The sequence below is a fragment of the Halomonas aquatica genome (assembly GCF_040196335.1).
GTDB classification, from domain to species: Bacteria; Pseudomonadota; Gammaproteobacteria; order Pseudomonadales; family Halomonadaceae; genus Halomonas; species Halomonas aquatica.
The window spans coordinates 508,066-564,577 of sequence record NZ_JBEGCJ010000002.1 but is presented as its reverse complement, the minus strand read 5'-3'; the positions used below and the strand labels follow the sequence as shown (position 1 = coordinate 564,577).

Annotated in this window: 48 protein-coding genes and 3 tRNA genes (2 of these 51 running past the window's edge); 33 read left to right on the top strand and 18 right to left on the bottom strand. The window is 65.0% G+C overall.

Translation table 11 applies throughout. The annotated features are described in order from the left end of the window. Positions 1–126, top strand: the 3' portion of a protein-coding gene (locus tag ABE960_RS05795; RefSeq protein WP_349761275.1) for a hypothetical protein. The gene continues 27 nt to the left of window position 1, outside the view; only the last 126 of its 153 coding nucleotides appear in the window; the start codon falls outside the window, past its left edge; its stop codon occupies positions 124–126. A gap of 662 nt (positions 127–788) precedes the next feature. Here ABE960_RS05795 and ABE960_RS05790 read toward each other — a convergent pair. Next, entirely contained in the window at positions 789–2,060 is a 1,272-nt protein-coding gene (locus ABE960_RS05790) for a Wzz/FepE/Etk N-terminal domain-containing protein (RefSeq protein ID WP_349761274.1), read from the bottom strand. Between the two features lie 559 nt (positions 2,061–2,619). Between ABE960_RS05790 and ABE960_RS05785 the strand changes: the two genes are divergently transcribed. After that, positions 2,620–3,000: a hypothetical protein gene (locus tag ABE960_RS05785; RefSeq protein WP_349761273.1), complete on the top strand. Its 381-nt coding sequence runs from the start codon at positions 2,620–2,622 to the stop codon at positions 2,998–3,000. Between the two features lie 451 nt (positions 3,001–3,451). Here ABE960_RS05785 and ABE960_RS05780 read toward each other — a convergent pair. Both ABE960_RS05780 and ABE960_RS05775 read right to left on the bottom strand, forming a co-directional pair. Next, positions 3,452–3,527, bottom strand: a tRNA-Thr gene (locus ABE960_RS05780). A 42-nt stretch (positions 3,528–3,569) separates the two neighbouring features. Continuing rightward, positions 3,570–4,385 (bottom strand): acyl-CoA thioesterase, encoded by an 816-nt coding sequence (locus tag ABE960_RS05775; RefSeq protein WP_349761272.1) that lies wholly within the window; start codon positions 4,383–4,385, stop codon positions 3,570–3,572. An 88-nt stretch (positions 4,386–4,473) separates the two neighbouring features. Between ABE960_RS05775 and tadA the strand changes: the two genes are divergently transcribed. Beyond that, the gene (gene tadA, locus ABE960_RS05770; protein ID WP_349761400.1) at positions 4,474–4,941 is read left to right on the top strand and encodes a tRNA adenosine(34) deaminase TadA; all 468 of its coding nucleotides are present in this window, start codon (positions 4,474–4,476) and stop codon (positions 4,939–4,941) included. Between the two features lie 14 nt (positions 4,942–4,955). Here tadA and mltF read toward each other — a convergent pair whose 3' ends face one another. After that, positions 4,956–6,419 (bottom strand): membrane-bound lytic murein transglycosylase MltF, encoded by a 1,464-nt coding sequence (gene mltF, locus ABE960_RS05765; protein ID WP_349761271.1) that lies wholly within the window; start codon positions 6,417–6,419, stop codon positions 4,956–4,958. 158 nt (positions 6,420–6,577) lie between these two features. Between mltF and purL the strand changes: the two genes are divergently transcribed. Continuing rightward, a complete protein-coding gene (gene purL, locus ABE960_RS05760; protein WP_349761270.1) occupies positions 6,578–10,528 on the top strand; it encodes a phosphoribosylformylglycinamidine synthase in 3,951 nt (1,316 codons plus the stop codon). 98 nt (positions 10,529–10,626) lie between these two features. Here the strand turns inward: purL and ABE960_RS05755 are convergent, their stop codons facing one another. Next, positions 10,627–10,842: a hypothetical protein gene (locus ABE960_RS05755; protein WP_349761269.1), complete on the bottom strand. Its 216-nt coding sequence runs from the start codon at positions 10,840–10,842 to the stop codon at positions 10,627–10,629. 97 nt (positions 10,843–10,939) lie between these two features. Between ABE960_RS05755 and ABE960_RS05750 the strand changes: the two genes are divergently transcribed. The 6 genes from ABE960_RS05750 (at position 10,940) to ABE960_RS05725 (ending at position 15,893) form a co-directional block, all read left to right on the top strand. Continuing rightward, positions 10,940–12,853, top strand: coding sequence for a DEAD/DEAH box helicase family protein (locus tag ABE960_RS05750; RefSeq protein ID WP_349761268.1), 1,914 nt, complete (start codon positions 10,940–10,942; stop codon positions 12,851–12,853). A gap of 85 nt (positions 12,854–12,938) precedes the next feature. Next, entirely contained in the window at positions 12,939–13,904 is a 966-nt protein-coding gene (locus ABE960_RS05745; protein WP_349761267.1) for a segregation and condensation protein A, read from the top strand. Next, positions 13,901–14,776, top strand: coding sequence for an SMC-Scp complex subunit ScpB (scpB, locus tag ABE960_RS05740; RefSeq protein ID WP_349761266.1), 876 nt, complete (start codon positions 13,901–13,903; stop codon positions 14,774–14,776). The genes ABE960_RS05745 and scpB overlap by 4 nt, the downstream gene beginning before the upstream one ends. Continuing rightward, the gene (rluB, locus tag ABE960_RS05735) at positions 14,773–15,633 is read left to right on the top strand and encodes a 23S rRNA pseudouridine(2605) synthase RluB (protein ID WP_071944518.1); all 861 of its coding nucleotides are present in this window, start codon (positions 14,773–14,775) and stop codon (positions 15,631–15,633) included. The genes scpB and rluB overlap by 4 nt, the downstream gene beginning before the upstream one ends. A 78-nt stretch (positions 15,634–15,711) precedes the next feature. Continuing rightward, a tRNA-Lys gene (locus tag ABE960_RS05730) sits at positions 15,712–15,787 on the top strand. Positions 15,788–15,817: 30 nt separating this feature from the next. Then, a tRNA-Lys gene (locus tag ABE960_RS05725) sits at positions 15,818–15,893 on the top strand. Between the two features lie 351 nt (positions 15,894–16,244). Here the strand turns inward: ABE960_RS05725 and ABE960_RS05720 are convergent. Next, positions 16,245–17,426, bottom strand: coding sequence for a diguanylate cyclase domain-containing protein (locus ABE960_RS05720; RefSeq protein WP_349761265.1), 1,182 nt, complete (start codon positions 17,424–17,426; stop codon positions 16,245–16,247). A gap of 506 nt (positions 17,427–17,932) precedes the next feature. Here ABE960_RS05720 and ABE960_RS05715 point away from each other — a divergent pair. Then, entirely contained in the window at positions 17,933–18,652 is a 720-nt protein-coding gene (locus ABE960_RS05715) for a Crp/Fnr family transcriptional regulator (protein ID WP_349761264.1), read from the top strand. Between the two features lie 211 nt (positions 18,653–18,863). Next, a complete protein-coding gene (locus ABE960_RS05710; RefSeq protein WP_349761263.1) occupies positions 18,864–19,580 on the top strand; it encodes a Crp/Fnr family transcriptional regulator in 717 nt (238 codons plus the stop codon). Positions 19,581–19,672: 92 nt separating this feature from the next. Here ABE960_RS05710 and ABE960_RS05705 read toward each other — a convergent pair whose 3' ends face one another. Next, complete coding sequence (locus tag ABE960_RS05705) at positions 19,673–19,894, bottom strand: YMGG-like glycine zipper-containing protein (RefSeq protein WP_349761262.1); 222 nt, start codon at positions 19,892–19,894, stop codon at positions 19,673–19,675. A gap of 465 nt (positions 19,895–20,359) precedes the next feature. Here ABE960_RS05705 and nadA point away from each other — a divergent pair, with 465 nt between their 5' ends. Continuing rightward, positions 20,360–21,388 carry a quinolinate synthase NadA gene (gene nadA, locus ABE960_RS05700; RefSeq protein WP_349761261.1) on the top strand — a complete coding sequence of 343 codons (1,029 nt, stop codon included), beginning with the start codon at positions 20,360–20,362 and terminating at the stop codon, positions 21,386–21,388. Between the two features lie 100 nt (positions 21,389–21,488). Here nadA and ABE960_RS05695 read toward each other — a convergent pair whose 3' ends face one another. Beyond that, positions 21,489–22,997, bottom strand: coding sequence for a M48 family metalloprotease (locus tag ABE960_RS05695; RefSeq protein ID WP_432765342.1), 1,509 nt, complete (start codon positions 22,995–22,997; stop codon positions 21,489–21,491). A gap of 142 nt (positions 22,998–23,139) precedes the next feature. Here ABE960_RS05695 and ABE960_RS05690 point away from each other — a divergent pair, with 142 nt between their 5' ends. Beyond that, a complete protein-coding gene (locus tag ABE960_RS05690) occupies positions 23,140–23,388 on the top strand; it encodes a sulfurtransferase TusA family protein (RefSeq protein ID WP_349761259.1) in 249 nt (82 codons plus the stop codon). Beyond that, positions 23,385–24,488 (top strand): AI-2E family transporter, encoded by a 1,104-nt coding sequence (locus ABE960_RS05685; protein WP_349761258.1) that lies wholly within the window; start codon positions 23,385–23,387, stop codon positions 24,486–24,488. Before ABE960_RS05690 ends, ABE960_RS05685 begins: the two co-directional genes overlap by 4 nt. Before the next feature lie 31 nt (positions 24,489–24,519). Here ABE960_RS05685 and ABE960_RS05680 read toward each other — a convergent pair whose 3' ends face one another. Further along, complete coding sequence (locus ABE960_RS05680; RefSeq protein ID WP_349761257.1) at positions 24,520–24,996, bottom strand: peroxiredoxin; 477 nt, start codon at positions 24,994–24,996, stop codon at positions 24,520–24,522. Between the two features lie 202 nt (positions 24,997–25,198). On the opposite strand from ABE960_RS05680, the gene dapA reads away from it, so the two are divergent. From dapA to purC, 4 genes are read left to right on the top strand one after another with little or no spacing between them, the layout of a single operon-like run. After that, the gene (dapA, locus tag ABE960_RS05675; protein WP_349761256.1) at positions 25,199–26,083 is read left to right on the top strand and encodes a 4-hydroxy-tetrahydrodipicolinate synthase; all 885 of its coding nucleotides are present in this window, start codon (positions 25,199–25,201) and stop codon (positions 26,081–26,083) included. Between the two features lie 48 nt (positions 26,084–26,131). Further along, positions 26,132–27,103 (top strand): lipoprotein, NlpB, encoded by a 972-nt coding sequence (locus ABE960_RS05670; protein ID WP_349761255.1) that lies wholly within the window; start codon positions 26,132–26,134, stop codon positions 27,101–27,103. Then, on the top strand, positions 27,103–27,897 hold the full coding sequence (locus tag ABE960_RS05665) for an MBL fold metallo-hydrolase (protein WP_349761254.1): 795 nt from the start codon (positions 27,103–27,105) through the stop codon (positions 27,895–27,897). The genes ABE960_RS05670 and ABE960_RS05665 overlap by 1 nt, the downstream gene beginning before the upstream one ends. Before the next feature lie 40 nt (positions 27,898–27,937). Continuing rightward, on the top strand, positions 27,938–28,651 hold the full coding sequence (gene purC / locus ABE960_RS05660) for a phosphoribosylaminoimidazolesuccinocarboxamide synthase (RefSeq protein WP_349761253.1): 714 nt from the start codon (positions 27,938–27,940) through the stop codon (positions 28,649–28,651). A gap of 79 nt (positions 28,652–28,730) precedes the next feature. On the opposite strand, the gene tsaA is transcribed toward purC, so the two are convergent. After that, on the bottom strand, positions 28,731–29,459 hold the full coding sequence (tsaA, locus tag ABE960_RS05655; RefSeq protein ID WP_349761252.1) for a tRNA (N6-threonylcarbamoyladenosine(37)-N6)-methyltransferase TrmO: 729 nt from the start codon (positions 29,457–29,459) through the stop codon (positions 28,731–28,733). A gap of 94 nt (positions 29,460–29,553) precedes the next feature. Between tsaA and ABE960_RS05650 the strand changes: the two genes are divergently transcribed. Further along, the gene (locus ABE960_RS05650) at positions 29,554–30,102 is read left to right on the top strand and encodes a GNAT family N-acetyltransferase (protein ID WP_432765341.1); all 549 of its coding nucleotides are present in this window, start codon (positions 29,554–29,556) and stop codon (positions 30,100–30,102) included. An 8-nt stretch (positions 30,103–30,110) separates the two neighbouring features. Here ABE960_RS05650 and nadC read toward each other — a convergent pair whose 3' ends face one another. After that, complete coding sequence (gene nadC / locus ABE960_RS05645) at positions 30,111–30,962, bottom strand: carboxylating nicotinate-nucleotide diphosphorylase (RefSeq protein ID WP_349761251.1); 852 nt, start codon at positions 30,960–30,962, stop codon at positions 30,111–30,113. A gap of 77 nt (positions 30,963–31,039) precedes the next feature. On the opposite strand from nadC, the gene ampD reads away from it, so the two are divergent. The 6 genes from ampD to ABE960_RS05615 all read left to right on the top strand — a co-directional run bounded on the left by ampD (position 31,040) and on the right by ABE960_RS05615 (position 39,194). Further along, on the top strand, positions 31,040–31,615 hold the full coding sequence (gene ampD, locus ABE960_RS05640) for a 1,6-anhydro-N-acetylmuramyl-L-alanine amidase AmpD (RefSeq protein WP_349761250.1): 576 nt from the start codon (positions 31,040–31,042) through the stop codon (positions 31,613–31,615). Positions 31,616–31,945: 330 nt separating this feature from the next. Then, complete coding sequence (gene aceE / locus ABE960_RS05635; RefSeq protein ID WP_349761249.1) at positions 31,946–34,618, top strand: pyruvate dehydrogenase (acetyl-transferring), homodimeric type; 2,673 nt, start codon at positions 31,946–31,948, stop codon at positions 34,616–34,618. Positions 34,619–34,688: 70 nt separating this feature from the next. Next, the gene (aceF, locus tag ABE960_RS05630) at positions 34,689–36,692 is read left to right on the top strand and encodes a dihydrolipoyllysine-residue acetyltransferase (protein WP_349761248.1); all 2,004 of its coding nucleotides are present in this window, start codon (positions 34,689–34,691) and stop codon (positions 36,690–36,692) included. 241 nt (positions 36,693–36,933) lie between these two features. Further along, positions 36,934–37,590 carry an adenylate kinase gene (adk, locus tag ABE960_RS05625; RefSeq protein WP_349761247.1) on the top strand — a complete coding sequence of 219 codons (657 nt, stop codon included), beginning with the start codon at positions 36,934–36,936 and terminating at the stop codon, positions 37,588–37,590. Between the two features lie 117 nt (positions 37,591–37,707). Further along, entirely contained in the window at positions 37,708–38,424 is a 717-nt protein-coding gene (gene tsaB, locus ABE960_RS05620; protein WP_349761246.1) for a tRNA (adenosine(37)-N6)-threonylcarbamoyltransferase complex dimerization subunit type 1 TsaB, read from the top strand. Next, complete coding sequence (locus ABE960_RS05615; RefSeq protein WP_432765340.1) at positions 38,421–39,194, top strand: class I SAM-dependent methyltransferase; 774 nt, start codon at positions 38,421–38,423, stop codon at positions 39,192–39,194. Before tsaB ends, ABE960_RS05615 begins: the two co-directional genes overlap by 4 nt. A gap of 2 nt (positions 39,195–39,196) precedes the next feature. On the opposite strand, the gene ABE960_RS05610 is transcribed toward ABE960_RS05615, so the two are convergent. Further along, positions 39,197–39,898 (bottom strand): hypothetical protein, encoded by a 702-nt coding sequence (locus tag ABE960_RS05610; RefSeq protein ID WP_349761245.1) that lies wholly within the window; start codon positions 39,896–39,898, stop codon positions 39,197–39,199. A 126-nt stretch (positions 39,899–40,024) separates the two neighbouring features. Here ABE960_RS05610 and ABE960_RS05605 point away from each other — a divergent pair, with 126 nt between their 5' ends. Next, positions 40,025–41,149, top strand: a complete 1,125-nt coding sequence (locus ABE960_RS05605) for a phospholipase D-like domain-containing protein (protein WP_349761244.1) — start codon at positions 40,025–40,027, stop codon at positions 41,147–41,149. Here the strand turns inward: ABE960_RS05605 and ABE960_RS05600 are convergent. Beyond that, positions 41,146–41,796: a YecA/YgfB family protein gene (locus ABE960_RS05600; protein WP_349761243.1), complete on the bottom strand. Its 651-nt coding sequence runs from the start codon at positions 41,794–41,796 to the stop codon at positions 41,146–41,148. The genes ABE960_RS05605 and ABE960_RS05600 overlap by 4 nt on opposite strands. A 102-nt stretch (positions 41,797–41,898) precedes the next feature. Here ABE960_RS05600 and ABE960_RS05595 point away from each other — a divergent pair, with 102 nt between their 5' ends. The 3 genes from ABE960_RS05595 to ABE960_RS05585 all read left to right on the top strand — a co-directional run bounded on the left by ABE960_RS05595 (position 41,899) and on the right by ABE960_RS05585 (position 45,453). Next, positions 41,899–42,459, top strand: a complete 561-nt coding sequence (locus tag ABE960_RS05595) for a SprT family zinc-dependent metalloprotease (protein ID WP_349761242.1) — start codon at positions 41,899–41,901, stop codon at positions 42,457–42,459. A 162-nt stretch (positions 42,460–42,621) separates the two neighbouring features. Beyond that, complete coding sequence (gene acs / locus ABE960_RS05590) at positions 42,622–44,571, top strand: acetate--CoA ligase (RefSeq protein WP_349761241.1); 1,950 nt, start codon at positions 42,622–42,624, stop codon at positions 44,569–44,571. Between the two features lie 219 nt (positions 44,572–44,790). Beyond that, entirely contained in the window at positions 44,791–45,453 is a 663-nt protein-coding gene (locus ABE960_RS05585) for a LuxR C-terminal-related transcriptional regulator (protein ID WP_349761240.1), read from the top strand. A 108-nt stretch (positions 45,454–45,561) separates the two neighbouring features. Here ABE960_RS05585 and ABE960_RS05580 read toward each other — a convergent pair whose 3' ends face one another. The 4 genes from ABE960_RS05580 to ABE960_RS05565 all read right to left on the bottom strand — a co-directional run bounded on the left by ABE960_RS05580 (position 45,562) and on the right by ABE960_RS05565 (position 52,255). Further along, positions 45,562–49,500 (bottom strand): hybrid sensor histidine kinase/response regulator, encoded by a 3,939-nt coding sequence (locus ABE960_RS05580; protein ID WP_349761239.1) that lies wholly within the window; start codon positions 49,498–49,500, stop codon positions 45,562–45,564. 78 nt (positions 49,501–49,578) lie between these two features. Beyond that, positions 49,579–50,094 (bottom strand): hypothetical protein, encoded by a 516-nt coding sequence (locus tag ABE960_RS05575; protein ID WP_349761238.1) that lies wholly within the window; start codon positions 50,092–50,094, stop codon positions 49,579–49,581. 97 nt (positions 50,095–50,191) lie between these two features. Then, the gene (locus ABE960_RS05570; protein WP_349761237.1) at positions 50,192–51,988 is read right to left on the bottom strand and encodes a sodium:solute symporter family protein; all 1,797 of its coding nucleotides are present in this window, start codon (positions 51,986–51,988) and stop codon (positions 50,192–50,194) included. 6 nt (positions 51,989–51,994) lie between these two features. Further along, positions 51,995–52,255: a DUF4212 domain-containing protein gene (locus tag ABE960_RS05565; protein WP_349761236.1), complete on the bottom strand. Its 261-nt coding sequence runs from the start codon at positions 52,253–52,255 to the stop codon at positions 51,995–51,997. A gap of 528 nt (positions 52,256–52,783) precedes the next feature. Between ABE960_RS05565 and ABE960_RS05560 the strand changes: the two genes are divergently transcribed. The 3 genes from ABE960_RS05560 to ttcA all read left to right on the top strand — a co-directional run bounded on the left by ABE960_RS05560 (position 52,784) and on the right by ttcA (position 56,303). Continuing rightward, a complete protein-coding gene (locus ABE960_RS05560) occupies positions 52,784–54,607 on the top strand; it encodes a putative nucleotidyltransferase substrate binding domain-containing protein (protein WP_349761235.1) in 1,824 nt (607 codons plus the stop codon). 66 nt (positions 54,608–54,673) lie between these two features. Then, positions 54,674–55,300, top strand: coding sequence for a 3'-5' exonuclease (locus ABE960_RS05555; protein WP_349761234.1), 627 nt, complete (start codon positions 54,674–54,676; stop codon positions 55,298–55,300). Between the two features lie 94 nt (positions 55,301–55,394). Next, positions 55,395–56,303: a tRNA 2-thiocytidine(32) synthetase TtcA gene (ttcA, locus tag ABE960_RS05550; protein ID WP_432765339.1), complete on the top strand. Its 909-nt coding sequence runs from the start codon at positions 55,395–55,397 to the stop codon at positions 56,301–56,303. A gap of 122 nt (positions 56,304–56,425) precedes the next feature. Here ttcA and fnr read toward each other — a convergent pair whose 3' ends face one another. Then, positions 56,426–56,512 carry the final stretch of a fumarate/nitrate reduction transcriptional regulator Fnr gene (gene fnr, locus ABE960_RS05545; RefSeq protein WP_349761397.1) on the bottom strand. 657 nt of this gene lie beyond the right edge of the window, so 87 of the gene's 744 nt are visible here — the last part of the coding sequence; its start codon lies off the right edge, out of view; it ends in the stop codon at positions 56,426–56,428.

The window sequence follows — 56,512 nt, the reverse complement described above, 5'->3', positions numbered from 1 at the left end:
CTAGAAAAGGGCGGCATGGACCTGGAGACGCTTCCGGCTATCGACCTGGACACCCTGCCGGAGCTTGACCTGGAGCCGCCCACCATCGACCTGACCCATGACACCGGAAAGGAGGGCGAACGATGAGCAAGAATCCCAGGCGGCTGAGCCGGCCCGTGCGGCTCATCGTGAGCGTCGAGGAGGAGGTTGTAGAGGCCATCGACCGCCTGATGAACCAAGGACGACACCATCGACATCGAAACCGGGCCGAGTTTGTCCGGCAGGCCATCGAGCGAGAGCTGGGGCGGTGCCGGTCTGATGCTTTCCGCACCCCCTAAAAAGGGCGGCTGTTTGAAAAACAATCAACGGAAATCAAAGGGCGCCCCAGGCTGGGCGCCTTTGCCGTGTGGGCGTTTGATGATTTTCGGACCAGTACGCGCGTGTGACGAAATCCAGCATATTGAGGTTCGCGCGTGGTTCGCAGCATTGGTACGCATCTGTGATGTAGACAAATGTTCACATGCTGAGCGCGCCAGTAAGCTAACAAAAGCTGACATGCGTGCACCTGATGCGTGAAGGTGCGTGAGGCGTGGGGTTGGCCATCCTTGGCCGTGCCGCTCCGCGCGGCGCCTCAATTTTGAGTTGTCCTCTGGGCGCCAGTATTGCGGGTCTCACAGGGCAGCAAGCACTTCAGCACTATTAATTCGCTATATTGGGTGCGTCATGCTTGGTTGTTGAAGGCAAGCGTTATATATCTCGCATGGATTGTCTCGAAAGGGCCGTGGAAACTGCTCCACGGCCGTTCAGCATTATGCGACCTTTTCTCTATGGTTCTTCACGCTGGCAAAAAACCGAGCTGCTAACAACAAGAAGATGCCAATCATGGCCCCCAGAATCAGCGATAGTGATACAATCAACCTGATTCTCGGAGAATCAGGAGAGCCTGGTTGGTATGCCCAGTGGCTCACCGAGGCTACATCGATTTCTTCCTCAGAGATGTTTTTGGCCGCCAGTATGGCATTTTGTTGGCGCAGTTCATTGTGCTGCACGGAAAACGGAGAAAGGCTTTCGCGACGGAGCAGGGCATTGATGGTCTGGTTCTCTTTTAGCTGCTGGAGCTGCTGTTCTATGTTCCGTACTTCAGCTGTCTTGACCTCTTCTTCAAGATTAGATTCGATGACGACTCTCTCGGCACTCAGCGCCTCAGTACCCATGAAGTAAAGCGGAATGCCATCTTGGGAGTTTATTTCGGCATAGACCACATCGTTTTCGGATGACTGTCGCCCAAGATCCCTGGGGGTCGTGGGTTTTTCAATCCCGAGTCGCAAGGCGATTTGTTCGGCATTCTCCAAGATCCGAATCCTTTCTTCGCGAGAAGATACGATCGATTGCTTCACTGCCTGTAATTCATCTTCGAGCTCAGCGATTCGGATCTGGTCTTCTTCTCTGAGCCTGGTGATCCTGGCTTCTGTATCTTCTCCTTGTGACTTCAGGTGGGCATCCATGGTTGCCCTATTTTGATCGACGATGCGATCAACCGCTCGATCTGCCCTGTCTGCAAGGTCATTGATGTGGTTTTTTTCAGTCCATTGAAAATAATCATTCAGGAGCGTGGGCCCCTCCAAAGAGTTGCTATAATTGATAGCTATGGTGCGAGATGAATCGGAATCATCAGAGGGTGATGTTAGTTTAATGTTTTTAGTGAAAAACGATCTAGGCTCGATTTCCGGAAGCTCATTTTCTTTTTTGATGGAGGTGAAATATCCGGGGTCTTGATCGTAGAAGGACTTGAAATTATTGTAGCTTGAGAGTCTTTTGTTGAATTCTTCAAAAACTGAAAGGCTCTCGTAGCTTCCGGGCATGCTTTCGAGTGCGCGCAAACCTTCTGGTGCTGGAATGTAGGCTATGTCGGTGGAGTATTGTGGATCTGCGATAAAGGCGTAGGCACTCCCGGCTGCAACGCATGCAAGAATGCTGATCGCGATCCATTTCCAGCCCGCATAAATTGCCAGCGCAATATCCCTGAGATCTATCTCGTCACTTTCTGCCCGATGTGTCTGATGGCGCTCAGGTGCGCTCATGTAATATTCCTGGTTTTTACGATGGCTGCGTAGCAAAGAGAGAGCAGGTGGTATGCAACAAAGACGGCTGTGACCATTACCCACTCAGAGTCTATGGTTGCAGATGATATATATCCGAAAATTAATATGGTCAGAATTAAGAATGATAGTGACTTCCACATTTTCGAATATAAGAGTGCAAAGCCGGGGATCATCAGTATAAGCGGAGCTAGTAGGGAAGCTTTTAGTATGTTGCCATCGTTGGGGGTGCTCATATGCGGAGTTCCTGAACTAGGCGGCCGAGGCCGCGAGATAAAGCGCCGTCCATGGTGACCCATGAGATGGAGAAGCCATGTAAGACATTGCTTACACGGCATGTAAGCGAAAGCCGATACGGCGTATCGCGCCCTTCGCAGGCTGCTACCCTGAGAAGTTTGCGTAGGAGGACGGAATGTGACGCATTGCTATTGCCCTGGTACTTCTGCCGCTGGCTGGTCAGGCTCAGGTCATGAAGTGCCAGGATGGCTCCTATCGCGATAACTGCCCCAGCGGCAGGGGGCAAGAGATAGAAACCGGTGGCATGTCCAGCTACGCCGCGTCGCAGGCGCATAAACGCTCCCTCGCATCGATCAAACGCCAACAGCAGCCATCGTCATCCCGGCAGGCGCGAACCGGGCCGAAGCTGCTACCCCAAAGACTGATGTCCATTTCCCAGTGGGCCAGAGACATGGGCATCAGCCGGAACGATCTTGTCGGGGCGAGGAGCCGCGGCAATATCCTGATGGGTATGCACCGCGAGGATGTTGAGCACATCATGGGCAGCCCGGATCGAGTGAATCAGGAGACCCTCGGTGGCCAGCAGTGCCATCATTTGCATTGGCGCGACGACTACGAATGGACCGACTACATTCGCTTATGCAACGGCAGGGTGGATCACCTCCGCCGCAACAACACCGAATAGCTTCTTGCCCCGCCCAGGTTGCGGGGCAAAACAGGAAAGGCCGCTACGTCAGAAAACGTCAGTCTGCCCGCTGGTAGTCAATAGCCAATGCGCCGGCAGGGAAGGGGGTGGGCTGATTATTGAGCCCCTGGCGCCTGCGACCGGAGCGGCCCTTTGCTTATATCGCTAACCCAGAAAAATCCTCGCGTGCGTGCGCGCGCGATCAAGCCGGTGCTCGTCGATATGAATGTTGAGGTTTGTTGAGGTGCTGGATCTGCCCGGCCCGCGATGGCCACCTGCTGCCGTGCAGGTAGCAGGACGATGTGGGCAAGGTGCTGGTGCAAGCCGGTTGCCGTTGGCTATCTGGCTTGGCCTGATTCTGCTGACTGCTACCTATTTGCTACCTAGAAATATTGAAACGAAAAACGGCCACTGCGATGATTCGCTAAGTGACCGTTACTAAAGACCTTTCTGGTGCCGCAAAGAGGATTCGAACCTCCGACCTACGCATTACGAATGCGTTGCTCTGCCAACTGAGCTATTGCGGCGACTGTGGCATGGTAGCGCCGGTATCGGCGCGATGCCAGATGTCAAGGGCGAAGCCGCGTCAGCCCTTCCTGGGCACTTGAGGCAACCAGTCGGCCCTGGCGGTCATAGAGGCTGCCGCGGGCAAAACCACGCGCGGCTCCGGCCCAGGGGCTGTCCATGTCATACAGCAGCCAGTCGTCGACCCTGACGTCGTGATGGAACCAGAGGGCGTGGTCGAGGCTGGCGATCTGCAGCCTCGGGTCGCGGAACTCGATGTCGTGGGGCAACAGCGCCGTGGTCAGCAGGTTGAAGTCGGAGCTGTAGGCGAGCAGGGCGCGCTGCAGCGCCTGGTCATCGGGCAGTTCGCCGACCAGGCGGAACCACAGGCGCTTGCGGGCCGCCTGGCCGGGCTCGGCCGTTTCGCTGACCCGCAGGAACTCGATGGGGTGGCCCGGGAAGCGCTCGAGACGGGCGTCCCCCCCCTGTAGTGCTTCGGGAGGGGGAACCTCGGGCATGGTCGTCTGGTGGGCGATACTCTCCTCGATGCCATGGAAGGAGGCGCTGCAGAAGAAGATCGGCCGTCCCTTCTGGATGGCGCTGATCCGACGGGTGGTGAAGCTGCCGCCGTCGCGTACCGCGTCGACCTGGTAGACCACCGGGCGGTGCGGATCTCCAGGCCGCAGGAAGTAGCCGTGCAGGGAGTGGGCCTGCCGGCTCGGGTCGACGGTCTGGCTGGCAGCGGAGAGGGCCTGGCCCAGCACCTGACCGCCAAATAGCTGGGGCAGTCCGAGGTCCTGGCTGCGGCCACGGAACAGGTTCTCCTCCAGGGTCTCGAGGCGGAGCAGGTCGGCCAGCGCGTTCAGGGCGTCGGGTGTCATGGGTTCCTCCGGGGTCGATGGCGTGCAGGGGAGCCATCGGTATCATACGATCGTCTTAATGGCATCCATTTTACGGGAGTTCAGGACATTGCGCAGCGACGAGTTCTACATGCATCGGGCGCTGGATCAGGCTCGGCTGGGCCTGGATGCCGGCGAGGTGCCGGTGGGCGCGGTGGTGGTGGACGGCGCAGGCGAGATCGTCGGCGCCGGCTTCAATGCCCCGGTGGGCGGCCACGACCCCAGCGCCCATGCCGAGATCCGCGCGCTGCGAGATGCCGGCGAGCGGCTGGGCAACTACCGGCTGGAGGGCTGTACCCTCTTCGTGACCCTCGAACCCTGCCTGATGTGCACCGGGGCGATCATCCATGCCCGCCTGGCACGGCTGGTCTATGGCGCGGCCGAGCCGCGCAGCGGCATGGTGGAGTCGAAGGCCAATCTCTTCGCGCAGCCCTGGCACCACCACCGGGTGGCGGTGGAGGGCGGCGTGCTGGCGGCCCGCTCTTCCCGGCTGCTCAGGGCGTTCTTCGTCGCCCGCCGCGATGGTGACGAGCCCTGAGGGGCCGAGGCCGGCTAGAGGACCGGGGGAATCTGTTCGAAGAGTTCTCTTTCTGCCTGGTCGGGCAGGCGGGCATTGAGCTCGTGGAACTGCTCCTGGCTGCGGTCGAGGTAGGCCAGGATCTCGTAGTAGCGCCGGATGTTGCGCACGTAGATCACCGGTTCGCCGCCCCGGGCGTAGCCATAGCGGGTCTTGCTGTGCCACTCGCGCTCCTGGAGCAGGGGCAGCGACTCGCGCACGTCGCGCCACAGGTCCGGGTCGCCGCCGCGCATCTCGGTGATCTTCCGGGCGTCATACAGGTGGCCGAGGCCGACATTATAGGAGGCCATGGTCATGAACAGGCGGTCTTCGCCGGTGATCGATTCCGGTAGTCGCTCCTCGATGCTGCGCAGGTAGCGGGCGCCACCATGGATGCTCTGGGCCGGATCGAGCCGGTTGTCGACGCCCAGGTCGCCGGCGGTGGCGTTGGTCAACATCATCAACCCGCGTACCCCGGTGGGGGAGGTGGCCCTGGGCTCCCAGTGAGACTCCTGATAGCCCAGCGCTGCCAGCAGCTTCCAGTCGAAGCGGGTGTTGCGGGCGGCCTCGCGGAACAGCTCGGTGTAGCGAGGCAGGCGCTCACGGGCCTGGGCGATGAAGATTCGGGCCCCCACGTATTCCAGGTAGTCGTCATGGCCGAAGTAGCTGGCCACCAGGGCGTCTAGCTCGTCGTCCCGGCGCAGGTCATCGAGGAAACGGTTGGCGGCACTGACCAGCCCCAGGCCCCGGCCGGCGGGGAAGGCCCAGGCCAGGGAGAGCGGTTTGCCGAGGGAGAAACCGTCCTCGACCTCGGGGAAGAACAGCCGGTTGAGACGGAACTGGTGCTCGAAGACGACCGCGGCATCCAGGGTGCCGCGTGTCACCTGGCCGAGCAGGTCGGCCACTTCCAGCTCGTCGGATTCCTTCCAGCTCAGCCAGGGGTGTTCCGCCTGCAGTTCGCGGAGGACCCGGTCGGTGCCGGATCCAAGCAGCGTGCCAATCTCCAACCCCTCCAGTTCCTCGATCCCTTCCGGCGGATGCAGGCCGCGGCGGTAGACCAGGAGTGGCTGCAGCAGCATGATCGGCCGGCTGAACATCAGGCCGTCCAGGGTCGGGTCCAGGGGCAGGGCGGCAGCGCCCAGGTCGCCTTCCTCGCGCACGGCCTCCAGCACGCCCTGGATATTGTGATCGGCATCCAGGGTCAGGCTGACCTCAAGATAGTTGGCGAAGCGTCGCACCAGTTCGTACTCGAACCCGGTGGGGCCCTGGCGCCCTTCGTAGTAGGTGGTGGGTGTGTTGCGGGTGTGCACGCTGAGGAAGTCGCGGTCGAGCACGTCCTGCAGGTGTGGTTCCTTCGGCGCGCCGCCATGATGGGGCAGCAGCGCCAGCAGGAGGGCACTGCACAGGAGGACGGCCCCGCGCCATAGGCGCCGGGGAGAGGCGGTCGCGAATGCGGGCATACGAACGATGTGCGGCGATAAGGCCTTCAACCATAACCAGCCGGCCGACGGCTGTCACCTCCCGCGATTTCTCGAGCCCGATGCTTTCCAGTATCATGTGCCCTCCTTGCCGCCGGCCGCGGCCCCGAATTTCTCTCCTGCTTCAGAGGCTCCAGGATATGCTCGAACTGCGAGGCGCGCCCGCCCTATCTGCCTTCCGTCATGCCAAGCTGCTGGACGCCCTGCGCGCATCCGTTCCTGAGGTCGAGTCCCTGCAGGCCCACCACGTGCACTTCGTCGACCATGACGGCGACCTGGGCGAGGACGAGCAGCGTCTGCTGGAACAACTGCTGGATTACGGCCCCGCGCGTGAGCATGGGCCCCATGCCGAAGGCCAACTGTTCCTGGTGGTGCCGCGTATCGGCACCCAGTCTCCCTGGTCCTCCAAGGCCACCGACATCGCCCACAACTGTGGCCTGTCCCGGGTGCGTCGCATCGAGCGCGGCATCGTCTATCGGGTCAGGGTGGCCGGGGCGCTCTCCGAGTCCGCCTTCGAGGGCATCCAGGCGGCCCTGCATGACCGCATGACCGAGTCCGTGCTGGCCGATGCCTCCGACGCCGCCCGGCTCTTCGCCCACCACGAGCCGGCACCGCTGGGCAGCGTGGATATCCTCGAGGGTGGCCGTGAGGCCCTCGAGGTTGCCAACGTCGAGCTGGGGCTGGCGCTGGCCGAGGATGAGATCGACTATCTCTGCGAGGCGTTTCGCGAGCTGGGCCGCAATCCCTCGGACGTCGAGTTGATGATGTTCGCCCAGGCCAACTCCGAGCATTGTCGTCACAAGATCTTCAATGCCGACTGGCTGATCGACGGCGAGGCCCAGGAGCACTCGCTGTTCAAGATGATCAAGAACACCCACCAGCAGTCGCCCGACGACATCCTCTCGGCCTACAGCGACAATTCGGCGGTGATCCGGGGCAGCGAGGCCGGGCGCTTCTTCGCCGCGCCGCTCATCGGCCAGGGCGACGAGCGTGCCGTCTACGGCGCCTCCCACGAGCCGATACAGATCCTGATGAAGGTGGAGACCCACAACCACCCCACGGCCATCGCGCCGCATCCGGGCGCGGCCACCGGCGCGGGTGGCGAGATCCGCGACGAGGGGGCCACCGGCATCGGCGGCAAGCCCAAGGCGGGCCTGACCGGTTTCACCGTTTCCAACCTGCGCATTCCCGAATACGTGCAGCCCTGGGAGGCCTTCGACTACGGCAAGCCCGAGCGCATCCAGTCGGCGCTTCAGATCATGCTCGAGGCGCCCATCGGCGGGGCCGCCTTCAACAACGAGTTCGGCCGTCCCAACCTGACCGGCGTCTTCCGCACCTATGAGCAGGATGTCCTGGGAAATGACGGCATCGAGCGGCGCGGCTACCACAAGCCGATCATGCTCGCCGGCGGCTATGGCAACATCCGCGACGGCCATGTCCAGAAGGGCGAGATTCCCGTTGGCGGCAAGCTGATCGTGATGGGGGGGCCTGCGATGCTGATCGGCCTGGGTGGCGGTGCGGCCTCCAGCATGGCCTCAGGCGCCTCCAGCGCCGACCTGGACTTCGCCTCCGTGCAGCGTGGCAATCCCGAGATGGAGCGCCGCGCCCAGGAGGTCATCGACCGCTGCTGGGCACTGGGCGAGGACAATCCGATCCGCTTCATCCACGACGTGGGGGCAGGCGGGCTCTCCAACGCCCTGCCCGAGCTGGTCAAGGACGCCGAGCGCGGCGGCATGTTCGACCTGCGCGCCGTGCCCAACGCCGAGCCCGGCATGAGCCCGCTGGAGATCTGGTGCAACGAGGCCCAGGAGCGCTACGTGCTCGCCGTGGCGCCTGAGGCCCTGGCCACCTTCGAGGCACTCTGCGAGCGCGAGCGTTGCCCCTATGCCGTGGTCGGCGAGGCCACCGAGGCCCACCACCTGGCGGTGACCGACGGCCACTTCGAGAGCCAGCCGGTGGACCTGCCGATGAGCGTGCTGTTCGGCAAGCCGCCGAAGATGCAGCGTGAGTTCACGCGACAGGCCAACACGCTTTCCGGCGTGATGCTCGATAACCTCGACCTGCGCGAGGCCATGGACCGAGTGCTGCGCCTGCCCGCCGTGGCGTCCAAGAGCTTCCTGATCACCATCGGCGACCGTTCCATCACCGGCCAGGTGGCCCGCGACCAGATGGTCGGGCCCTGGCAGGTGCCGGTGGCGGACGTGGCGGTGACCACGGCCAGCTTCGACACCCATGCCGGCGAGGCCATGGCCATGGGCGAGCGTCCACCGGTGGCACTGATCGACCCCGCCGCCAGTGCGCGCCTGGCGGTGGCCGAGGCGATCACCAACCTGGCCGCCGCGCCGATCGGCAAGATCGGAGACATCAAGCTCTCGGCCAACTGGATGAGTGCCGCCGATCATCCCGGCGAGAACCAGGCGCTCTATGATGCCGTGCATGCCGTGGGCATGGAGCTGTGTCCGGCGCTGGGCATCGCCATCCCGGTGGGCAAGGATTCCATGTCCATGCGCACGGCCTGGCAGGGGGAGAATGCCCGAGGGCAGGTCGAGGAGAAGAGCATCACCTCGCCGCTGTCGCTGTCGATCACCGGCTTCGCCCCGGTCACGGATGCCCTGCGGACCCTCACGCCGCAGCTCAACCTGGAACAGGACGAGTCCGACCTGCTGCTGATCGACCTCGGTGGCGGCCGGAATCGCCTGGGCGGCTCGGCCCTGGCTCAGGTCTATGGCCAGGTGGGTGACGAGTGTCCAGACCTGGACGACCCCGAGGACCTCAAGGCCTTCTTTGCAGTGATCCAGGGGCTCAACGCCGAGGGCAAGCTGCTTGCCTATCATGACCGCAGCGACGGCGGCCTGCTGGTCACCCTGCTGGAGATGGCCTTCGCCGCCCACGCGGGCCTCGAGATCAAGCTCGACTGGCTGATCGACGAGCCCGTCGACGCCTTCAATGCGCTGTTCGCCGAGGAGCTCGGCGCGGTCATCCAGGTGAATCGCCAATTTACCGAGGAGGTGCTGGCCCAGTTCGCCGCGGCGGGCATCGAGACCTGCGGCGTCATCGCGCGGCCGCGCTACGACGACCAGGTGCGCGTCACCCTCTTCGAGGAGCCGCTGCTGGAGACCACCCGGCTGCTGGCCGAGCGCACCTGGGCCGAGACCAGCTATCGGCTGCAGGCGCTGCGCGACAACGCCGACTGCGCCAAGAGCGAGTTCGATGGCCTGCTCGATGGCCGCGACCCGGGCCTCTCGGCCCAGCCGGCCTTCGATGTCGACGAGGACATCGCTGCTCCCTATCTTCAGGCACCCCATGTCCACAAGGCCCGCCCAGCCGTGGCGGTACTGCGTGAACAGGGGGTCAACGGCCAGCTCGAAATGGCCTGGGCCTTCGATCGGGCCGGCTTCGAGGCCGTCGACGTGCACATGAGCGACATCCTCGAGGGGCGGGTGAGTCTCGAGGCCTTCAAGGGCCTGGTGGCCTGCGGCGGCTTCTCCTACGGGGACGTGCTGGGGGCCGGCGGCGGCTGGGCCAAGTCGATCCTCTTCAACCCACGCGCCCGGGAGCAGTTCGCGGCCTTCTTCGACCGCGACGACAGTTTCTCGCTGGGCGTCTGCAACGGCTGCCAGATGCTCGCCCAGCTCAAGGAGCTGATTCCCGGTGCCGAGGCCTGGCCGCGCTTCGTGCGCAACGAGTCCGAGCAGTTCGAGGCCCGGGTCTCGATGGTGCAGGTGGAGGAGAGCCCGTCGATCCTGCTCGCCGGCATGGAGGGCTCGCGCCTGCCCATCGCCGTGGCTCACGGCGAGGGCCGTGCCGAGTTCCGCGACAGCGCCCACCTGCGGGGCATCCAGGGTAGCGGCCAGGTCGCCCTGCGCTTCCTGGACAACCACGGCCAGGTGACCACGCGCTATCCGGCCAATCCCAACGGCTCAGCCTCAGGCGTCACCGGCCTGACCACGCCGGATGGTCGGGTCACCATCATGATGCCCCATCCGGAGCGGGTCGTGCGGGCGGTGACCAACTCCTGGCGTCCCGCCGAGTGGACGCAGGACGGCGCCTGGATGCGCCTGTTCCGCAACGCCCGGGCCTGGCTGGACTGACACCGCCCCCCCCCTCCCACCCAGTGGCCCCCCCCCCGACGCCGCCGCCCGGGCCACGACCCCGGGCGTCGGCGTCTGTGGGGGTAATGCCGGGGACGTCAGGAACGGTTTTCGTCCGGGGCATCATCGTGGTGCTTGAGGTGCGCCTCGAGATCATCGAGGACATGGCGGAACTGGGCCTGGAAGTGGTCGAACCGGCCGAAGTCGTGGCTGCACTCGTCACAGTACACGTGGTACTGGTCCTGACGGCCCGGCGGGAAGCGCTTCACACGGCTGCCGCACTTTGGGCACTCGGGGCTGGTCTTCACTTGCATGGGCGTTTCTCCTTCTGCGGGGAAATGGACGACGGCTATCGTCCCGGATTCTTCTCTAGGTATCATGGCACTACCTTTCGAGGTCAAGAGTTGACGCATGACAAGTTCCGCCGACAAGACCTGTGCCGGGGAAGGCGGCGCCCCGTCGCTGCGCCCCTACCAGTCCCTGGCGGTGGACCGGGTGATCGAGCACTTCCGGGCGTCCGACGACCCCGCGGTGGTGGTACTGCCCACCGGTAGCGGCAAGTCGCTGGTGATCGCCGAGCTGGCGCGCCTGGCTCGGGGGCGAGTGCTGGTGCTGGCCCATGTGCGGGAACTGGTCGAGCAGAACCACGCCAAGTACCAGGCCTATGGCCTGACGGCGGACGTCTTCAGCGCGGGGCTGGGGCGCCGGGAGGCCTCCTGCCAGGTGGTGTTCGGCTCGGTGCAGTCGGTGGTGCGCCATCTCGACGACTTCGACGCCGGCCATTTCACCCTGCTGGTGATCGACGAGTGCCATCGGGTGTCGCCACAGGAGGATTCCAGCTACCGCCAGGTGATCGACCGCCTGCGTGGTGCCAATCCTCGCCTCAAGGTGCTGGGGCTTACCGCCACACCCTATCGGCTGGGCCAGGGCTTCATCTACCATCGTCATCACCATGGAATGGTGCGCGGCGACGAGGCGTGTTTCTTTCGCGACTGCGTCTTCGAGCAGCCGCTGCGCCTGATGGTGAGCCAGGGCTATCTGGCGACCCCCAGGCGAGTCGATGCCGCGCTATTCAAGAATGGACAAGAGCTGCGCTACGATTTCTCCCGGCTCTCGCTCACCTCGAGCGGGGTATTCAGCGAGGCGGCACTCGACCGGGTCGTCGCCGGCCATCGGGCCACCCCGGGGATCATCGCCGAGGTGATAGAGCGCGCCCGGGAGCGCCGGGGGGTGATGCTGTTTGCCGCCACCGTGGCCCATGCCGAGGAGATCCTGGGGTACCTGCCGGCCGGTGAGGCGGCCCTGATCACCGGGGCGACCCCCTCCGCCGAGCGCGAGCGCATCATCGCCGCCTTCAAGGCCCGAGAGGGCAAGTACCTGGTCAACGTGGCGGTGCTGACCACCGGCTTCGATGCCCCCCATGTGGACCTGATCGCCATCCTGCGGCCCACCGAGTCGGTGAGCCTCTACCAGCAGATCGTCGGTCGTGGCCTGCGCCTCTCGCCGGGCAAGGATGACTGCCTGGTCCTCGACTATGCCGGCAACCCCTGGGACCTCTACGCCCCGGAGGTGGGGAGCCCGAAGCCGGACGGTGACAGCGAGCCGGTGCAGGTGCCGTGCCCCCAGTGCGACCACCCCAACCTCTTCTGGGGCAAGCGTGACGGCGAACTCGTCATCGAGCACTTCGGGCGGCGCTGCCAGGGGCTTGTGGCTTCCAATAAACGCGCCCGACCCCGCGCGAAAAGCGTAAATTCAAACTCCGAGTATCGCGCCCGACCCCGCGCGAAAGATACACCGTCAAAACCGGCGACGTCGGCGACGTCGGCAATGGAGCAGTGTTCGTTCCGCTTCCGCTTCAAGGTCTGCGGCGACTGCGGCGCCGAGAACGATATCGCCGCCCGGCGCTGTCACGGCTGCCAGGGGCTGCTGGTGGATGCCGACGACAAGCTCAAGGCGGCGCTGCGGCTGCGCGATGCCCGGGTGTTGAGGGTCGGCGGGATGCAGCTCGAGGCGACACTCAACGGCCGTGGCCTGCCGCGACTCAAGGTCACCTATCATGACGAGGAAGGCGTGACCCTGAGCGAGTGGTTCGCCCTGGAGACGCCGGCGCAACGCGGCGCCTTCGCCGCGGCCTTCCTGCGTGACCACCTGAGGGCCCCGGGTGTCCGCTGGTCGCCGCGCACCCCGGAGGAGGTGATCGCCGAGCAGCGCCGGCTGCGGTCGCCGGACTTCGTGGTGGGTCGCCAGGTGGGGCGCCACTGGCAGGTGCGCGAGAAGCTGTTCGACTATACCGGGCGCTACCGGAGGGCCGAGTCGCTGGCATGAGCCCCGGCGATTTACCTTCACGGCCCAGGAATTGCTAGACTGCACGATCGATGATCCGCCCTGCAGTCGGGAGGCCAGGCCCCGCGTGAGCGATACGCCCCAGAGTGATGCGCCCGAGCGGGCCGACAGCGATGCCCTCCAGGCGGCCGAGGTTCAGGCCGACGTGCTGGGCCGCCTGTTCGACGAACCGATCACCGAGCTGCCGGAGGATCTCTATATCCCCCCGGAGGCCCTGCGAGTCTTCCTGGAGGCCTTCGAGGGCCCGCTGGACCTGCTGCTCTACCTGATCCGCCGGCAGAACCTGGATATCCTGGCCATCAATGTGGCGGCCATCACCCGGCAGTACATCGAATACGTTGAACTGATGAAGGCCATGGAGATCGAGCTGGCCGGGGAGTACCTGCTGATGGCGGCGATGCTCGCCGAGATCAAGTCACGTACCCTGCTGCCGCGCCCGCCGAAGGAAGGGGTCGAGGACGACGAGGAAGATCCGCGCGCCGAGCTGATCCGTCGCCTGCAGGAGTACGAGCGGCTCAAGAATGCCGCCGAGGCGCTGGCCGAGCTGCCTCGCCTGGGACGGGACTGGTTCCCGGCCCGGGCCTCGTTGCCGGCGCTGGAGGCCCGGGTGATCCACCCGGAAGTGGAACTCGATGAACTGCTCGGGGCCCTGGCCGGCATCCTGCGGCGTGCCGAGCTCAACCAGACCCACCAGATCACCCGCGAGGGGCTCTCGACCCGGGAGCGCATGCTGGCGATCATGGAGCGGCTGTCACGTGAGCACTACACCCCCTTCGAGGCGCTGTTCACCCTCGAGGAGGGGCGAGTCGGCGTGATCGTGACCTTCATGGCGATCCTCGAGCTCGCCAAGGAGGCGATGATCGAGATCGTGCAGAATGCCCCGCTCTCGCCGATCCACGTGCGGGCCCGGCTGGACGAGCAGGACGCCTTCGAGGAGGAGGCCGTGGAGGAAGAGGAGGGCGGCGAGAGCCCCTTCGATGACCGTCCCCCCGATGACCATCGTGATGACCAGGAAGGGAGTGACCCGGCATGACCGCCATGGAATTTCCCGATGCCCTGGACGAGATCCTCGAGGCGGCGCTGCTGGCGGCCGGGGAGCCGCTCTCGCTGGAGCGCCTGGAGGGGCTCTTCGACGACCACGAGCGCCCGCCGCGTCGCGCGTTGCGCGAGGCCATGGAGCGTCTGGGGCTTCGCCACGAGCGGGGCGCCATGGAGCTGCTCGAGACCGCATCGGGCTTCCAGCTGCGCATCCGTCCGCGGCTCTCGCCCTGGGTGTCGCGGCTGTGGGACGAGCGGCCCCAGCGCTACTCCCGAGCGCTGCTGGAGACCTTGGCGCTGATCGCCTATCGTCAGCCGGTGACCCGCAGCGACATCGAGGAGGTGCGCGGCGTCACGGTGAGCGGCTCGATCATGCGCACCCTGCTCGACCGCGGCTGGGTGCGCGTGGTGGGCCATCGTGACGTGCCGGGCCGCCCGGCGGTCTATGCCACCACCCGCAGCTTCCTCGACGACTTCGGGCTTCGCACCCTCGACGAGTTGCCGCCGATGCACGAGCTCAAGCAGTTCGAGGAGCCGATCCTCGAGGACGAGGCCCCGCCCCCCCAGTCCGAGTTGCTGGCCCAGGCGGACGCGCCGGAGGACGCGGAAGACGAGGGAGACGACGAGACAGCGCCGCCCGAGGAGGGCGGCGAGGTCGTGCCGGAGACCGCCGAGGCGGGAGAGGCGACGACCGACGCGACGGCCGGGAGGGCCGACGACGATGACCACGCCGGGACGGCGTCCGAGCGGGCAGGACTGAGCTTCGCCGATCTTGAGGCTCGCCTGTCCGAACGTGCCCGGGGCCGCGTCGACGATGACGCTGCCACGGGCACGGAATCCACATCCAGTGAGAAAGATGACCGATGAGCACTACCACCGAGAAACTGCAGAAGGTCCTGGCCCGTGCCGGGCTGGGATCGCGCCGCGAGATGGAAACGGCCATCGCCGATGGGCGGGTCAAGGTCAACGGCCAGGTGGCGACCCTGGGCGACCGCATCGACATGCGCGACCGGGTGGCCCTCGATGACCGCCCGGTGACCCTGCGCGGCGCCGAGGACGTGCCGCGCCGGGTGATCATGTACAACAAGCCCGAGGGTGAGCTCTGCACCCGCAAGGACCCCGAAGGGCGCCGCACCGTCTTCGATCGCCTGCCGCGCCTCAAGGGCGAGCGCTGGATCGCCATCGGCCGGCTGGACATCAACACCAGCGGCCTGCTGCTGTTCACCACCGATGGCGAGCTGGCCAACAAGCTGATGCATCCCTCCACGCAGGTGGAGCGGGAATACGCCGTTCGCGTGATGGGCGAGGTGAAGAAGGAGCAGGTGAAGGCCATGGTCGAGGGCGTGATGCTCGACGATGGTCCGGCGAACTTCTCCGACGTGCAGGAGTTCGGTGGCGAAGGGATCAACACCTGGTTCCACGTGGTGATCATGGAGGGGCGCAACCGCGAGGTTCGCCGGCTGTGGGAGTCCCAGGGCCTGACCGTCAGCCGCCTCAAGCGGGTGCGCTATGGCAACATCTTCCTCGACAAGCGGACCAAGGCCGGGGAGTGGGTGGAGCTCTCCCAGGACGAGATCGACGATCTGGCCGAGACAGCCGGGCTGGCGGCGCGCAAGGTGCCGGAGCTGACCCCGGACGAGAAGAACCGCTGGAGCCGCGACAAGCACAAGCGTCGGCCGGTGCAGGCCATGCGTAAGCCCAAGGGCCAGCGCGGTCGCGGATGAGCCTCTCGTGCTTCGACCAAAGGCAAAAATCGCTTGCCATCACGGGGGCAGATCAGTAATATCTGCACCCGTTCGGAGGGGTCGTTAGCTCAGTTGGTAGAGCAGTTGGCTTTTAACCAATTGGTCGTAGGTTCGAATCCTACACGACCCACCATCCGGACCTGTATGCTTCCTCGCAAGTACCGGGTCGTTAGCTCAGTTGGTAGAGCAGTTGGCTTTTAACCAATTGGTCGTAGGTTCGAATCCTACACGACCCACCAGTTTGACGACAAAGCGCCCTCGCTTCCAGGAAGCGAGGGCGCTTTGTCATTATGGGGTCATGTCTCTGTCGAGCGTGCGGCGATCGGCTCGCCCGTCTCAACGCAGGCCGAGGAGGGACAGAACCGCCAGCACGATGACGACGGCGCCGACGATCCAGACGATGTTGTTCATGAGATACTCCTCTGCGGCACATGATCCCGTGTGAGGACGCTGTGCCATGGTTGTGGTGATGGCGTCGCGGTCCCTGCGACGCGTTGGTGTAACTCCATGTACTGGCGGTTCCCTTGCCTCACCAATGCCTAGACTATGCGAACGGTGCCATACCGTCTGTGCGTTGGCGTACATGGGGCTCATGAAAAGTCGAACTCGCCCTGCGACGGCGGCTTCAGACGCTGAAGGCCTGAGTCGCCCCGCCTTCGTTGACATTGCCGGACATCCATCTCGGCCGTGAAGCTCCGATGCCCATTTCGGCCATTTCGCTTGGTGTGGTACATGGCCGTGTCGGCGTTCTGCATCAGGGCATCGGCATCATCGGCATCATCCGGGAAGAGGCTGATGCCGATGCTCAGCGTGACGAGGAGTTCATGGCCCTGGACATGTAACGGCCTGCCCAGGGCCGCCAGCAGTTTTTCCGCGACCGTGGTGGCATCCTCGGGTTGCCTGAGCTCGGCGAGCAGGATCACGAATTCGTCGCCGCCCTGACGGCAAAGGGTGTCGGTGTCGCGCATGCACCCCTGGAGACGACCCGCCACCGCCTGGAGCAGGCGGTCGCCCACCTCATGACCCAGGGCGTCATTGATGGACTTGAAGGCATCCAGGTTGAGATAGAGCAGGGCGACCAGGTGTCGGTGTCGCCGGGCCAGGCTGATGGCCCGGGAGAGCCGTTCCGTCAGCAGGGCGCGATTGGGCAGGCCGGTGAGGGCATCATGCTGCGCCAGATAGGCCATCCGCTCCGACATGGCCCGGGACCGGGTGGCGTCGTGGAACACGATCACGGCGCCGGTGACGCGACCTTCCCGGTCATGGATGGGCGCCGCCGAATCCTCGATCTCGAGCTTCCTGCCATCCTGGCGGACCAGCACGCAATCCAGGGCGAAGCCTGCCCTCCTGTTCTCCTCGATGGCGCGCCGCCCGGGGGGGATGGTCGTCTGCTGTGTCTTGCCGTCGACGAGATGGAACACGTGGGAGAGTGGCTTGCCGATCGCTTCCGGTTGCGTCCAGCCTGTCAGGGTCTCCGCCACGCGATTCATGTGGGTGACCCTCCCCAGAAGGTCGATGGTCAGGACACCCTCATCAATGGCGTCGAGCACCACCCGCGCCCATGCCCTCTCGGCCTCCAGGATGGCGGCGACGTCCCGTCTCGGGGCGGTGGTCGCTTTTCGCTCGGAGGTGACGACCACCGTCGGGTGGGCCCCTTGCGGCACCGGTTGCCCGCCGGGTAAGGAGGCGGCAGTGAGCGGCGTCCAGAGGATGCCCTGAGGCACCGGGTCGTCGTCTCTCATGCACTCGCCCCGGGTGGGTGCATCAGCCATGGGCTGCACGCCCGACGGTGAGTCGAGAGCGGCGGGGCCCGGTGGGGCGCCCGAGACCGTGAGGCCAGCGACGTGATCATCCGAAAGGTCGGCACTTGCATGAGCTTGTTTCCTGTTCCGCCTGCCTGCGAGCCCCGGGTGGCAAGGCGTCGCCTGCCCCCGGTCCCTGTCCTGGCGCGCATGGGCCGATAGTCATCAAGCCTAGTTGCGTGACGGGGTCGCTTCCGTGCGTTAACGTACACAGCATGGGCATCGCGCCCTGGGCCTGTGTCGGCGGGGGAATGCAGCGAGTCGGGGTTTCTCGGTGTATTTCCAGGGGTGATTGCCTGCCTGGCGCTGTCGGGCAGCCTGTTGCCTGATTCTTGATGGCGATCCGGGGTGAGTCCGGCAAGGTGTGTGCGCGGCTCGTATCGTCAACCATCATCGGCCAAATCTTCCCTGCTGACCCTGCTGACCCTGCTGACCCTGCTGTCGAAGCTGGCCTGACCGATTAGGGAGTGTCAGTAATGGCCCTGCAACATGATCCTCGCCAGAATCACCTGCTGGCCTCCCTGCCGCGGGACGAATACGAGCGCCTGGCGCCCCACCTCGAGCGGGTCGAGCTGACGCTGGGGGAGTCGCTGGTCGAGTCAGGCATGGAGATGCGCCATGTCTATTTTCCGACGGATTGCATCGTATCGCTGCTATGCGTCATGGAAGCGGGTGATTCGACGGAAATTGCCGTCGTCGGTGCCGAGGGGATCGTCGGCATCTCGCTGTTCATGGGCGGCGAAACCACGCCGAGCCGCGCCGTCGTGCAGAGTGCCGGCAGTGCCTATCGCCTCAAGGGGCAGCTGCTGAAGGACGAGTTTGATCGCGCCTCAGCGCTCCAGTTCCTGTTGTTGCGCTACACTCAGGCCCTGATCACCCAGATGGCGCAGACGGCGGTATGCAATCGTCATCACAGCCTGGATCAGCAGCTGTGTCGCTGGCTGTTGCTGAGCCTGGATCGCTTGCCGACCAACGAACTGGTCATGACCCAGGAACTCATCGCCAACATGCTCGGCGTGCGCCGAGAGGGCGTCACCGAGTCGGCCGGCAAGCTGCAGAAAGTCGGACTGATTTCCTACCATCGCGGGCGTATCAGAGTCCTGGACAGGCCTGGTCTGGAAGCGCGGGTCTGTGAGTGCTATGGGGTCGTCAAGAAGGAGTACGATCGCCTGCTAAGCTATCAGCGTCCCGGGTGAAGGGGCCCTGTCCCTCGCCCAGCGGCATGGTGCCGAGCAGGGCCTTTCCCTCGTATGTCTCCTGGCGCACCGACGGCATGATGGTGGATATGCCACTGTTCGCTCGGCGGCTTGTGGAGGATGTCTGATCCCTTCCTGGCGGCCCTCGACGTCGGAGCTGAGTGATTCATTGCCATGTGCCGATTGCCGGGTCTTCACCAGGAGCGTGCACATGCAGTCCCCTATCCCCAGTACGATAACCAACTACCTTATCGACAGCTTGCCGCGCCAGGACCGGGTGTCTTTCCTTGCAGACTGCGAGACCATCGATCTGGTGTTTGGTGAAGTGATCACCGAACCCTGTGGGCGGATCCTGCATGTCTTTTTTCCGCTCGACTGCTTCATTTCCCTGATTGCGAATTTGAGTGAAAGTGAGCAGCTGGAAGTGGCGATGGTCGGTAGTGAGGGCATGTACGGAATGCCCTTGATCCTGGGTCTCGATAAATCGCCCTTGCGCGCCATGGTGCAGGGGGCAGGGCAGGCGCTGCGCATGCCGGCGGCTGTCTTTTGCCATCACCTGGAGCAGAGCCCCGCAATTGAGGCGCTGTTGAAGCGCTATCTCTTCGTGCTGATGCATCAGCTCACTCGGGTGGCGGCATGTACGCACTTTCATCAGGTCGAGGCGCGCCTGGCGCGCTGGTTGTTGATGACCCAGGATCGGGCGCATTCGGATCAGTTGCATCTCACCCACGAGTTTCTCGCCATGATGCTGGGGGTGAGGCGCGCCGGCATCACCCTGGCCGCCATGGCGCTTCAGGCACGCGGGTTGATTCACTATCACCGTGGGGATATCACGGTGGTGAATCGGGCGGGTCTGATAGAGGCTTCTTGTGGGTGCTATGTCGCGGACCGCGAGCTCTATACACGGTTGCTTGAAGAGCCGGCATGATCGGAGCGGCCGGCCATGAATCTCAGGCTGGATGGTCGGCTCGGAACGCACTGATGTCTTCGCCCATCGCGCCACCCAGCTATTCGGTCACATCATTCGGTCTTGCTGGTTTCGTGGCCAATGACGCCGCCGACGGCTGCACCGCCGATGGTGCCCATCGTGCTGCCACCGGTCAGCACGGAGCCACCGATGGCGCCCGCGCCCGCGCCAAGGGCGGTGTTCCTGTCCTGTTCCGACATGCCGGAACAGCCCGAGAGAGTGAGCAGCAATGCCATCATCACGATAGCAAGCTTGGATGGGTGCAGTGTGTTCATGGGAATAACCCCCTGTCGCAAGCGCGACACGTTGAGGGACGAAGCACAAGTGACGTCTTCACCCCTTCAGTCTGGTTGATGTCCCCCTTGGGCCGGGTGAGACGCACGCCGCCGTATCGGGGCCGGGGTGAATCGTTGGGGGCTGGATGGGGGCGTGATGTGCTCGAGTTGCGGTGCGGGCTTGACGACATCGTGAAGCATCGGTGAGCCCACCTTAGCGGCACTTGGGGCCAGCGGTCGGTGCGCTGGCACACCAACACCGCCGATAATTTTCGCCCCCCCATGCCACACTTTCTGCCCGGAATCGAACAATGCCCGGGTATTCTGGTCTAGAATGGCATTGGGTCAGCCATCGCGACAGACGCAGCGGTTGACCCTCTGGCGTGTTGCCCCGTGCGGAGTGCACGAGCGGCGGCACCTGGTGCAATGCAGGGGGAGCCCCTGCCGGTCACAGTGGTAGACACGATGACGATCATGACTTCCCGTGTCGAGCTGCGCGAGCAGCTGGCACGCACCTACTGCCCCACCCGCATCCTCGCCGAGGACGAGGCGCGCATCGAGGAGATCAAGGCGCTTCTCGAGGCCAACAATGCCGTGCTGGTGGCGCACTACTACACCGACGATGCCATCCAGCGGCTCGCCGAGGAGACCGGCGGCTGCGTGGCCGATTCCCTGGAGATGGCGCGCTTCGGCGCCCGGCACGAGGCGGATACCCTGGTGGTGGCCGGCGTGCGCTTCATGGGCGAGACGGCCAAGATCCTCTCCCCGGAAAAGCGGGTGCTGATGCCCACCCTGGAGGCCACCTGTTCGCTGGACCTGGGCTGCCCGGCCGACGAGTTCAGCGCCTTCTGTGATGCCCATCCCGACCGCACCGTGGTGGTCTATGCCAACACCTCCGCGGCGGTGAAGGCGCGCGCCGACTGGGTGGTGACCTCGTCCATCGCGGTGGACGTGATCGAGCACCTCCAGGCGCGCGGCGAGAAGATCCTCTGGGCCCCGGACAAGCACCTCGGGGGCTACATCCAGAAGCAGACCGGCGCCGACATGCTGCTCTGGGACGGTGCCTGTATCGTCCATGAGGAGTTCAAGGCCAAGGGCGTCGAGGACCTCAGGGAACTCTACCCTGATGCCGCGGTGCTGGTGCATCCGGAATCGCCGGCCTCGGTGGTTGAGCTGGCCGACGTGGTGGGCTCCACCTCCCAACTGATCACGGCGGCCAGGGAGTTGCCCAATGAACGGCTGATCGTGGCCACCGATCGCGGCATCTTCTTCAAGATGCAGCAGGCGGTACCGCGGAAGACCCTCTTCGAGGCACCCACCGCCGGCAACGGTGCCACCTGCAAGAGCTGTGCCCATTGCCCCTGGATGGCGATGAACGCCCTGGACAACCTGGCAGGGGCGCTGCGCGAGGGCACGGGCGAGGTCTTCGTCGATGCCGATCTGCGTCTCGCCGCACTCAAGCCCCTGGAGCGGATGCTCAACTTCAAGAAGTAAGCGCCGAGCTACACGCGCAGGTCTACAAGAAACCCCGAAAGCTGAGACTCTCGGGGTTTTCATTTTTCTGTGAGTGATTTCAGGCTGCAGCTTGTAGCTGCTACTGAAAGTCCTCCAGCGTCTCCCGGTAGCCGATGAAGTCCTTCCTGCGCCGCTCGATCGCGCTGGCCGCAGCTGGCTCACCCTGGCGCTCGGCGACGTCCTCGGCCACCTCCAGCTGGCGGATGGCTCGGTCGATGTGGCCGGTGAGCTGCAACTGCTCGGCTCGAGCCAGGTGGCCCCAGGCCTCCCGTCCGCTGCGTCCCGCGGCCTCGGCGAGCAGGGTGAACACCTGAGGGTCCTCGGGGCGACGTTCGGCCAGCTCGCGCAGCACGCGATATGCCTCATCGGGATCACGCTGCAACAGTGCCTCCCCGAACAGTCGGCTGGCCGGGGCGTAGTCAGGCATCAGCCGTAACTGGCGGCGGCTGCGCTCGATGGCGTCGTCCAGGCGTCCGGCCTCGAAGGCCACCTGGGCGGCCGTTGCCGGCAACATCGCCAGATCCGGTAGCGACCGGGACAGGGCGTCGAGCTCTTTCAGAGCTCGGTCGGTGCGGTTCGTCTGGGCGTCGACCAATGCCGAGAGGTAGCGCCGCGCCACCTGCGGTGCCTGGTCCTGAGCCAGCCGGGTGTCGGCCTGCCGGGGATCGCGGGAGTTGATCGCCAGCAGGGCACGGGCCCTCACCAGCTGGTACTCGACGTCTTCGCCGCGCGGTGTCATCACGGAAGTCTGGTTGGCGCGGGCCTGGGTGTCGCTGATGCGTGTTTCGGTCATCGGGTGCGTCAGCAGGAACTCCGGGGGAGCGCCGCCCTGCAGGCTCACCATGCGCTGCAGGGCGCGGAACATCTCCACCATGGCGTCCGGCTCATAGCCGGCGTCGGCCATCGCCTGCAGGCCGACACGATCGGCCTCCTGCTCGAAGCGTCGGGAATAGCGCAGCTGGTCCTGGATGAAGGCCGCCTGGCCGCCCATGGCGGCGGCGATGCCGGCATCGCCACCACCACCGGCGGCGATCAGCATGCCGGCCAGCATGGCAGCCATGGCGGGAATCTGAGTCTGTTCGGTGCGGGCCTGGCCGCGAGCATAGTGGCGTTGGGAGAGATGACCGAGTTCGTGGGCGATTACCGAGGCCAGTTCGGCCTCCCGCTCGGCGAAGGCCAGCAGCCCGGCATTGACCCCGATCACCCCGCCAGGCACCGCGAAGGCGTTGAGCAGACGGCTCTCCACCAGGGTCACGATGGTGCGGGCATCCCCTAGGCCGCTATGGGGCAGCAGGCGGGCCACCAGCGACTCCATGTAGTCCTGAGCGATGGCATCCTGCCACTCGGGGGCGCGGGCGCGAAACTGGCGCAGCCATGCACGTCCCAGGCGGACCTCCTCACCGCTGATGGCCTGGCTGCCGCTCTGGCTCAGGCTGGGCAAGCCATAGTCGCCTTCGGTTGCCGGCTGGCCGCCTTCGCGGGTCAGGCCGGGGGCCTCATAGCGCCCGGTGGACTGGGCCTGGACAGGCAGGGCGAGCGCCATGAAGAGGGCAAAGGCGGTGAGGGGGTATCCGGTTCGGCGCAGCATGGCCATCCTCGTCAAGGGGTGAAAGCGGGAGCGGACGTCCTGCTCTGACATTGATTCGGCCCGCAAAGTGCCTTTAAATCGCAAGGGCTTGCGTGTGGACCCGCTGGCCTGCACGACTCACTGCATTCTCCCGGGAGACAACATGGCGCTGCAACCCGACGACCTGCTCGATGCCCGCGATCTTCCCTGCCCGCTGCCGCTGCTCAAGGCCAAGCAGGCCCTGTCGCGGATGGCACCGGGGCAACTGCTGGAAGTGGTGGCGACCGACGCAGGGTCCTGGCGCGACTTCGAGACCTTCATCGATCAGAGTGATCATGAGATGCCGACACGCGAGGAGCGTGGCGATGTCTACCACTACTGGATTCGCAAGGGTGGGGAGCAGGCTTCATGACCCTGAGGTCGGTGTTTCGCAGCTGGATGGACCACTATTTCTCCGACGAGGAGGCGGTCATCCTGCTGATCGTGCTGGTGCTCGGCTTCGCCGTGGTGATCTGGCTGGGCAAGATGCTCGCGCCCTTCCTGACCGCCCTGGTGATCGCCTTCCTGCTGCAGGGGGCGGTGAACGGACTGACACGGCGTCGGGTGCCGCATTTCCTGGCGGTGATGTTGGTCTTCCTGGGCTTCATCGGAGTACTGCTGGCGATGGCGCTGATCCTGATGCCGCTGATCTGGAACCAGTTGATCAACCTGGTCCAGGAGACCCCGCGAATGTTCGCCAGCGTCCAGCAACTGCTCGATGACCTCCAGTTGCGCTACCCCCAGTTGGTGACCCCGGACCAGATCCAGGCCTGGATCGGCATGGCAGGACGCGAGGTGACCCAGCTCGGCCAGCGTGCCCTGACCCTTTCGCTGGCTTCCCTGGGCAACGTGGTGGCGCTGATCGTCTATCTGGTGCTGGTGCCGATCCTGGTGTTCTTCATGCTCAAGGATCGTGACCGCTTGGTGGGGTTCATCGTCTCGCTGCTGCCGAAGCATCGCGGGCTGATGACACGGATCTGGCAGGAGATGGACGACCAGATCGCCAACTACGTGCGGGGCAAGTTCACCGAGATCATCATCGTCGGCAGCGTGGCCTTCTTCACCTTCGCCTTCTTCGGACTGCCCTATTCGGCACTGCTGGCGGTGCTGGTGGGGCTCTCGGTGCTGGTGCCCTATATCGGCGCCGCCGTGGCCACCCTGCCGGTGGCGGCCGTGGCGGGCTTCCACTTCGGCCTCGGCGACCAGTTTCTCTATGTACTTATCGCCTACGGCGTGATCCAGGCGCTGGACGGCAACGTGCTGGTGCCGGTGCTGTTCTCCGAGGCGGTCAACCTGCACCCGGTGTCGATCATCCTGGCGGTGCTGTTCTTCGGCGGGATATGGGGCTTCTGGGGCATCTTCTTCGCCATTCCCCTGGCGACGCTGCTCAAGGCCCTGGTCTATGCCTGGCCCAGGGGCATCAAGCAGCGACGCCAGGAAGTCTCCCAGGGGGAGCGCGCCGCCGGGTCCTGAGCGCATCCGCCGCGCGGCGGATGCGCGGGCATCACTTCCCGGCGTGCAGCGCTCGGGCGGCCTCAAGAACCTCGTCTGCATGCCCCTTGACCTTCACGCCTCGCCATTCCCGGGCGAGCTGGCCGTGGGCATCGATCAGGAAGGTGCTGCGTTCGATGCCCAGGTGCTCCTTGCCGTAGAGCTTCTTGAGCTTGATGACGTCGAACAGCCGGCATACCGCCTCGTCCTTGTCGGAGATCAACTCGAAGTTGAACCCCTGCTTGGCCTTGAAGTTCTCCTGGGCTCGGATGCCGTCCCGGGAGACTCCCAGGATAACGGTGTTGGCGGCTTCAAACTCCGCCTTGTGATCGCGGAAGTCGCCTCCTTCGGTGGTGCAGCCCGGTGTGCTGGCCTTGGGGTAGAAGTAGACCACGACCTGCCGCCCCTTCAGATCGGAGAGGCACACGGTGGTATCACCGGTGGCGGTGGCGGTGAAGTCGGGAACGGGCTCGCCGAGGCTGACGCTCATGGGCGCACTCCTGTGGTGGTGGCGTTTGATGGGTGGGAAGCAACCCCGATTACACGCAACCGACAGCGAACTGTAAAGTCGCGGCTGTACAGTCTCTCGAGGCCTGAGTACCATTTGGCCCTTGGCGCCGAGGCAGGTCTCGGCGCATTGCCCGGGGTCCATGAGGCCACGAATGCAGGTGAAGCGAAGAGGAATCGAGAGGATGATCACTGGTAGTATCGTCGCGCTGGCGACGCCGATGAAGGTCAACGGCGATATCGACTGGGAGGCCCTGCGCCGCCTGGTGCACTTTCATCTCGACCACGGCACCGACGCGATCGTGGCGGCCGGCACCACCGGCGAGCCGACGACCATGTCCTTCGCCGAGCACTTCGACGTCATCCGCACCGTGGTCGAAGAGGTAGACGGACGCATTCCTGTCATCGCCGGTACCGGCTCCAACAATACCACCGAGGCGGTGGAACTGGCCCGCTACGCCAGCGAGGTCGGGGCAGATTGCTGCCTGACGGTGGCGCCTTACTACAACAAGCCCACCCAGGAAGGCCTCTACCGACACTTCAAGGCCATCGCCGAGAGCAGTGACCTGCCGGTGATCCTCTACAATGTGCCGGGACGCACCTGCTCCGACATCTACAACGAGACCGTGGTGCGTCTCGCCGAGGTCGACAAGATCATCGGTCTCAAGGACGCCACCGGCAACCTGGAGCGCGCCGAGGACCTGATCGCGCGGCTCAAGGGCAGCGACTTCATCCTCTATTCCGGCGATGATGCCACCGCCTGCGACTTCATGCTGATGGGTGGCCATGGCGATATCTCGGTGACCGCCAACGTGGCACCGCGGGCCATGCATGAGCTCTGCAGCGCCGCCGTGGCAGGGGATTCCGACAAGGCTCACCAGATCAACACCCGCCTGATGCCGCTGCATACCAACCTGGGGATCGAGTCCAACCCGATTCCGGTCAAGTGGGCGCTGTACCGCATGGGCTACCTCGAGCCCGGCATCCGGCTTCCGCTGACCTGGCTATCCGAGAAGTACCATTCCACCGTCAGCGAGGCATTGCAGCTGGCGGGCCTGATCGACGACTGAGCGATGCCCGGGCATCGCTCTCTGCACAACACTAGGCAAGGTGGACGCATGAACTCTGCGCTGAAAGGGATGCCGCTGGTGGCGGTGATCGCCCTGGCCATGGCCGGCTGTGCCCGTGATGGCTTCTATGATGACCGCAACCTCGACTACGCCGAGGCCAGGAAGGGTGCTCCCCTGGTGCTGCCGGATGCCCGTAACCCCAATCGCTACCGGGATGCCATGCCGGTACCCGAGGTGAGTGGCACGCGTCCTGCCGAGGACGGGGTCGTGGAGGCTCCGCTCCCCCAGGCCCTGTCGCCGGGACGTGCCAGGGAGCGCGGCTATGTCGAGCTTCGCGAGATCGGCAGCGACGCCTGGCTGGTGGTGGGTCTCGCCCCTGCATCGGTATGGCCGGAGCTCGAGCGCTTCGTGAGTCGTCGCGGACTGGACGTCACCGCCCGTGATCCTGGTCGCGGCATCCTGGAGACCGATCAGGCTAGGTTCAGCATCCGGCAGGGGCTGCGCAGCGGTGACAGCGAGATACACTGCGAGCGCGGCGGTGTCGCCGAGGCGGCCTGCCTGACGGCGCTGGAGCGATACTTCCAGTCGCTCAGCGCCTCCTCGAGCGCCGCATCGCTGACCGCCCAGCGGCCCGAGGAGCAGGATCGCGCCCGGTTCGAGCAGCGCGGTGACGACTGGCGGGTGATCCTGCCCTTCGGTGTGGACCGTCTCTGGGCCGAACTCAGCCATCAGCTGGAGATCGACTTCGCCGTGGAGGGCCGTCGCGAGCTGATCGACAGCGACCCTGCTGCGCATGCCTTTCTGGTGAATTACCTGACCCTCAGCGAGCGCGAGCGCGGCCTCTTGAGCTCGCTGGCCTCGCTGGATCTGGTCGCCTCGCCGCGCCTTGTCAGGCTGGAACTCGAGGCCCTGGGGTCCGAGGAGACCGTGCTCATGGCGGTCGGTGTCGGCGAAGCCGGCCAACTCTCCGGCGAGGACCAGCGCGAGCTGATCGAACGGGTGGCGGGCCTGCTGCGCTGATGAGGGGCCCGGCGTCGGGCGCCCCCGGGCGCCTCACCTTCGCCTCCCTGGGCAGCGGCAGCAAGGGCAACGCCACCCTGGTCAGCGATGGCGAGACGCACCTGCTCGTTGACTGCGGCTTCGGCCTGCGCGAGGCCGAGCGCCGCCTGGCCCGCCTGGGGCTGCACCCCCGCCAGCTCGACGCCCTGCTGGTGACCCACGAGCACGGTGACCATGTACGTGGCGTCGGCCCCCTGGCCCGCCGCCACGGGGTGCCGGTCTACCTGACCCCAGGCACCTGGCTGTCGAGGCGCCTCGGCGAGTTGCCGCACCGCCACTGGATCACTCCCCAGGCCAGGTTCGCCGTCAAGGGGCTTGTCATCGACCCGGTCACCGTGCCCCACGACGCCCGCGAACCGGTGCAGTTCTGCATCACCGGCGTCGGGCAGCGCCTCGGCCTGCTCACCGACCTGGGGCATCCCAGCGCGCACGTGGTAGAGGCCTTCGCAGGCTGCGATGGCCTGGTGCTCGAGTGTAATCACGACCCTCGCATGCTCGCCGAGGGACCCTATCCCGCGAGCCTGAAACGCCGGGTGGGCGGCGACTGGGGGCACCTGGCCAATGGCCAGGCGGCCTGGCTGCTTCAGCGGCTGGGGCTCGACCGCCTTCAGCGCATCGTCTGCTCGCACCTCTCCGAACACAACAATCGCCCCGAGCTGGCCCTGGAGGCCCTGGTGCCGCTGCTCGACGGCGATGAATCCCGGCTGAGGGTCGCCGCCCAGGACGATGGCCTGGCATGGCAGACCCTCGACTGACCGACCATTCTTACCCGTATCCTCGCCTGTGGAGGCTCCCATGGAAAAGCGCCAAGAACTCTTTGTCGGCAAGGCCAAGTCGGTCTATGCCACCGATGATCCGGACCGCCTTATCCTGCACTTTCGCAACGACACCAGTGCCTTCGACGGCCGGCGTGTGGAATCGCTGGAGCGCAAGGGACAGGTCAACAACCGCTTCAATGCCTACATCATGGGCAAGCTGCAGGAAGCCGGGATCCCCACTCACTTCGAGAGCCTGCTCTCTGATACCGAGTGCGTGGTCAAGAACCTCGAGATGATTCCGGTGGAGTGTGTGGTGCGAAACATCGCCGCCGGCAGCCTGGTCAAGACCCTCGGGGTCGAGGAGGGCCAGGCGCTCACCCCGCCGACCTTCCAGCTGTTTCTCAAGAACGACGCCCTCCATGATCCCATGATCAACGAGTCGCTGGCCGAGACCTTCGGCTGGGCGACCCCCGATCAGCTGGCCGAGATGAAGGCGCTGACCTTCCGGGTCAACGAGGTGCTCAAGGCGCTGTTTGCCGAGGGCGGCATGCTGCTGGTGGACTACAAGCTCGAGTTCGGGCTCTTCCACGGCCAGATCGTGCTGGGTGACGAGTTCTCCCCGGACGGCTGTCGCCTGTGGGATGCCGAGACCCGCGAGAAGCTCGACAAGGACCGCTTCCGCCAGGGGCTGGGGAACGTGATCGAGTCCTACGAGGAGGTCGGTCGCCGCATCGGCGTCGACTTCGGCTGACATCGGGTGTCGCGCTGGGTGTCGCGTCGAGCGCCGCCATCACGAAGGGCCCTGCGGGGCCCTTCGTCGTGAGCGGGGCTCACGCCGGCACGATCTCGACGACTTCGAGGCGGGTCGCTCCGTCCGGCTCCTGCAGGGCCCTGAAGCGCACGTCCAGGTCACGCAGGCGCACCCCGTAGATCCGCGCCTCGGCGTCGCGACGGTAGGCCGGTCGCGGGTCCTGGCCGAGGACCTGGAGGATCAGCTCGCGCAGCGTGTCTCCATCCTCCCGGCATTGCAGCGCGGCCTCGGCCTCGGGTGAGAGGCCGACGGCCAGGGTGGATGGTGCCTCGGGGGCGAAGCCGGCGCGGGCCTCGGGGCGTGATTCCACCCAGGGCAGGTAGGGCTTGATGTCGAGTACCGGCGTGCCGCTGACCAGGTCCGCCCCGCGCAGCGTCAGGCGCACGCCCCGCGAGGTGTCGATGTCGATCAGCTCCACCAGCGAGAGGCCCAGGCGGTTGGGCCGATGGGTGCTGCGGCTGGCGAAGACCCCCACCCGGGCATTGCCGCCCAGGCGCGGCGGGCGCACCAGCGGCGTCCAGCGCTCGGGGCTCTGGTGGAAGACGAAGGTCAGCCAGAGGTGGCTGAAGGCCGAAAGGCCGCGCACCGTCAGGGGATCATCGTAGGGCGGGACCAGCACGAGGGTCGCCCGGGCCGCCGTCGCCAGCCCCGGCTGCCGCGGGATGCCGAACTTGTCGGGGAAGTCGCTCTCGATGACTCCGACGGGGTTCAGGCAAAGGGGGTCGGGCAGGGCAGGGCGGTCGTTCATGGCGCATCCTGATACTTTCCATACCGTGGGGATTGGCCCCGCGACGTGGCTTGGGTAGTCTGCTGGCCTGGCCATCATCGCAGGAAGCTCACGCATGAGTCATGCCGATTACCACAGTGCCGGCACCGAGCCGCACATGGAAACCCGTCGAGCCCCCCGGATCGTCTATCGAGCCGCGCGCGTGCGCGACGCCTCCGATCAGGCCGAGGTCTTCCACCATGCCGTGATGCAGGGGGCCGCGGGCCACTATACCTTCGCCGAGCGCGAGGCCTGGGCGATGGCGTTGCCCAGGGATGCCGGCGCATGGTCGGCACGCCAGGCGCTCTTCACCACCCTGGTGGCCGACTGTGAAGGCCGCTGCGTGGGCTTCATCGAGCTGGATCTGCCCAAGGGGCGGGTCGAGACCCTCTACGTCTGGCCATCACTGGGGCGGCGAGGCATCGGTTCGACCCTGCTCATGCATGCCGAGCGCCTGTTGCTGGAGCAGGGCGTGACGCGGGTCAGGATAGAGGCCAGTGCCATGCTTTCCGATGGCCTAGTGCGCCGGGGCTGGTCCAGGCTGGGCGACGACTGGGTCGAGCGGGGTGGCGAGCGGCTCTATCGCCAGCGGCTCGAGAAGCGGCTCGTCCGGATCGAGACCTGAGGCTGAGTTCAGGCCTCCTGCTCGATGATGCGCATCGAGAGGTCGATGGCCTTGAGGTCCTTGGTCAGTGCCCCGCTGGAGATGCAGTCCACACCGGTCTCGGCGATGGCGCGCAGGGTGCGCTCGTCGACATTGCCCGAGGCCTCCAGGGTGGCGCGCCCCCGGTTGCGTCCTACCGCCTCGCGCATGTCGTCGAGGCTGAAGTTGTCGAGCATGATCACGTCGGCCCCGGCGGCCAGCGCCAGGTCGAGCTCCTCGAAGGTCTCCACTTCCACCTCAACCGGCAGGTCCCGGGCGATGTCGCGAGCCTCTGTCACCGCCGCCGCGATGCCCCCGCAGGCGGTGATATGGTTCTCCTTGATCAGGAAGGCATCGTAGAGGCCGATGCGGTGGTTGTGGCCACCGCCGCAGGTCACCGCGTACTTCTGCGCCAGGCGCAGGCCCGGCAGTGTCTTGCGGGTGTCGAGCAGGCGCACCCCGGTGCCCTCGAGCAGGTCGGCATAGTGACGGGTGCGCGTCGCCGTGGCCGAGAGGGTCTGCAGCAGGTTGAGCGCGGCGCGCTCGCCGGTGAGCAGGCTGCGGGCAGGACCCTCCAGCTCGAGGAAGGCCTGGCCGGCCTCGAGGCGATCGCCGTCGGCGGCCTGCCAATGGAGGCTTACCCGGGTATCGAGGCGCCTGAACAGCTCGTCGACCCAGGCCACGCCGCACAGCACCGCGGCCTCGCGGGTGATCACCCGAGCCCGGGCCATCTGCTTCTCGGGAATCAGCTGGGCAGTGATGTCGCCGGGGCCGACGTCCTCGGCCAGCAGCCGGGCGGCGCTGTCACGGATCTCTTCGGCAAGGGCGTCCTGATAATGCATGGCGGGTCCATCTCTGTGCGGGGAAACGTCAGGCGGCCATTATAGGGAAACCCATGCATCCACGTCAGGGAAAAACCATGCGCATCGACGACGGCTGGCTCGAGGGGGCACGACGACTTCCCTCGCCCAACCAGGACAGACGCCCCGCGGGAGAGGTCTCTCTGCTGGTACTGCATTCCATCAGCCTGCCCCCGGGAGAGTTTGGCGGCGAGCATATCGAACGGCTATTCACCAATCGGCTCGATCCCGCGGTGCACCCCTTCTTCGGTTCCATCGCCGGGCTTCGTGTCTCGGCCCACCTGCTGATTCGTCGCGACGGGGAGTGCGTGCAGTTCGTGCCCTTCGAGGCGCGGGCCTGGCATGCCGGGCGCTCCCGCTGGCGGGACGGGCCGAACGAGCGACAGGCGCTGAACGACTTCGCCCTGGGGATCGAGCTGGAAGGTGATGAGGTGACGCCCTACACCGGCGCCCAGTATCGTGCCCTGGCACGGACCACGGCGGCGCTGCTGGCGCGCTATCCGGAGCTGACATCCGACCGGATCACCAGCCATGCCCGGGTGGCTCCGCTGCGCAAGAGCGATCCGGGTCCCGCCTTCGACTGGGCCTATTTCCGCCAGGAGCTGGAAAAAAAATCGGTCCTGGGCGACGAATGAGTCGCTGTAACTACAAAGCAACATTGGCACGCTTGCTTCATACGGTAGTTCAGCTACAACTGTCTGAGTCAGTGCGGTTTCGGGGAGGAAGAATTGCGTAATCCCTTGTGCTGCGGTGCAATATGGAATATGTGAAAATCATTTCCATTTCATCTTGAATTGGCAGGGACTGGCGATTACGGTATCTTCGCGCCATCAGCGGATGCATTCTATGCACTGCCTCGTAAAACAACTACGGGTCTGGCGCGTCGGGTCGCCAATCCCGAACATGAGTGCCATTTCGCCCCCCTGGGGGGCTGTAGTACCCCATCGTCATTCGGAGAGACGTCTATGAGTCTGGAAACAAGAGAAGATCTCGATCCGGTCGAAACCACGGAATGGCTGGATTCCCTGGAGTCGGTCCTGGATCGTGAGGGCGAGGATCGCGCCCGGTACCTGATGACTCGTCTGGCCGACCGGGTGCGGCGTGATGGCATGCAGGTGCCCTTCTCGGTAACCACCCCGCATCGCAACACCATTCCGGTGCACCGCGAGGCGCCGATGCCGGGCGACCTGTTCATGGAGCGTCGAATCCGCTCGCTGATTCGCTACAATGCCATCGCCCAGGTCATCCGCAACAACCGGGCCAACCCGGGCCTGGGTGGCCACATCGCCAGCTTCATGTCGGCGGCGACCCTCTACGACGTGGGTTTCAACCACTTCTTCCGCGCCCCGAATGGCGACTTCGAGGGCGACCTGGTCTACATCCAGGGCCACGTGGCGCCGGGCGTCTACGCCCGCGCCTATCTGGAAGGCCGCCTCACCGAGGATCAGATGGACAAGTATCGTCAGGAGGTGGATGGCGACGGCCTCTCGTCCTATCCGCACCCCTGGCTGATGCCGGACTTCTGGCAGTTCCCCACGGTATCCATGGGCCTCGGCCCCATCCAGGCCATCTACCAGGCCCACGTGATGAAGTATCTGGATTCCCGTGAGCTCAAGAACATGCACGATCGCAAGATCTGGTGCTTCATGGGCGACGGCGAGTGCGACGAGCCGGAATCCCTGGGGGCCATTCACCTGGCCAGCCGCGAGAAGCTCGACAACCTGATCTTCGTCATCAACTGCAACCTGCAGCGCCTCGATGGCCCGGTGCGTGGCAACTCGCGCATCATGGACGAACTCGAGGGCGTCTTCCGCGGCGCCGGCTGGAACGTACAGAAGGTCGTCTGGGGCCGCCTGTGGGATCCGCTCTTCGAGAAGGACAAGAAGGGCATCCTGCAGAAGCGCATGGACGAGGCTGTCGACGGCGACTACCAGAACTACAAGGCCAACGGGGGTGCCTACACCAAGGAGCACTTCTTCGGGAAGTACCCGGAGACCGCCGAGATGGTCAAGGACATGTCCGACGAGGACATCTGGAAGCTCAATCGTGGCGGCCATGACCCGTTCAAGGTCTATGCGGCCTACCATGAGGCGACCCAGAACCCCAATGGTCGTCCCACCGTGATCCTGGCGCACACCGTCAAGGGCTATGGCATGGGCGGCGGTGACGGTGAGGCCGCCAACGAGGCCCACCAGGTCAAGACCATGGAGTACGAGGCACTGCGCCGCTTCCGTGATCGCTTCGGCATCCCGCTCACCGACGAGCAGCTCAAGGAAGTCCCTTACTACAAGCCCGAGGACGACTCCCCGGAGCTGAAGTACATGCACCTTCAGCGCGAACGTCTGGGCGGCTACCTGCCGAGCCGCCGCAACGACTTCGAGTCGCTGCCGATCCCGGCCCTCGAGGACAAGACCTTCGCCTCCCAGACCGCAGGCTCCAAGGGTCGCGAGGTCTCCACCACCATGGCCTTCGTGCGTATCCTCAATGGCCTGGTCAAGGACAAGAAGATCGGTGAGCGCGTGGTGCCCATCATTCCCGATGAGGCCCGTACCTTCGGGATGGAGGGCATGTTCCGCCAGCTCGGCATCTACACCTCGGAAGGGCAGAAGTACGAGCCGGTCGACAAGGGCCAGATCATGTTCTATCGCGAGGACCGGAAGGGTCAGATCCTCGAGGAGGGCATCACCGAGGCCGGCGCCATGTCGGCATGGATCGCCGCCGCGACTTCCTACTCGAACAATGCCACGACGCTGCTGCCGTTCTACGTCTACTACTCGATGTTCGGCTTCCAGCGCATCGGCGACCTGGCCTGGGCCGCCGGCGACATGCAGGCACGTGGCTTCCTGGTCGGCGGCACCGCCGGGCGCACCACCCTCAACGGCGAGGGGCTGCAGCACCAGGACGGTCACAGCCTCCTGCAGGCGTCGATGATCCCCAACTGCCGCAGCTACGACCCGACCTATGCCCATGAGGTGGCGGTGATCGTCCAGGACGGCCTGAAGCGCATGTTCACCGACAAGGAGAACTGCTTCTACTACCTGACGGTGATGAACGAGAACTACGAGCACCCCGCCCTGGACGAGGTGCCCGCCGAGGACATCATCAAGGGCATGTACCTGCTCCGCGAGACCAAGGGCAAGAAGGGCCGAGTTCAGCTGCTGGGCTCAGGCACCATCCTTCGCGAGGTCGAGGCGGCCGCCGAGATGCTTGCCGAGGAATGGGGCGTGGGTGCCGACATCTGGAGCGTCACCAGCTTCAACGAGCTGCGTCGCGAGGCGCTGGAGATCGACCGTCAGGCCTTCATCAACCCCGAGGCCAAGCCGATCAAGCCCCACGTGACCGCCTGCCTGGAGGGTCGCGAGGGTCCGGCGATCGTCTCCACCGACTACATGAAGCTGTTCGCCGACCAGGTCCGTGCCTGGGTGCCGACCGACTATCATGTACTCGGGACCGATGGCTACGGCCGCTCCGACACCCGTGAGAAGCTGCGTCACTTCTTCGAGGTCGACCGTCGCTTCGTCACCGTGGCTGCGCTCAAGGCGCTGGCAGACCGTGGCGAACTGGATCGCAAGGTCGTCGGCGAGGCGCTCAAGAAGTACGGCATCGACCCCAACAAGCCCAACCCGCTTGCCGTGTGAGGCGTCGACCGACCGTTGGCATGGCGGGCCCGCGGGCCCGCCCCCGTCAAGAGTTTGAAGGAGCGCGACCTTGAGTAGCGAAATCATCAAAGTTCCGGACATCGGTGGCGATACCGATGTCGAGATCATCGAGATCGCGGTAGCGGAGGGCGATGTCATCTCGCCCGAGGACACCCTGATCACGCTGGAATCCGACAAGGCCAGCATGGACGTGCCTTCCCCCAAGGGCGGCAAGGTACTGAAGGTGCTGGTCAAGGAGGGCGATACCGTCTCCGAGGGCGACGACATCGTCGAGATCGAGGCAGAGGGTAGCGGTGATGCCGAGGCGCCCGCCAAGCAGGAGAAGGCAGCGCCTGCGCCTGAGCCCGTTGCAGAGAAGCCGGCCGCCGAGAAGCCCGCGGCCAAGAGCGGGGGCGGCAAGCAGACCGTCGAGATCAAGGTGCCGGACCTCGGTGGATCCTCCGATGTGGAGATCATCGAGGTGGCGGTGGCCGCCGGAGACCAGGTCGCCGCGGAGGACACCCTGATCACCCTGGAGTCCGACAAGGCCTCCATGGACGTTCCGAGCCCCCATGCCGGCAAGCTGGTCTCGCTCACCGTCAAGGAGGGCGATACCGTCTCCGAGGGTGACGTCATCGGCACCATGGAAGTCGAGGGCGAGGGAGGCGGCGATGCCGCGCCCGCCGCCGAGTCGGCGCCCGAGCCGGCCGCGAGTGCCCCGCAGGAAGCGGCCCCGGCCGAGGAGGAGAGCGCCGGCGGCGGTGAACCGGAGCGCAAGGAAGTGCGTGTGCCGGACCTCTCCGGCTCCTCCGACGTGCCGATCATCGAGATCGCCGCTACTGTCGGCGATGAGGTCGACGAGGAGGACCCGCTGATTACCCTGGAGTCCGACAAGGCCTCCATGGATGTGCCCAGCCCCTACAAGGGCAAGCTGCTCGAGCTGACCGTCAAGGAGGGGGATACCGTCTCCGAGGGCGACCTGATCGGCTATATCGAGGTGGCCGGCAGCAGCAAGCCCGCCGCCAAGCCGGCAGCGAAGCCACCCGAGCAGAAGGCGCAACAGCAAGCCGCGCCTGCTGCCAAGTCCGCAGCGACGCCTGCCGGGTCACCCAGCCCCGAGGCCCAGATGGCCGCCCACAAGCCGCGTGATGGCAAGCTGGTTCACGCCGGCCCGGCGGTACGCATGCTGGCCCGCGAACTGGGTGTCGACCTGGGACTGGTCAAGCCCAGCGGCCCGAAGGATCGTGTGCTCAAGGATGACGTACATGCCTACGTCAAGCAGGTCATGGATGGCAAGGCGAAGACGGCTTCCGCGGCGGCACCGGCCTCTGCCGGCAGCGGTATTCCGCCGATCCCGGATCAGGACTTCAGCCAGTTCGGCGAGGTGGAAGAGAAATCCATGGGTCGCCTGATGAAGATGGGCGCCACCAACCTGCATCGAAGCTGGGTCAACCTTCCCCACGTGACCCAGTTCGATGAGGCGGATATCACCGAGCTGGAGGCCTTCCGCAAGTCGATGAAGGCCGAGGCAGAGGCCCAGGGCGCCAAGCTCACGCCGTTGCCCTTCCTGATCAAGGCCTGCGCCTTCGCGCTGCGCAAGTTCCCGCAGTTCAATGTCAGCCTGAAGAGCGACGGCGAGACGGTGGTGCACAAGAAGTACGTGCACATCGGCATCGCCGTGGACACTCCGGACGGCCTGATGGTGCCGGTGATCCGCAATGCGGATCAGAAGTCGATGATCGAGCTGGCCAAGGAGTCCGTGGAGCTGGCTGGCAAGGCCCAGTCGAAGAAGCTCAAGCGCGACGAGATGACCGGTGGCTGCTTCACCATCTCCAGCCTGGGCTCCATCGGTGGCACCGCCTTCACACCGATCGTCAACGCTCCGGAGGTGGCCATCCTCGGCATCTCCAAGGCGCAGATGAAGCCGGTGTGGGATGGCGCAGCCTTCCAGCCGCGGCTGATGATGCCGCTGTGTCTCTCCTATGACCACCGGGCGGTCAATGGCGCCGATGCCGCGCGCTTCACCGCCTTCCTGGGTCAGGTGCTGACGGACATCCGTCGCCTGCTGCTGTAGGTATGCATCCTGCCCGGGACAACGGCGCCGCAAGGCGCCGTTGTCGTTTCCGGACGATGCTGCTTGATGCGTGGCAGACCAAAGTGCTATTCGGCCCGCAGGCGCTTGATGTGTGGCATCTTTTTCCCCTTTTAGCGGCGTGATGCAGGACCCTTCGCTTGTCTGGGCCCGGCGGCGCGGTTATCGTTCGCTTCTTCCCTTTCTTCGTCGACCAGAACCACATTTCTTAAGGAGCAGTCAGATGCGTTTGATCCTTTTGGGCGCCCCGGGTGCCGGCAAGGGCACTCAGGCCCAGTTCATCTGCGAGCGGTTCAATATTCCGCAGATATCCACCGGCGACATGCTGCGTACCGCGGTGAAGGAAGGCAGCGAGCTGGGGCTCAAGGTCAAGGAGATCATGAACAGCGGCGGTCTGGTGTCCGACGACATCATCATCGCCCTGGTCAAGGAGCGTATCAGCCAGCCCGATTGCGACAATGGTTTCCTTTTCGATGGCTTCCCGCGCACCATTCCTCAGGCCCAGGCCATGCGGGATGCCGAGGTAAAGATCGATCACGTGCTGGAGATCGCCGTCGATGACGAGGAGATCGTCAAGCGCCTGGCGGGACGCCGCGTCCACCCGGGGTCGGGTCGTGTCTACCACCTCGAGTACCAGCCGCCGAAGGAGGAGGGCAAGGACGACGTCACCGGCGAAGCCCTGATCCAGCGTGACGACGATCGCGAGTCCACGGTGCGCAATCGCCTGTCGGTCTACCATGATCAGACCGCTCCGCTGGTCGACTACTATCAGCAGTGGGCCAAGGAGTCTGCGCAGACGGCTCCGGTCTATCATCGTGTCGAGGGGGTGGGCAGCATCGACGACATCACCGGCCAGGTGATCCAGGCCCTGGAAGGCTGAGACCCTCTCCATTCCTCACGCCGCGCACCCTGACGAAGGCCCGCCATTGCGGGCCTTCGTCGTTGGCGACGGCGGGCGTATAATGCTCCGACATTTCTCGCCACGACGTGATGTCCCATGCCGATCCTGCTGGCCCTTGATGCTTCCTCGAGCGCCTGTTCCGCCGCCCTGCTGAGCCGCCGTGACGGCTTTGATGACCAACTGGTCTCTCGCTTCGCCCTGACTCCGCGGGAACACACGCGGCGGCTGCTGCCGATGGTCGACGAGGTGCTTGCCGAGGCCGGACTCCCGGCCTCGGCGCTGGATGCCGTGGCCTATGGCCGGGGTCCCGGCTCCTTCACCGGGCTGCGCATCGCGGCCGGGGTCGCCCAGGGACTTGCCTTCGGCCTCGACCGCCCCCTGGTCGGGGTCTCGACCCTGGAGGCGCTGGCGCTGGGGGGGCATCGCCGTCACCACTATCGCCAGCTGATCACGGCCCTGGACGCTCGCATGGGCGAGATCTATGTGGCCGCCTGGCAGTGTCGGGATGGTCGCGTCCTGCCACTGATGGAGGAGGCGGTCATGCCACCGTCGCGTCTGCGCCTGCCCGAACTAAAGGACAATGCCCACGACGACCACGATTGGGTCGGCATCGGGTCGGGGTGGACCCTCTGGGACGAGATGCCCGCCGAGGTGCAGGCAGGGCTCGGCCTCTGCCTGCCTGAGGTCGAGGCCGATGCCGCCGACATGGCGCTGCTGGCCATGGAGGCGCTGGCCAGGGGTGAGGCACGTGCGCCTCACGAGGTGCAGCCCGTCTACCTGCGCGACCAGGTCGCCTGGCAGAAGAGCCGATGAGCCACGTCGTGATCCGCGATGTATCGCTCTATCCGCTCGCCCGGCGCCTGGGGCTACCCATGGTCGGTGACGGCGAGATCGATGACGGCGAGGCCGAACTGACGCTGGCCCGCCAGGACGACCGCCTGGTGCTGGCCGGTGACCCGAGGCGTCATGGTCACCCCCTCGCCGTGGACTTCGTCACGGGACGCGCCGCCCATCGGCGGCGTTTCGGCGGCGGCCGCGGCCAGCTGGTCGCCAGGGCCTGCGGGCTCGCCAAGGGCGTGACGCCCTCGGTGGTGGATGCCACTGCGGGGCTCGGGCGCGATGCCTTCGTGCTGGCGAGCCTGGGGGCGGACGTGCTGCTGGTGGAGCGGGTCGCAGCGATCTTCGCGCTCCTGGAGGACGGCCTGGCGAGGGCCCTGGTCGATCCCGAGACCCGTGAGGTCGCGGCGCGCATGCACCTCGTGCGCGGGGATGCCGGCCGCGATCTGGCATCCCTGGTGGCGAGCAGTGGCGTGGCCCCCGAGGTGATCCATCTCGATCCAATGTTTCCCCATCGCGACAAGTCCGCGCTGGTCAAGAAGGAGATGCGGCTCTTCCGCACGCTGGCCGGTTACGACCCCGACTCCCCGCGGCTGCTGGAGGCGGCGCTCGATGTGGCGACCCACCGGGTGGTGGTCAAGCGACCGCGCAAGGCGCCGCCCCTGAAGGGGCCCCCGCCGCGTCACGTCATCGAGGACAAGACCAGCCGCTATGACCTCTACGTCCATCGCCGCCTGGTTGCCTGAGGTCAGCCTTCACCCTGGCGGCTGACCAGCTGCAGCCGGTAGCGAAGCGCCGGGTCGAACAGCGCCCGGCTGCGCCGGGCCGCCTCGCGCAGCTCATCATCGAACGTCAGGCGGCCGTCGTCGGTCCTGATCCAGCCCTGTGCCTCCAGGCTCTCCACCAGCCCGGCGAACAGCCGAGTATCGAAGAACTCCGGGGCATCCAGTCCCGAGAGCAGGGCCAGCCGCTCGGCCAGCAGGCGGTGCAGTCGCCCGGTGAGCCTCCAGCTGTCGGCGGCGAGCATCTGCCAGACGCCGAAGCGCTTGTCCGGGGCGCGTCTCCAGAAGACGCTCACCGGCACCAGCTGCACGTCTCGGGCAGGGTCGAGGTGGTACTGTTCGATCAGCGACTGGAGCGGCGCCGTCGGCTGCCGACCTCGGCGCCACAGGCCACGGCCAGGTGAGGGTAGCGCCAGGCAGGCGGGCACGCTGACCTCTCCCACGTTGCGCCGCCCGCTGGCTGGCGGCAGGCCATGGGCGCGGGTCAGTGAATCCAGCAACAGGGTGTCGGAGAGCGCCGGGTGCGCCAGCACGTAGAGGATCGGAAGTGTCGGCTCGAGGGCGAGGTCGTCCGGTGAGGGCTCGATCAGCCGCACCTGGATCCAGCGGACCATCAGTTGCTTGAACGGTTTGCTCAACGCGCCGGACAGCATGCGTACAAGGTCCATCCTGTCGCCCCGGCCGGGTATGAGCCGTCATTATAGCGGCCCTCGATCGGGGGGCCAGGGGCCAGGCTTTTCCCCGGCCGTCAAACATGCGTCAATGCTGTAACGATATGTGACAGGGACGACGCCATGCATGGCATGTGGCGAGACGGCAATCAATTCGAACTGCTCCCCGAGGCGGCACTGTTCCTGCCGGCGATGTTCGAGGCCGTCGACCAGGCTCGTGACTTCGTGCTGATCGAACTCTATCTGATGGAGTCAGGTCGGCTGACTACGGCCCTGACCGGCTCGCTGCTGCGGGCCGCCGAGCGAGGCGTGTCGGTGATGCTGCTGCTCGATGGTTACGGCGCCATGGGCCTCGAGGACGCCGATCGCCAGCGCCTCGAGGCCGGTGGGGTGGCGCTGCGCTTCTTCAACCCCCTTGGGGTCGAATCGCTGGTGCGCAACCTCACCCGTGACCACCGCAAGCTGGTGGTGGTCGACGGTGCCCAGGCCTTCACAGGAGGCTTCGGGGCGGTGGACGAGTTCCTGGATGCCTGGTACGAGGTCGCTGTGCGCATCGAGGGGCCGGTGGTCGCCGACTGGGTGCGGCTGTTCTGTCGCGTCTGGGACTCTCCCATGAGTCGCGGGCCCGGAGATCCCTCGCTGGTGCGGGGGATCGGGCTTGATACGCGTAGCAACGAGGGCTATCGCAGCATGCGTGGTCGCGTGGTGTGGGGGCAGGGGTATCGCTACCAGGCGATCCGTCATTCTCTTCATCAACGGGTCTCGTTGTCATCGCGGCGTCTGTGGATCTGCACGCCCTACTTCGTGCCCACCCTCACCCTGCGAAGGCGCCTGGTGCAGGCGGCCCGGCGCGGGGTCGACGTGCGCCTGCTGTTGCCTGGTGGCGAGGCCCACGACCACCCCGGGATTCGCTATGCCGGCCAGCGCTTCTATGGCAGGATGCTGCGCGCGGGGGTGCGCGTCTTCGAGTTCCAGCCCTCCTTCATCCATGCCAAGTTCTCGCTGGTCGACGACTGGGTCAGCCTCGGCTCCTGCAACTTCGACCACTGGAGCCTGCAGTGGAACCTGGAGGCCAATCAGGAGGTGGAGGATCCCCGCTTCGCCGCCGAGGTCGCCGAGCTGTTCGAGCGCAACTTCCTGGCGAGCCATGAGATCGACCCAGAGACCTGGTCCCGGCGGCCGCGTTGGCAGCGCCTCAAGGAGTGGCTGTTCGGCACTCTGGACGGGATGCTGACGCGCCTCCGCTAGCGTCGGCCCTTGCCGCGACCGGCGGGGGCCTTGCGTCGAGGCCTGGGCTTGGGCGTCTCGGGCGGGACGCGGTAGTGGAGGTAGAGGTCCAGCAGCAGCTCCGGCAACTGGGCGATGAGGCCCTCCAGTCGCGCGTTGTCGCCGGCCAGTTCGGCCATGTCGGGCTCGTCGTCGAACAGCCCCGACAGCAGCATGAAGGGCAGCAGCAGGGTGGCGGCGGCCTCCTCGTCATCGGCGAACCAGGCGGCCTCGTCGAGGAAGACGCCCTCCATGAAGCCGGCGCACCAGTCACCGATCGGCGTCTCTTCGGGTGCCAGGTCGCCCAGTTCCAGTTCGAAGGGCAGCTCCGGCAGCCCACCGCCTTCCAGCACCTCGATCGCCGTGTGCCGAAGCTGTTCCAGCAGCCCCAGGATCGCCTCGCGTTCGGCGTCGTCATCGAAGGCCGGCTCGCCATGGAACAGCTCGGCGACCCAGGTCGCCGCCGGCACATCGCGGGGTGCCACGGCCAGCGCGACCAGGAAGCCATGGGCTCCGATCAGGTCCAGGGCATCGGCATCGACTCGCTCGGAATCGAGGAAGTCATCCAGCAGATCGAGTTCCTCGTCCTCGAGCAGCGGCTGGGGCAGGGGCGTATCGGCATCGGACATGACGGCTCTCGCAGGAAAACGTTGCGTTGGGGAAGGCTTTTCGCCTCTGGCTTTACGCCTGGGGCTTTACGCTTCGAGATCGGCCGGCCATTCTAGCATCCCATGATGGCTCCCGCGCTTCCTTCCCCCGACCCCGCCCGGCTCGATGCCCTCGACCGGAAGGCCCTGCACCGCGCCCTGATCGACCGGGTCGAGGCGGCCTGGCGACTGTGTCTCGAGGTTCATCCGGCCTTGCCACGGCCGACCGTCTGGCTGGACCTGCGTGGCAAGTCGGCAGGCCAGGCCCACTTCGGCCGCGGCGGACTGCGCTTCAACCCTCTGTTGCTCGAGGAGAACCGCCTCGCCTTCCTGGTCGAGGTGGTTCCCCACGAGATGGCCCACTGGCTGGTCCATCACCTCGAGGATGGTGAACGGGTGCGCCCCCACGGCCGAGAGTGGCAGACCGTGATGCGTCGTCTCTTCGGCCTTGCTCCCCGCACCACCCATCGCTTCGACACCGATCGGGCGAGCCCCGCCCCTTACCGCTATCGTTGCGGCTGCCGAGAACATGGTTTCACGGCCCGTCGTCATGCCCTGGCCCGAAAGGGAAGCCGTTACCGTTGCCGGCACTGCGCTCAGACCTTGGTCTATTGCGCTCGATCGGCGTTGGAAAAGACCATTTAAGTCTTTGTTATGAATAAGAAATCTGATCATACCAATGTCTAAAGGGACGGCCGCGCCTGGGCGTATATGCTGGGGTCAGTTTTATGGGGCCGGCGCGACCAACGACAACGCAGTCGGCAACATCCACCAGGAGGGCTTGCCCTCCCGGACAGAGGCATTTCCATGACCGAACAGCAGAAAGTCTATCCGGTAAGTGACGACTTCGCCGCCCAGGCCAACGCCGACAAGGCCACCTACCAGGCCATGTATCGGGAGTCGGTCGAGGATCCCAGGAGGTTCTGGGGTGAGCAGGCCAAGAGCCTCGATTGGTTCAAGGCGCCCACCAAGATCAAGAGCACCTCCTTCGACTCGCACAACGTGGATATCCGCTGGTTCGAGGACGGCACCCTCAACGCCAGCGTCAATTGCCTCGACCGCCATCTCGAGACCCGCGGCGACCAGCCGGCGATCATCTGGGAAGGCGATGATCCCAAGGATGACAAGACGCTCACCTACCGTGAGCTCTACGAGCAGACCTGCCAGCTGGCCAACGGTCTGAAGGAGCTGGGTGTCGGCAAGGGCGACGTGGTCACGCTCTACATGCCGATGATTCCCGAGGCCGCCATGGCGATGCTGGCCTGTGCCCGCATCGGTGCGGTGCACTCGGTGGTGTTCGGTGGCTTCTCGCCGGATGCCGTCGCCCAGCGCGTGGTCGGCGCCCAGTCAAAGCTGATCATCACCTCCGACGAGTCCGTGCGCGGCGGCAAGCAGGTGCCGCTCAAGGACAATGTCGATGCTGCCCTGACGCGTGACGGTACCGAGGTGTGCGAGAAGGTGCTGGTGGTCAAGCGCACCGGCGGCGAGGTCGACTGGCACGAGGGTCGCGATGTCTGGTACGACGATGCCGTCTCGAAGCAGTCCACCGACTGTCCGGCCGAGGAGATGAATGCCGAGGATCCGTTGTTCATTCTCTATACCTCGGGCTCTACCGGCGCGCCCAAGGGGCTGAAGCACACCACTGGTGGCTACCTGCTGCATGCGTCCATGACCCACCGGTACGTCTTCGACTATCAGGACGGCGAAGTCTACTGGTGCACCGCCGACGTGGGCTGGGTCACCGGCCACAGTTACATCGTCTATGGGCCGCTGGCCAACGGCGGCACTACCCTGATGTTCGAGGGCGTGCCGAGCTATCCGACCCATGGACGCATGGGCGAGATCGTCGACAAGCACAACGTCAGCATTCTCTATACCGCTCCTACCGCGGTGCGGGCGCTGATGGCCCATGGCGACAACGTCATGGACTCCAGCAAGCGTGACAGCCTGCGTCTGCTCGGCTCGGTGGGTGAGCCGATCAACCCGGAGGCCTGGGAATGGTTCCATCGGGTGATCGGCAATTCCAAGTGTCCCATCGTCGATACCTGGTGGCAGACCGAGACCGGCGGCATCATGATCGCACCGCTGCCCGGTGCCACCGACCTCAAGCCGGGCTCCGCGACCCTGCCGTTCTTCGGCGTGATGCCGGCCCTGGTCGACAACGAGGGCAACGAGCTCAAGGGAGCCGCCGAGGGCAATCTGGTGATCCTCGATTCCTGGCCGGGTCAGGCGCGCTCAATCTGGGGTGACCATGAGCGTTTCGTGCAGACCTATTTTTCCACCTACAAGGGCATGTACTTCACCGGCGACGGCTGTCGCCGTGACGAGGATGGCTACTACTGGATCACCGGCCGCGTCGATGACGTGCTCAACGTCTCCGGTCACCGCATGGGGACCGCCGAGATCGAGTCCTCGTTGGTGGCGCATGAGGCGGTGGCAGAGGCGGCCGTGGTCGGCTTCCCCCACGACATCAAGGGGCAGGGCATCTACATCTACGTGACCCTGGGCGATGGCTTCGAGGAGAGCGATGCGCTCAAGAAGGAGCTGACCCAGTGGGTGCGCAAGGACATCGGTCCCATCGCCTCGCCGGACGTCATCCAGTGGGCCCCGGGTCTGCCCAAGACCCGCTCGGGCAAGATCATGCGCCGCATCCTGCGCAAGATCGCCGCCAACGAGTGCGATGGCCTGGGCGACACCAGCACGCTGGCGGATCCCTCGGTGGTCGATGAGCTGATCGAGCATCGCGCCAATCGCTGAGGGGGCTGGCCACCGCGGGTGGCGACCCTCTGCTGCTGCACCACGATACCTCAAGCCGGCCCCACGGGGCCGGCTTCTTCATGGCCGACAGAAAGAGTGTCGACAATATCCAAAGAGACCTTGGGAATCGCCTCGGCCATGGGGTACCATGCCGTCAATACCTGTAGAGCCCAGCGTGGCGGTCGTCTGTCCGCTGCTCGAGGAACCGGAGGAATATCCATGGCCTATGTCCAGAAATTCATCGTCGCCGATGACCATCCGCTGTTCCGTGCGGCTCTGACCCAGGCCCTGCGTCAGTTGGCGCCCCAGGCCGAGATCGTCGAATCCGATACCATGGAGGCCACCACTGATGTGGTCACCCGTCATCCCGATGCCGACCTTATCCTGCTCGACCTGCATATGCCGGGGGCCCATGGGTTCTCCGGTCTCATCCAGCTACGCGGCCAGACCCCGGACATCCCGGTGGCGGTGGTCTCGGGCAGCGATCAGGTCCATGTGGTACGCCGCGCCATCGACTACGGTGCCTCTGGCTTCATTCCCAAGTCCTCGTCGCTGGCGTTGATCGCCGAGGCGGTGGGCGAGATCCTCGACGGCGAGGTGTGGTTGCCGGCCGAGATGGCCAATGCCATGGGCGATTCGAACGAGGATGAGACCCGCTTCGCCGAGGCGATCGCCTCGCTGACACCCCAGCAGTTCAGGGTACTCAACATGCTCACCGAGGGGCTGCTCAACAAGCAGATCGCCTACGAGCTGAGCGTTTCCGAGGCGACCATCAAGGCCCATGTCACCGCCATCCTGCGCAAGCTCGGCGTGCACTCCCGCACTCAGGCGGTGATCGCCGCCCAGAAGCTCGAGGTCGAGCCGCCAAAAGTCCAATCCTGATCGGGCTTCGCCTGGAGCGGCAAGCGTCGAGAAGCCAGTCACTGGAACCCCACGGCATCTGCTGGTGGGGTTTCTCGCGTATGGTCTCTGGTTACTCGTGGCCCCGGGCTACTGCGCGGCCCGGCTGGCCTGCAGGGTGCGGGTGAGCAGGGCACGCAGGGCGGCGGGACGCACCGGCTTGAGGAGCAACTGGTAGCCCGCGCGCCTGATCTCCTCGGCCACCTCCTCGGTGCGATCGGCGGTGATCACGATGCCTGGAACGGCATGCTCCAGGCGTTCGCCGAGGGCCTCCAGGGCCATCAGTCCGGTGACTTCGTTGTCCAGGTGGTAGTCGGCGAGGATCGCATCCGGGCCGCCGTCCAGGTGGCGAAGCACCGACTTGGCGCCGCCGATGGTGGTGGCGGTAAAGACCTCGCAGCCCCAGCCCGAGAGCATCGCCTTCATGCCCTCGAGGATCAGCGACTCGTTGTCGATGCACAGGATGCGGGTACCGGCAAGCTTGTTGCCGGCTCGCTTCGGGGCGTCATCGGCCTGCTGTGTAGCGGTGCGGGGAGCCACCACCGGCACGCTGACCGAGAACATGGTGCCGATCCCCTCCCTCGAACGAACCCGGATGGGATGATCGAGGACTCGGGCCATGCGGTCGGCGATGGAGAGCCCGAGCCCCAGGCCCTTCTCGCTCTCCTTATGCCGCGTGGCCTGGTCGAGGCGCCGGAACTCCTGGAAGATCTCGTCCTGCCTGGCTTCGGGAATCCCGGGACCCGAGTCCCATACCTCGATGGTGATGCGCTCCCCATGGCGCCTGCAGCCCAGCAGGACCCGTCCCGCCTGGGTATAGCGGATGGCATTGGAGAGGAAGTTCTGGATGATCCGACGCAGCATCTGCGCATCGCTGTCGACCCACTGGCGGGTCGGCACCACCACCAGGTCCAGGCCACGCTCCTCGGCCATCACCTCGAACTCGGCTCGAAGAGGCTGGACGATGTCGGCCAGGGCGAAGTGGCTGCGCCGTGGTGTGAGTGCGCCGGCGTCGAGCTTGGAGATGTCGAGCAGGGTGCCGAGCAGTTCCTCGGCGGCCTGCAGCGAGTTGTCGATATGGCCGATGGTGCGCTTCATGTCCTTGGCATCCATCTCCTGGGCAAGGGCAGAGGTGAAGAGTCGCGCGGCATTTAGAGGCTGCAGTAGGTCATGGCTGGCGGCGGCCAGGAAGCGCGTCTTTGAGGCGTTGGCGTCCTCTGCCAGCTGCTTGGCCTGGCGCAGGGCCAGCTCTGCCTCGGCGCGAACCCGGTTCTCCTGACGCAGCGCGGCGTTGGCCTCGGAGAGCGCCTGGGTACGCTCGCGGACCCGCTCCTCGAGGGTCTCGTTGGTCTCCTTGAGGGCGATCTCGGCCAGGCGCCGTTCGGTGATGTCCTGATAGAGGGCGAAGAAACCGAGGATGGTTCCGCTGTCGCCGAAGTGCGGCGTATAGGTGACCAGCATGTAGCGCCGCTCGTCGCCGATGGGCAGCGATACCTCGAAGTTGACCCGCTCGCCGGCCAGGGCGCGCTCGATCCAGGGGGCCCGCTCGCGTGCCATGTCGGGCGCAATGACCTCCTCGACGCGCTTGCCGATCACCGCGTTGCGGTCGATCCCGAAGGCATGTTCGTAGGCGCGGTTGGTGAAGAGGTAGCGACACTCCTTGTCGAAGTAGGCAATCAGCGCCGGCACGTTGTCGGTGTAGATGCGGATGTTGTTCTCCGAGCGGATCAGCGCCTCCTCGATGCGCTTCTGCTGGGTGATGTCCTGATAGGTGTAGACGAAGCCGCCGCCCGGCATCGGGTTGCCCTGAACCTCCAGCACGCTACCGTCCTGGCGATAGCGCACGTAGCGGTGGGGCTGCCCCTCACGGATGTTGTCGATCAGCAGTCGGACATGTTCCTCCGGATCGCCGGGGCCATATTCTCCGTTGTGGGCGTTGTAGCGGAAGATCTTGTCCATCGGGGCACCCACCCGGATCAGATGGTCCGGGAAGCGGAACAGTTCCAGATAGCGCTGGTTCCACACCACCAGGCGCAGGTTCTGGTCGACCACGCTGATGCCCTGGCTGATGTTCTCGATGGTGGCCTGCAACAAGGCGCGGTTGAATTCCAGCACCTGGGAGGCCTCGTCGACGATGGAGATCACGTCCGAGATACCGATGCCGCGGCCCTGCAGGGCCGAGTTGACCACGATCCGTGCCGAGGAGGCGCCGAGTACCGAGGCCAGGAATCGCTCGGTGAACTGGATGACGTCGATGGAGGCCCGGGTGTTGTCCTCCAGTGGCTTGCCGATGCGCCGGGCATAGTCATCGAAGGCGCGACTCACCTGTCCGGCACCCAGGAAGCGCTCGCAGAGCACCTTGAGGTCGCCCACGGTGGTGGCGCCCGTCCAGGGGCGGTTCACAGAGGTCTGGCGGGTCTCGACGCTGTCGACGAACAGCGAGGCCTGGATGCGTTCGACTACCCGCTGTGGGGTCATCTGGGAGACGAAGATGTAGCAGAAGAGGTTCACGCCCAGGGAGAGCATCACGCCATGGGTGAAGCTGTCGCCGACATTGAGGCCGAACAGCGAGGTGGGGGCGAGCCAGGCGATGTTCAGGGGGCCGCCGACGGCCCAGTCGGCCGGCAGCACGCCGGTACTGATCATCGTTGGCATCAACAGGCTGTAGGCCCAGATGGCGAAGCCTGCGTTCATGCCGGTGATGACCCCGAGGCGGTTGCCGCGTTTCCAGTAGAGGCCGCCGATCAGTGCCGGGGCGAACTGGGCCGCGGCGGCAAAGGAGAGCATGCCGATGTTGGCCAGCGAACTGATCTCGCCGATCAGATGGTAGAAGCCATAGGCCATCGCCAGGATCGCGGCGATGGTGATGCGCCGGGCCCGAAGCACCAGGCGACCGTAATCGCGCGGCTTGGTGTCGAACCAGCGCAGGCGGAACAGCGCTGGAATGACGATCTCGTTGGAGATCATGATAGAGACCGCCACGGCGGCGACGATCACCATGCCGGTGGCGGCGGAGAAGCCACCGATGAAGGTCAGCAGCGTCAGCCAGGCGTTGTCGGCCGCCATGGGCAGGGCCAGCACATAGGTATCGGGCTCGATGGGGCTGTCGGCAAAGATGGTCAGTCCGGCCGCAGCGATCGGGATGACGAAGAAGGCGAAGACCAGCAGATAGAGCGGGAAGAGCCAGCGGGCCTTGGTGGCATCGTCACGGTGGATGTTCTCCACCACCGCGACATGGAACTGGCGGGGCAGACAGAGGATGGCCAGCATCGCCAGCAGGGTCTGGGCCCAGAAGCTCTGGCCGAAGTTCTGGTCGGCCAGCTGGCGCTGGAGCTCCAGCTGTAACTCGGCGCGGCCCAGCAGGTCGCCCAGCCCATCGAACATTCCCCAGGTGACATAGGCCCCCAGGCAGAGGAAGGCCAGCAGTTTCACCAGCGACTCGAAGGCCACGGCCTGGATCAGCCCCTCGTGGTGCTCGGTAGCGTCGGTATGGCGGGTGCCGAAGAGGATCGCGAAGGCGGTCATCACGATCGCCACGTAGAAGGCGGTGTCACCGAACAGCGGTGCCCGGGTGAAGTCCGAGGCCGAGGTGACCACGCTGAAGGAGGTGGAGACGGCCTTCAGTTGCAAGGCGATGTAGGGCAGGGTGCCGATCAACGCCACCAGGCTGGCGAAGGCGGCCAGCGACTGGGTCTTGCCATAGCGTGAGGCGATGAAGTCGGCGATGGAGGTGACGTTCTGGTGCTTGGCGACGCGGATCATCTTGGCCAGTACCGGCCAGAACAACAGCAGGGTGAGGATCGGTCCGACGAAGATGCTGGCGAAGGACCAGCCGTCCGTAGCCGCCTGGCCAACGGCGCCATGGAAGGTCCAGGACGAACAGTAGATGGCCAGGGCCAGACTGTAGATCACCGGACGGCGCCGACTCGCCCCGTGCTCTCGGGCGTGGCGATCCCCGCGCCAAGCGATGGCGAACAGCACGGCAATGTACAGCAGTGAAACGACGATCAGCAGCCAGCCAGCGAACATGCACTCTACTCCCTTCCTGATGCACCCATTCTAGGGCAAGGCGTGGGGCGGCGGCAGGGGCAGCGAAGGGGTGCCTGATCAGGCCTCTTTACAGATCGCCCGATAGAGCGGGGCGGACTCGTCGATGCGGCGCATCTCGTCGGTGCGCGGAGTACGCGTCTCTCCCTCGAGTGGCAGTATTTCCCTTGTCGCGCAGTTCATCAGCCAGGCCTGATGGCTCACCTGGTCCACGTACTCTTTCTCGAATCGGTAGAGAATGAACTCGACGAGGCGCCCCTCATCCGTCCGTCTCACCGCCAGGCCGTCCTGGTCCACGATGGTGAAGGCCGTGGTCATGGGGAAGGCGAAGGTCCAGGGGCGCCAGAACATATGGCCCTCTTCCACCGAGACTACCTCGGCCGTCTCGGGCAGTTGCTGCTGCTTGTGGTCGAACCAGGCGTATTCGTTGTAAATCTGGTAGCCGAGCATCCCTAGTCCACCGCAGACCGGTACGATCCAGCGCGGCAGGCGCTTGCCGCTTGCCATGCGCAGGATCAGACCGACTCCCGCGGCCCCCAGGCCAGCGAAGACCGCCGCAATCAAGTGCCATATCATAAATCATGAGTCCTTAAAGCGATCGGGCTTCCCTGAGGAAGCCCGATCGGGTGAGGTTCCGCGGCCCGGACTGGCCGGGCCGGGAGGCCATTATGGCCTAGTGGTCAACTGCAGTGCCAGCGCCCTTCGGGAAGCGAACGCTCTCCACCAGGTCCTGGATCTCCTGCGGAGGCTCCTCGGTGGCGTTGGAGACGGCGAAGGCCACCGTGAAGTTGAAGATCGCGCCGATCGCACCAAAGGAGAGCGGCGAGATGCCCAGGATCCAGTTGTCCGGCGTGTTGGGCAGCATATTGGTCTCCGGTATGAAGAACCAGCCCAGGTAGGTGAAGATGTAGAGCAGGGTGGTGCCCAGGCCGGTCAGCATGCCGGCGACGGCGCCCTTGTTGTTCACCCGCTTGGAGAAGATGCCCATCATCAGTGCCGGGAACAGCGAGGCACCGGCGATACCGAAGGCCAGCGCCACCGTCTGCGCCGCGAAACCGGGGGGATTCAGCCCCAGGAAGGTCGCCAGCAGGATGGCACCACCCATGGAGATCCGGGCTGCCAGCATCTCTCCTTTCTCGGTGATCTTGGGGTTGATCATGGTCTTGATCAGGTCGTGACTGATGGCCGAGGAGATGGCCAGCAGCAGGCCGGCGGCCGTGGACAGCGCGGCTGCGATACCACCGGCGGCGATCAGGCCGATGACCCAACTCGGCAGGTTGGCGATCTCCGGGTTGGCGAGCACCAGGATGTCGTTGTTGACGTTGAGCTCGCTGCCGTTCCAGCCACGCTGTGCGGCGGTCTCGGCGAAGGCGTCGTTGCCGTCGTTGTAGACCTGGACGCGACCGTCGCCGTTCTTGTCTTCGAAGGTGATCAGGCCGGTCTCTTCCCAGGTCCGGACCCACTCGGGACGGTCGGAATAGAGGATCGGGTTGGTGGCAGCGTCCTCGTAGTTCTCGACCTGGCCGGCCATGTCCGGATAGACGGTGGTCATCAGGTTCAGGCGTGCCATGGAACCCACGGCGGGCGCGGTCAGGTAGAGCAGGGCGATGAAGACCAGGGCCCAGCCGGCGGACCAGCGCGCATCGGCCACCCTCGGGACGGTGAAGAAGCGGATGATGACGTGGGGCAGGCCCGCGGTACCGACCATCAGCGACATGGTGAACAGCACCATGTTCAGCTTGTTGTCGACGTCGGCGGTGTAGTCGCGGAAGCCCAGTGCATTGATCACGTCATCAAGCTTCGCCAGCAGCGGCACACCGGACTCGGTGTGGGTGCTGAACAGGCCCAGCCCGGGAATGGGGTTGCCGGTCAGCTCCAGGGAGATGAACACGGCCGGGATGGTGTAGGCGATGATCAGCACGATGTACTGGGCCACCTGGGTGTAGGTAATCCCCTTCATGCCACCGAACACGGCATAGAGGAATACGATGAAGGCGGCGATCCAGATGCCCCAGGTATTGCTGACCTCAAGGAAGCGCGAGAAGGCGACGCCGGCACCGGTCATCTGGCCGATGACGTAGGTGATCGATGCCACGATCAGGCAGATGACCGCGACCAGACGGGCGGTATTGCTGTAGAAGCGGTCACCGATGAAGTCGGGCACCGTGAACTTGCCGAACTTGCGCAGGTAGGGTGCGAGCAGCATCGCGAGGATGACGTAGCCCCCGGTCCAGCCCATCAGGAAGGTGGAGTTGGCATAGCCGCCGGAGGCCAGCAGGCCGGCCATGGAGATGAACGAGGCGGCGGACATCCAGTCCGCGGCGGTGGCCATGCCGTTGGTGATCGGATGCACGCCGCCACCGGCGACATAGAAGTCCTTGGTCGACCCGGCGCGAGCCCAGATCGCGATGCCGATATAGAGGGCAAAGGAGGCCCCTACAAACAGCAGATTGATTGCAAACTGACTCATGCTGGCTTACTCCCCGAGTCCGAACTGATTATCGAGACGGTTCATCTTCCACGCGTAGAAGAAGATGATGCCGATGAAGGTCAGGATCGAACCCTGCTGGGCGAACCAGAAGCTCAGGTCCGTCCCCCCTACCGAAATGCCAGCCAGCAGCGGGCGAAAAAGGATAGCGCAGCCGTAGGATACGAAGGCCCAGACGATCAGGCACCCCGTGATCAGGCGTACGTTCGCCTTCCAGTAAGCAGTGGCATTGGCTTTGTCGTCTGCCATAGTGTTGCTCTCCACGTGTCATTGAGGTTGGGAAGTTGCCCCGAGCGTTCAGTTTGCTCATCAGGACAGTCGTGCCGACGGAGCCAGCCTTGATGGCGGAATCTGTACCGGCTTGTTACCGGGTTGCCCGCGACGTTCGAGGCGCAAGTGTCGACGCGGTATTGCCCTGTATGGCTCAGGCGTAATAGTGGCCAGCAAACGGCTAAAATAAATCCCAGACTTTCGTATCATGAAAAGATACCGATGGACTGATATCTTTAAAATAAGATAATAATCAATGGGTTGTAGTATGTTTTTGGGCGTGGTTGTATCCTGGCCTGGCCGAGCATAGGACGATGGTATAGCCCGAAAAAGTCGGTGGGTTGATGCGAGTTAGCCGGCGGCGTTTGACGATGGTCTAAGACGGCCAGGATAGGACGATTGTCTAGGTCTTTGCGGAATCACGACTTTGCTATCTTGAACCCTCGATGGAAGCCAAGTGCACCGAGGTCAGCGGGGTGGTGTAAGCCGCGCGATGAGGACAGCCCCATGGTCGATGTAGAACTTTCACACCCCCCCTTCACCTTTCTGGACGAGGAAGGGAGGGAGCGCGTCCGCAGTGGCATGGACCTGGCCTATTTCGACCGTGAAGAGATCATCCTCGATGCCGGTCAGGCGGGTGAGAACGTCTTTCTGATCCACAAGGGGGAGGTCGCCGAGCTGGACCCGACCCTGCCGGGCGCGCAATCGCATATCGGCCACTACACGGCCGGGGACCTGTTCGGGGCCATCAGCATCCTCAACGGAAAGAGCCGCTACCGCTTCAGGGCCGAACAGGAGTGCCTCTGCTACCTGCTGCCCAAGGGGCTGTTCAAACAGCTCTGCAAGGCCTATCCGGCCTTTGCCGAGTTCTTCCGCCAGCGCCTGGCCGAGAAGACCCGGCTGCTCGCCGAGCACCGCGCCGAGGGCGGTGTCACCATGGCGGGGTTCATGCTCGCCCGTGTCAGCGAGTGTATGCGTCCCCCCCTGGTCGTGGAGGCCACGACCAGTATTGCGGAGGCGGTACACACACTGAATGACAGCCACGCCGACAGCCTGCTGGTAAAGGGTGAGAACGGGCCGGGCATGGTCACCAAGACCGACCTGCTCAATGCCCTGGTCCTTCAGGGCCTGGCTCAGGAGAGTCCGGTGAAGGCGGTCGCTCACTTCGAACTGGTCACGGCGACCCCAGAGAAGTACCTGTTCGAGGTGCTGGTCCAGATGACGCGCTTCAAGGTGGAGCGGGTGGTGGTCATGGAGCAGGAGCAGCCCTGCGGCGTGGTGGAGCTGACCGATGTGCTCAGCTACTTCTCCAGCCGCAGCTATGTGGTCAGCCTGCAGGTGGAGCAGGCGAACAGCCTGGAGACGCTGGCCGCCGCCAGTCGTCGCACGCCGGAGCTGGTGAATGCGCTGATGGCCCAGGGCGTCAAGCTGCGCTTCGCCATGGGGCTCCTGGCCGCGATCAACGGACGCATCATGAACAAGGCCTGGGAGTTTCTGATCGACGAGCGCTACCATCGCGACAGCTGCATGATCGTGATGGGCAGCGAGGGGCGTGGCGAACAGATCCTCAAGACCGATCAGGACAATGGCTTGATCCTGTCCGACGATCTTGAGTGGCCTGACTGCCAGGAGCAGATGCAACGCCTCACCGAGACCCTGATAGAGCTGGGCTACCCGCCCTGTCCCGGCAATATCATGGTATCCAACCCGCAATGGGTGGGGACCGAGACCCAGTGGCGTGGCCGCATCGCGCACTGGGCGGCTAGCCGGGACGGGGAAAGCCTCATGCACCTTGCCATCATGCTCGATGCCCATGCGGTGGCCGGCAATGCGGCGCTGCTCGAGCGGCTGCGCGAGGAGCTCTTCGAGCGCTGCAGCCGGGACGAGATTCTGCTCTCCTACTTCGCCCGCGCGGCCCTGCGCTTTTCCACCCCCCTGACTCTGTTCGGCTCATTGAAGAAGCCGCAGCATGGCGTCGACATCAAGAAGGGGGGCATCTTCCCCATCGTCCACGGAGTGCGCACTCTGGCACTCGAACGAGGCATCAAGGCGACCTCCACCCTGGACCGGCTCGAGGCCCTGGTGGTCGACGGTCGGCTGGATGAGCGCTTTGCCGAGGACCTGGGCGAGGCCCTGTCGCTGTTCACCGAGATGAGACTCCGGCAGCAGCTCGAGCGCCTCGAGGATCCGGACGGCCGGCGCCAGGAGCCTGACCGGGTGGTGGTTCAGGAACTTTCCTCCCTGGAACGGGACCTGCTTCGCGAGGCCTTGCACATCGTCAAGGAATTCAAGCAGCGGCTGTCACATCGATTCCACCTCGAGTACTCCTGACGCGTGACGCGCCTCGACTCGGATCTCCACATCCAACGATCACCATGATAAACAGGAGGTGTCCTGATGCTCAGGGCCCTGCGGCGCGCCGCTGACCGACGGCGACAGGCCAACGGTGACTATGGCTGGCTCTTCGCTCCCTATACCGGGGAAGAGATGGTCGCCATCGATTGTGTGACGACCGGCCACGATGCCCGCGAGCCTGAACTGGTCTCGCTGGCGGCGGTTCGTGTGCGTGGCGACCGGGTCCTGACCAGCGATTCCCTTGACCTGCGGCTGGCGCGCCCCGCCAGCCTCTGCGGCGACTCGATTCGACTCCATGGCCTGCGTGGCATCGACCTGGACGATGGAACCGGCATCGACGAGGCACTGGCGCAGTTCCTGGACTTCGTCGGAAATCGACCCCTGATCGGCTGGCGCCTGGATGTTGACCTGGCCATCCTCAACCGCTACCTGCGGCCCCGGTTCGGTTTCGACCTGCCCAATGCCGGCATCGACGTGGCGCAGGCTTATTATCGCCAGTTGCGTCGCCGCTGCCCCGAACTGGACATCCGGCCGCACTTCGAGGAGGTGGCCGAGCGTCTGGGGGTGCCGGTGATGGGGCGGCACACGGCGCTGGGTGATGCCGTCACCACGGCGTTGATTCACCTGCGCATGGCGCACAGCCTCTTGCAGGCCGAGCGTTTCTGCTGATTCCTGGCGCGGTCCGGTGCCGTTTCGCCTGGTCGCGGCGAGGATGGTAGGATAGTCGCCCGTCATTTCCAGCCGCCCAGGCAGCGCCGAGACCATGCAAGACGCCCTCATGTTCGACCCCCGCGACTCCGCTTCCCGCCCCGCCGAACCGGCGACCCTCACAGAAGGCCTCGATGCGCGAGGCAAGCGCGAATTCAACAGGCTGCAGAAGCGGCTGCGTCGGCAGGTGGGCAATGCCATCATCGACTACGGGATGATCCATGAGGGGGACCGGGTGATGGTCTGCCTCTCCGGGGGAAAGGACAGCTATACCCTGCTCGAGATCCTGCGCAACCTGCAGCGCAACGCACCGGTGAACTTCTCCCTGGTGGCGGTCAACCTGGACCAGAAGCAGCCCGGCTTTCCCGAGCACGTGCTGCCCGATTACCTGACGGGCATCGGGGTCGATTATCGTATCCTCGAGCGTGATACCTACTCGGTGGTGAAGGAGAAGACCCCTGAGGGCAAGACCACCTGTGCCCTCTGCTCTCGGCTGCGGCGCGGTTCCCTTTACGGCTTCGCCGAGGAGATCGGTGCCACCAAGGTGGCGCTGGGGCATCATCGCGAAGACATTCTCGAGACCCTGTTTCTCAACATGTTCTTCGGCGGCAGCCTCAAGGCGATGCCGCCCAAGCTGCTCTCGGACGACGGCAGGAACATGGTCATCCGCCCGCTGGCCTACTGTCGGGAGGCGGACATCGCAGAGTTTGCCCGGCTGATGGAGTTTCCGATCATTCCCTGCAATCTCTGCGGCTCCCAGCCGAACCTTCAACGCCAGGTGGTCAAGGAGATGCTGGCGGAGTGGGAGAAGACTCACCCCGGACGACTCGAGAGCATGTTCAAGGCCGTCACCAACGTGGCACCTTCGCAACTGGCAGACCGGGCGCTCTTCGACTTCACCGGCCTCGAGGAGAAGCAGGACCGCATGCAGGCCGACAGAATCGACCTCCACAACGAGCCGTAGAGGTCCGCGCGGTCAAGAAAAACCCCAGCGACTGGAACGGTCCGCTGGGGTTTTTTCTGGGCAGAGATGAGTAGTTGTCGAGGTGAAGAGTGGTCGTCGAGGTCGGAAATTGATGGGCGCTCTCAACGGCAGCCTTCCTGCTCGGCCACCTCGATCAGCGCCTCAAGGTCGAGGATGTTCACCTCGCGGCCGGACACGGCCACCAGACC

Coding starts and splice junctions, on each gene's coding strand:
- ABE960_RS05790 (WP_349761274.1), bottom strand. CDS start 2,060: ATGAGCGCACCTGAGCGCCATCAGACACATCGGGCAGAAAGTGACGAG.
- ABE960_RS05785 (WP_349761273.1), top strand. CDS start 2,620: ATGTCCAGCTACGCCGCGTCGCAGGCGCATAAACGCTCCCTCGCATCG.
- ABE960_RS05775 (WP_349761272.1), bottom strand. CDS start 4,385: ATGACACCCGACGCCCTGAACGCGCTGGCCGACCTGCTCCGCCTCGAG.
- mltF (WP_349761271.1), bottom strand. CDS start 6,419: ATGCCCGCATTCGCGACCGCCTCTCCCCGGCGCCTATGGCGCGGGGCC.
- purL (WP_349761270.1), top strand. CDS start 6,578: ATGCTCGAACTGCGAGGCGCGCCCGCCCTATCTGCCTTCCGTCATGCC.
- ABE960_RS05755 (WP_349761269.1), bottom strand. CDS start 10,842: ATGCAAGTGAAGACCAGCCCCGAGTGCCCAAAGTGCGGCAGCCGTGTG.
- ABE960_RS05750 (WP_349761268.1), top strand. CDS start 10,940: ATGACAAGTTCCGCCGACAAGACCTGTGCCGGGGAAGGCGGCGCCCCG.
- scpB (WP_349761266.1), top strand. CDS start 13,901: ATGACCGCCATGGAATTTCCCGATGCCCTGGACGAGATCCTCGAGGCG.
- rluB (WP_071944518.1), top strand. CDS start 14,773: ATGAGCACTACCACCGAGAAACTGCAGAAGGTCCTGGCCCGTGCCGGG.
- ABE960_RS05720 (WP_349761265.1), bottom strand. CDS start 17,426: ATGGCTGATGCACCCACCCGGGGCGAGTGCATGAGAGACGACGACCCG.
- ABE960_RS05715 (WP_349761264.1), top strand. CDS start 17,933: ATGGCCCTGCAACATGATCCTCGCCAGAATCACCTGCTGGCCTCCCTG.
- ABE960_RS05710 (WP_349761263.1), top strand. CDS start 18,864: ATGCAGTCCCCTATCCCCAGTACGATAACCAACTACCTTATCGACAGC.
- ABE960_RS05705 (WP_349761262.1), bottom strand. CDS start 19,894: ATGAACACACTGCACCCATCCAAGCTTGCTATCGTGATGATGGCATTG.
- nadA (WP_349761261.1), top strand. CDS start 20,360: ATGACGATCATGACTTCCCGTGTCGAGCTGCGCGAGCAGCTGGCACGC.
- ABE960_RS05695 (WP_432765342.1), bottom strand. CDS start 22,997: ATGCTGCGCCGAACCGGATACCCCCTCACCGCCTTTGCCCTCTTCATG.
- ABE960_RS05690 (WP_349761259.1), top strand. CDS start 23,140: ATGGCGCTGCAACCCGACGACCTGCTCGATGCCCGCGATCTTCCCTGC.
- ABE960_RS05685 (WP_349761258.1), top strand. CDS start 23,385: ATGACCCTGAGGTCGGTGTTTCGCAGCTGGATGGACCACTATTTCTCC.
- ABE960_RS05680 (WP_349761257.1), bottom strand. CDS start 24,996: ATGAGCGTCAGCCTCGGCGAGCCCGTTCCCGACTTCACCGCCACCGCC.
- dapA (WP_349761256.1), top strand. CDS start 25,199: ATGATCACTGGTAGTATCGTCGCGCTGGCGACGCCGATGAAGGTCAAC.
- ABE960_RS05670 (WP_349761255.1), top strand. CDS start 26,132: ATGAACTCTGCGCTGAAAGGGATGCCGCTGGTGGCGGTGATCGCCCTG.
- ABE960_RS05665 (WP_349761254.1), top strand. CDS start 27,103: ATGAGGGGCCCGGCGTCGGGCGCCCCCGGGCGCCTCACCTTCGCCTCC.
- purC (WP_349761253.1), top strand. CDS start 27,938: ATGGAAAAGCGCCAAGAACTCTTTGTCGGCAAGGCCAAGTCGGTCTAT.
- tsaA (WP_349761252.1), bottom strand. CDS start 29,459: ATGAACGACCGCCCTGCCCTGCCCGACCCCCTTTGCCTGAACCCCGTC.
- ABE960_RS05650 (WP_432765341.1), top strand. CDS start 29,554: ATGAGTCATGCCGATTACCACAGTGCCGGCACCGAGCCGCACATGGAA.
- nadC (WP_349761251.1), bottom strand. CDS start 30,962: ATGCATTATCAGGACGCCCTTGCCGAAGAGATCCGTGACAGCGCCGCC.
- ampD (WP_349761250.1), top strand. CDS start 31,040: ATGCGCATCGACGACGGCTGGCTCGAGGGGGCACGACGACTTCCCTCG.
- aceE (WP_349761249.1), top strand. CDS start 31,946: ATGAGTCTGGAAACAAGAGAAGATCTCGATCCGGTCGAAACCACGGAA.
- adk (WP_349761247.1), top strand. CDS start 36,934: ATGCGTTTGATCCTTTTGGGCGCCCCGGGTGCCGGCAAGGGCACTCAG.
- tsaB (WP_349761246.1), top strand. CDS start 37,708: ATGCCGATCCTGCTGGCCCTTGATGCTTCCTCGAGCGCCTGTTCCGCC.
- ABE960_RS05615 (WP_432765340.1), top strand. CDS start 38,421: ATGAGCCACGTCGTGATCCGCGATGTATCGCTCTATCCGCTCGCCCGG.
- ABE960_RS05610 (WP_349761245.1), bottom strand. CDS start 39,898: ATGGACCTTGTACGCATGCTGTCCGGCGCGTTGAGCAAACCGTTCAAG.
- ABE960_RS05605 (WP_349761244.1), top strand. CDS start 40,025: ATGCATGGCATGTGGCGAGACGGCAATCAATTCGAACTGCTCCCCGAG.
- ABE960_RS05600 (WP_349761243.1), bottom strand. CDS start 41,796: ATGTCCGATGCCGATACGCCCCTGCCCCAGCCGCTGCTCGAGGACGAG.
- ABE960_RS05595 (WP_349761242.1), top strand. CDS start 41,899: ATGATGGCTCCCGCGCTTCCTTCCCCCGACCCCGCCCGGCTCGATGCC.
- acs (WP_349761241.1), top strand. CDS start 42,622: ATGACCGAACAGCAGAAAGTCTATCCGGTAAGTGACGACTTCGCCGCC.
- ABE960_RS05585 (WP_349761240.1), top strand. CDS start 44,791: ATGGCCTATGTCCAGAAATTCATCGTCGCCGATGACCATCCGCTGTTC.
- ABE960_RS05580 (WP_349761239.1), bottom strand. CDS start 49,500: ATGTTCGCTGGCTGGCTGCTGATCGTCGTTTCACTGCTGTACATTGCC.
- ABE960_RS05575 (WP_349761238.1), bottom strand. CDS start 50,094: ATGATATGGCACTTGATTGCGGCGGTCTTCGCTGGCCTGGGGGCCGCG.
- ABE960_RS05570 (WP_349761237.1), bottom strand. CDS start 51,988: ATGAGTCAGTTTGCAATCAATCTGCTGTTTGTAGGGGCCTCCTTTGCC.
- ABE960_RS05565 (WP_349761236.1), bottom strand. CDS start 52,255: ATGGCAGACGACAAAGCCAATGCCACTGCTTACTGGAAGGCGAACGTA.
- ABE960_RS05560 (WP_349761235.1), top strand. CDS start 52,784: ATGGTCGATGTAGAACTTTCACACCCCCCCTTCACCTTTCTGGACGAG.
- ABE960_RS05555 (WP_349761234.1), top strand. CDS start 54,674: ATGCTCAGGGCCCTGCGGCGCGCCGCTGACCGACGGCGACAGGCCAAC.
- ttcA (WP_432765339.1), top strand. CDS start 55,395: ATGCAAGACGCCCTCATGTTCGACCCCCGCGACTCCGCTTCCCGCCCC.